This is a genomic window from Kitasatospora sp. NPDC001603 (assembly GCF_040298365.1).
Lineage (GTDB): Bacteria > Actinomycetota > Actinomycetes > Streptomycetales > Streptomycetaceae > Kitasatospora.
The window spans coordinates 111,844-157,056 of sequence record NZ_JBEPAA010000011.1; the positions used below are offsets into that span (position 1 = coordinate 111,844).

At 74.1% G+C, this 45,213-nt stretch carries 39 protein-coding genes and 3 tRNA genes (1 of these 42 only partly in view); 20 read left to right on the forward strand and 22 right to left on the reverse strand.

The window, feature by feature from the left end:
* Window positions 1-236, reverse strand: the 5' end (the start) of a protein-coding gene (locus ABT263_RS10555) for an NADP-dependent oxidoreductase (RefSeq protein WP_352289751.1). It extends 790 nt beyond the left edge of the window; 236 of the gene's 1,026 nt are visible here — the first part of the coding sequence; the start codon lies at window positions 234-236; its stop codon lies off the left edge, out of view.
* A gap of 127 nt (window positions 237-363) precedes the next feature.
* On the opposite strand from ABT263_RS10555, the gene ABT263_RS10560 reads away from it, so the two are divergent.
* Both ABT263_RS10560 and ABT263_RS10565 read left to right on the forward strand, forming a co-directional pair.
* On the forward strand, window positions 364-828 hold the full coding sequence (locus ABT263_RS10560) for a MarR family winged helix-turn-helix transcriptional regulator (protein ID WP_329487507.1): 465 nt from the start codon (window positions 364-366) through the stop codon (window positions 826-828).
* A 171-nt stretch (window positions 829-999) separates the two neighbouring features.
* Entirely contained in the window at window positions 1,000-2,553 is a 1,554-nt protein-coding gene (locus ABT263_RS10565) for an LCP family protein (protein WP_352289754.1), read from the forward strand.
* A gap of 114 nt (window positions 2,554-2,667) precedes the next feature.
* Here the strand turns inward: ABT263_RS10565 and ABT263_RS10570 are convergent, their stop codons facing one another.
* Window positions 2,668-3,603, reverse strand: a complete 936-nt coding sequence (locus ABT263_RS10570) for a 1-aminocyclopropane-1-carboxylate deaminase/D-cysteine desulfhydrase (protein ID WP_352289757.1) — start codon at window positions 3,601-3,603, stop codon at window positions 2,668-2,670.
* Between the two features lie 241 nt (window positions 3,604-3,844).
* On the opposite strand from ABT263_RS10570, the gene ABT263_RS10575 reads away from it, so the two are divergent.
* The gene (locus ABT263_RS10575; RefSeq protein ID WP_352289760.1) at window positions 3,845-5,896 is read left to right on the forward strand and encodes a hypothetical protein; all 2,052 of its coding nucleotides are present in this window, start codon (window positions 3,845-3,847) and stop codon (window positions 5,894-5,896) included.
* 193 nt (window positions 5,897-6,089) lie between these two features.
* Here ABT263_RS10575 and ABT263_RS10580 read toward each other — a convergent pair.
* Window positions 6,090-6,163 (reverse strand) — tRNA-Ile (locus tag ABT263_RS10580).
* Window positions 6,164-6,355: 192 nt separating this feature from the next.
* Between ABT263_RS10580 and ABT263_RS10585 the strand changes: the two genes are divergently transcribed.
* Window positions 6,356-7,201, forward strand: coding sequence for a trypsin-like serine peptidase (locus ABT263_RS10585; protein ID WP_352289763.1), 846 nt, complete (start codon window positions 6,356-6,358; stop codon window positions 7,199-7,201).
* 103 nt (window positions 7,202-7,304) lie between these two features.
* Window positions 7,305-8,048 carry a trypsin-like serine peptidase gene (locus tag ABT263_RS10590; RefSeq protein WP_352289766.1) on the forward strand — a complete coding sequence of 248 codons (744 nt, stop codon included), beginning with the start codon at window positions 7,305-7,307 and terminating at the stop codon, window positions 8,046-8,048.
* Between the two features lie 143 nt (window positions 8,049-8,191).
* Here ABT263_RS10590 and ABT263_RS10595 read toward each other — a convergent pair.
* Window positions 8,192-8,264 (reverse strand) — tRNA-Asn (locus ABT263_RS10595).
* Between the two features lie 61 nt (window positions 8,265-8,325).
* Window positions 8,326-8,398 (reverse strand) — tRNA-Asn (locus tag ABT263_RS10600).
* A gap of 218 nt (window positions 8,399-8,616) precedes the next feature.
* On the opposite strand from ABT263_RS10600, the gene ABT263_RS10605 reads away from it, so the two are divergent.
* The 4 genes from ABT263_RS10605 to ABT263_RS10620 all read left to right on the forward strand — a co-directional run bounded on the left by ABT263_RS10605 (window position 8,617) and on the right by ABT263_RS10620 (window position 13,478).
* Window positions 8,617-8,940 carry a hypothetical protein gene (locus ABT263_RS10605; protein ID WP_352289769.1) on the forward strand — a complete coding sequence of 108 codons (324 nt, stop codon included), beginning with the start codon at window positions 8,617-8,619 and terminating at the stop codon, window positions 8,938-8,940.
* A gap of 107 nt (window positions 8,941-9,047) precedes the next feature.
* On the forward strand, window positions 9,048-10,481 hold the full coding sequence (locus ABT263_RS10610) for an FGGY family carbohydrate kinase (RefSeq protein ID WP_352289771.1): 1,434 nt from the start codon (window positions 9,048-9,050) through the stop codon (window positions 10,479-10,481).
* A 112-nt stretch (window positions 10,482-10,593) separates the two neighbouring features.
* On the forward strand, window positions 10,594-11,997 hold the full coding sequence (gene gad, locus ABT263_RS10615) for a glutamate decarboxylase (RefSeq protein WP_352289774.1): 1,404 nt from the start codon (window positions 10,594-10,596) through the stop codon (window positions 11,995-11,997).
* Between the two features lie 413 nt (window positions 11,998-12,410).
* The gene (locus tag ABT263_RS10620; protein WP_352289777.1) at window positions 12,411-13,478 is read left to right on the forward strand and encodes a helix-turn-helix domain-containing protein; all 1,068 of its coding nucleotides are present in this window, start codon (window positions 12,411-12,413) and stop codon (window positions 13,476-13,478) included.
* On the opposite strand, the gene ABT263_RS10625 is transcribed toward ABT263_RS10620, so the two are convergent.
* The 5 genes from ABT263_RS10625 to ABT263_RS10645 form a co-directional block, all read right to left on the reverse strand.
* A complete protein-coding gene (locus tag ABT263_RS10625; RefSeq protein WP_352289780.1) occupies window positions 13,475-14,647 on the reverse strand; it encodes an RNA polymerase sigma factor in 1,173 nt (390 codons plus the stop codon). The two genes, ABT263_RS10620 and ABT263_RS10625, sit on opposite strands and share 4 nt — an antisense overlap.
* Before the next feature lie 174 nt (window positions 14,648-14,821).
* Window positions 14,822-16,729 carry a DNA primase gene (gene dnaG / locus ABT263_RS10630; protein ID WP_352289783.1) on the reverse strand — a complete coding sequence of 636 codons (1,908 nt, stop codon included), beginning with the start codon at window positions 16,727-16,729 and terminating at the stop codon, window positions 14,822-14,824.
* Window positions 16,730-16,782: 53 nt separating this feature from the next.
* On the reverse strand, window positions 16,783-18,093 hold the full coding sequence (locus tag ABT263_RS10635) for a deoxyguanosinetriphosphate triphosphohydrolase (protein ID WP_329487526.1): 1,311 nt from the start codon (window positions 18,091-18,093) through the stop codon (window positions 16,783-16,785).
* 137 nt (window positions 18,094-18,230) lie between these two features.
* Window positions 18,231-19,211, reverse strand: a complete 981-nt coding sequence (locus ABT263_RS10640; RefSeq protein ID WP_352289786.1) for an SGNH/GDSL hydrolase family protein — start codon at window positions 19,209-19,211, stop codon at window positions 18,231-18,233.
* A 144-nt stretch (window positions 19,212-19,355) separates the two neighbouring features.
* On the reverse strand, window positions 19,356-20,300 hold the full coding sequence (locus ABT263_RS10645) for a PAC2 family protein (protein WP_352289789.1): 945 nt from the start codon (window positions 20,298-20,300) through the stop codon (window positions 19,356-19,358).
* A 691-nt stretch (window positions 20,301-20,991) separates the two neighbouring features.
* On the opposite strand from ABT263_RS10645, the gene ABT263_RS10650 reads away from it, so the two are divergent.
* Both ABT263_RS10650 and ABT263_RS10655 read left to right on the forward strand, forming a co-directional pair.
* The gene (locus ABT263_RS10650) at window positions 20,992-21,720 is read left to right on the forward strand and encodes a GNAT family N-acetyltransferase (protein WP_329487531.1); all 729 of its coding nucleotides are present in this window, start codon (window positions 20,992-20,994) and stop codon (window positions 21,718-21,720) included.
* A gap of 181 nt (window positions 21,721-21,901) precedes the next feature.
* Window positions 21,902-22,897: a putative endonuclease domain-containing protein gene (locus ABT263_RS10655; protein ID WP_352289792.1), complete on the forward strand. Its 996-nt coding sequence runs from the start codon at window positions 21,902-21,904 to the stop codon at window positions 22,895-22,897.
* Between the two features lie 109 nt (window positions 22,898-23,006).
* On the opposite strand, the gene ABT263_RS10660 is transcribed toward ABT263_RS10655, so the two are convergent.
* The 8 genes from ABT263_RS10660 to ABT263_RS10695 form a co-directional block, all read right to left on the reverse strand.
* On the reverse strand, window positions 23,007-23,324 hold the full coding sequence (locus ABT263_RS10660; protein WP_329487535.1) for a winged helix-turn-helix domain-containing protein: 318 nt from the start codon (window positions 23,322-23,324) through the stop codon (window positions 23,007-23,009).
* Window positions 23,324-23,824, reverse strand: coding sequence for a hypothetical protein (locus tag ABT263_RS10665; RefSeq protein WP_352289795.1), 501 nt, complete (start codon window positions 23,822-23,824; stop codon window positions 23,324-23,326). The genes ABT263_RS10660 and ABT263_RS10665 overlap by 1 nt, the downstream gene beginning before the upstream one ends.
* Before the next feature lie 106 nt (window positions 23,825-23,930).
* On the reverse strand, window positions 23,931-24,440 hold the full coding sequence (locus ABT263_RS10670; protein WP_352289797.1) for a ribonuclease: 510 nt from the start codon (window positions 24,438-24,440) through the stop codon (window positions 23,931-23,933).
* A 429-nt stretch (window positions 24,441-24,869) separates the two neighbouring features.
* On the reverse strand, window positions 24,870-27,578 hold the full coding sequence (gene ppdK, locus ABT263_RS10675; protein ID WP_352289800.1) for a pyruvate, phosphate dikinase: 2,709 nt from the start codon (window positions 27,576-27,578) through the stop codon (window positions 24,870-24,872).
* Window positions 27,579-28,141: 563 nt separating this feature from the next.
* On the reverse strand, window positions 28,142-29,248 hold the full coding sequence (dusB, locus tag ABT263_RS10680) for a tRNA dihydrouridine synthase DusB (RefSeq protein WP_352289848.1): 1,107 nt from the start codon (window positions 29,246-29,248) through the stop codon (window positions 28,142-28,144).
* Between the two features lie 311 nt (window positions 29,249-29,559).
* Window positions 29,560-30,342 carry a DUF4097 family beta strand repeat-containing protein gene (locus tag ABT263_RS10685; protein WP_352289803.1) on the reverse strand — a complete coding sequence of 261 codons (783 nt, stop codon included), beginning with the start codon at window positions 30,340-30,342 and terminating at the stop codon, window positions 29,560-29,562.
* 2 nt (window positions 30,343-30,344) lie between these two features.
* Window positions 30,345-30,989 (reverse strand): response regulator, encoded by a 645-nt coding sequence (locus ABT263_RS10690; protein ID WP_352289806.1) that lies wholly within the window; start codon window positions 30,987-30,989, stop codon window positions 30,345-30,347.
* Entirely contained in the window at window positions 30,977-32,203 is a 1,227-nt protein-coding gene (locus ABT263_RS10695; RefSeq protein WP_352289809.1) for a sensor histidine kinase, read from the reverse strand. The genes ABT263_RS10690 and ABT263_RS10695 overlap by 13 nt, the downstream gene beginning before the upstream one ends.
* 134 nt (window positions 32,204-32,337) lie before the next feature.
* Here ABT263_RS10695 and ABT263_RS10700 point away from each other — a divergent pair, with 134 nt between their 5' ends.
* A complete protein-coding gene (locus ABT263_RS10700) occupies window positions 32,338-32,874 on the forward strand; it encodes a hypothetical protein (protein ID WP_352289812.1) in 537 nt (178 codons plus the stop codon).
* A gap of 527 nt (window positions 32,875-33,401) precedes the next feature.
* On the opposite strand, the gene ABT263_RS10705 is transcribed toward ABT263_RS10700, so the two are convergent.
* On the reverse strand, window positions 33,402-34,319 hold the full coding sequence (locus tag ABT263_RS10705) for a helix-turn-helix transcriptional regulator (RefSeq protein WP_352289815.1): 918 nt from the start codon (window positions 34,317-34,319) through the stop codon (window positions 33,402-33,404).
* 320 nt (window positions 34,320-34,639) lie between these two features.
* On the opposite strand from ABT263_RS10705, the gene ABT263_RS10710 reads away from it, so the two are divergent.
* Window positions 34,640-35,965, forward strand: a complete 1,326-nt coding sequence (locus ABT263_RS10710; RefSeq protein WP_502885783.1) for an MFS transporter — start codon at window positions 34,640-34,642, stop codon at window positions 35,963-35,965.
* Between the two features lie 92 nt (window positions 35,966-36,057).
* On the opposite strand, the gene ABT263_RS10715 is transcribed toward ABT263_RS10710, so the two are convergent.
* Together ABT263_RS10715 and ABT263_RS10720 are read right to left on the reverse strand one after the other, a co-directional pair.
* Window positions 36,058-36,327: a hypothetical protein gene (locus tag ABT263_RS10715; protein ID WP_352289818.1), complete on the reverse strand. Its 270-nt coding sequence runs from the start codon at window positions 36,325-36,327 to the stop codon at window positions 36,058-36,060.
* Window positions 36,320-36,883 (reverse strand): RNA polymerase sigma factor, encoded by a 564-nt coding sequence (locus ABT263_RS10720; protein WP_352289821.1) that lies wholly within the window; start codon window positions 36,881-36,883, stop codon window positions 36,320-36,322. Before ABT263_RS10720 ends, ABT263_RS10715 begins: the two co-directional genes overlap by 8 nt.
* A gap of 243 nt (window positions 36,884-37,126) precedes the next feature.
* On the opposite strand from ABT263_RS10720, the gene ybiA reads away from it, so the two are divergent.
* The 3 genes from ybiA to ABT263_RS10735 all read left to right on the forward strand — a co-directional run bounded on the left by ybiA (window position 37,127) and on the right by ABT263_RS10735 (window position 40,327).
* Window positions 37,127-37,705, forward strand: a complete 579-nt coding sequence (gene ybiA / locus ABT263_RS10725) for a riboflavin biosynthesis intermediates N-glycosidase (protein WP_502885781.1) — start codon at window positions 37,127-37,129, stop codon at window positions 37,703-37,705.
* A 148-nt stretch (window positions 37,706-37,853) separates the two neighbouring features.
* The gene (locus tag ABT263_RS10730; RefSeq protein WP_352289824.1) at window positions 37,854-38,978 is read left to right on the forward strand and encodes a hypothetical protein; all 1,125 of its coding nucleotides are present in this window, start codon (window positions 37,854-37,856) and stop codon (window positions 38,976-38,978) included.
* A 68-nt stretch (window positions 38,979-39,046) separates the two neighbouring features.
* Window positions 39,047-40,327 (forward strand): hypothetical protein, encoded by a 1,281-nt coding sequence (locus ABT263_RS10735; protein WP_352289827.1) that lies wholly within the window; start codon window positions 39,047-39,049, stop codon window positions 40,325-40,327.
* 98 nt (window positions 40,328-40,425) lie between these two features.
* Here ABT263_RS10735 and ABT263_RS10740 read toward each other — a convergent pair whose 3' ends face one another.
* Window positions 40,426-41,808 (reverse strand): glycine--tRNA ligase, encoded by a 1,383-nt coding sequence (locus ABT263_RS10740; RefSeq protein ID WP_329487560.1) that lies wholly within the window; start codon window positions 41,806-41,808, stop codon window positions 40,426-40,428.
* A gap of 190 nt (window positions 41,809-41,998) precedes the next feature.
* On the opposite strand from ABT263_RS10740, the gene ABT263_RS10745 reads away from it, so the two are divergent.
* The 4 genes from ABT263_RS10745 to ABT263_RS10760 are packed head-to-tail and all read left to right on the forward strand — an operon-like array spanning window position 41,999 to window position 45,118.
* Window positions 41,999-42,970: a metal ABC transporter substrate-binding protein gene (locus ABT263_RS10745; RefSeq protein ID WP_352289830.1), complete on the forward strand. Its 972-nt coding sequence runs from the start codon at window positions 41,999-42,001 to the stop codon at window positions 42,968-42,970.
* Between the two features lie 17 nt (window positions 42,971-42,987).
* Window positions 42,988-43,752, forward strand: a complete 765-nt coding sequence (locus ABT263_RS10750) for a metal ABC transporter ATP-binding protein (protein ID WP_329487562.1) — start codon at window positions 42,988-42,990, stop codon at window positions 43,750-43,752.
* Window positions 43,749-44,672 carry a metal ABC transporter permease gene (locus ABT263_RS10755; protein WP_352289833.1) on the forward strand — a complete coding sequence of 308 codons (924 nt, stop codon included), beginning with the start codon at window positions 43,749-43,751 and terminating at the stop codon, window positions 44,670-44,672. The genes ABT263_RS10750 and ABT263_RS10755 overlap by 4 nt, the downstream gene beginning before the upstream one ends.
* A gap of 35 nt (window positions 44,673-44,707) precedes the next feature.
* Window positions 44,708-45,118 (forward strand): Fur family transcriptional regulator, encoded by a 411-nt coding sequence (locus ABT263_RS10760; protein WP_329487566.1) that lies wholly within the window; start codon window positions 44,708-44,710, stop codon window positions 45,116-45,118.
* Window positions 45,119-45,213 lie beyond the last annotated feature (95 nt).

Below are 45,213 nucleotides of genomic sequence, written 5' to 3' on the forward strand. Positions count from 1 at the left end.
CCGCCGTCCATCGGCGCGCCGAGCCGGAACGGCGGGGCGTAGGACTTCACGTCGTTCATCCGGCCGCGCATGTAGGGGTCGACCGAGAGGTAGGCGTTGCGCACCAGGATCTCGCCGGGGCCCGGGGTCCGGACCGGTGCCTCGACCAGGGCGAAGTCCGTCGGGACCGGCCAGCCCTGCGGGCGGGCGGCGAGGTGCCATTCGCGGGCGGTGGCGGGCGCTTCCTGCGTTGCCATCGGTGGTGCTCCTTGAGGTGTCTGGGTGGTCCCCCGGTGATGCCGCGCGACCTGAAAGGTTGAGCGACTGAAGTAACGATGGACATGAAAGGTTCAGGTTGTCAACTGTTCAGGTAGACTGTCACCCATGGACACCCAGCCGACCGGGGCCGCCACGCCGCAGCCCGACGAGATCACCCGTGAGGTCGTCGACCTGATGGCCAATCTGGTCGCGCTCTTCCACCGCGAGTACGAGGAGGCCGCCGCCGCCCGCTCGCTCACCGGCGCCCAGGCCAAGGTCCTCGCCCTGCTGCGGCGCGGACCGATGCCGATGCGCCACATCGCCCAGACGCTCAGCTGCGAGCCCTCCAACATCACCGGCATCGTCGACCGCCTGGAGTCGCGCGGCTTCGTGACCAGGGAGGCCGACCGGCAGGACCGCCGGGTCAAGCTCGTCGCCGCCACCGAGACCGGCTCCGCCGCGTCCGAGGAGCTGCGCGAGTCACTGAACTTCGCCCGCGAACCGCTGGCCGCGCTCGGCCCGGACGAGCGGACGGCGCTGCGCGACCTGCTCCGCCGGATGCTGGCGGGAGCCTCCGGCCCCGGCGCGTGAGAAGCGGCCGGGTGAGAAGCATCACAGGCCCCGGGGCCGATCCGGCCGAATTGGCCGCCCGTCGGCTGTAACCGAACCCTCCCCCGAAACGTCTAACGTTCGAGATTCGCACGGGCCTGCCCATGGGCCGGTGCGTGCGGGGACGACATCAGGAGACGGGGGGCCCGGGGGATGAGCAGCAGCTCGCGCCGGCGGCGCATCGTGAAGACCGCCGTGGGCCTCGCCGCCGTTCTCGTGCTGTCGGTGGCGGGGGCCGGGGCGTGGTTCTACCACCGGCTGGACAGCAACATCACCACCTTCGACGCGGGCGGGGTCGCGACCGAGCGACCGCCGGCCCCCGTCCCGGTCACCCCGGGCGCGTCCGTCCCGGTCAACGTCCTGGTGCTCGGCTCGGACACCCGCACCGACGGCAACGCCGACCTCGGCGGCGGCGAGGAGGGCGTCGGCCACTCGGACACCGCGATCCTGCTGCACGTCTACGCGGACCACAAGCACGCCGTCGGCGTCTCGATCCCCCGCGACGCGCTGGTGACCATCCCGGCCTGCAAGCTGCCCAGCGGCCGGTGGACCGAGCCCCGGACGAACCAGATGTTCAACTCGGCGTTCACCATAGGCGAGTTCCCCCAGGGGAACCCCGCCTGCACGCAGAACACCGTCGAGGCGCTCACCGGCCTGCGGGTGGACCACACCATCGTGGTCGACTTCAAGGGCGTCGCCGCGATGACCGAGGCGATCAACGGCGTGGACGTCTGCGTCCCGAACGACGTGAACTCGCACAACATCAAGCTCAGGAAGGGCCTGCAGAAGCTCTCCGGGCAGCCCGCGGTCGACTACCTGCGGGCGCGGTACGGCTTCGGCGACAACTCCGACATCGGGCGGATGAAGCGCCAGCAGGCCTTCCTCTCCGCGATGATCAGCAAGATCCAGGGGCTCGGCTTCTCGCTGCCGACCCTGCTCCCGCTGGCCGACGCCGCCACCCGCTCGCTCACCGTGGACGAGGGCCTGGGCACCGCGATGAAGCTGGTGGACTTCGCCCAGTCGCTGCAGGGCATCAAGCTCTCCGACATCACCTTCGTCACCACCCCCTGGCGCTTCTCCGGCGAACGGGTCGCGCTGGTCCACCCCGACGTGGACACCCTCTGGAAGCTGCTGCGCGAGGACCGCACCCTGGACGGGCAGAGCACCGGCCAGGCGGCCGACCCGGCCGCCGCCCCGCCCTCCCCCTCCGCCGCCCCGGACGCCTCGCCCACCGCGCTCTCGCCCGAGCAGTCGGCCGTACCGATCACCGTGGTCAACGGGGTCGGCACCCCGGGGCTGGCCGGGAAGGGCGCCGAGGCGGTCCGCGCCAAGGGCTTCCAGAACATCACCCTGGACGCCGCCGGCGGCAGCCGGCTGCGCACCGAGATCGCGTACGACCCGGCCTTCAAGACCGCCGCCGACCAGCTGGCGCTGGTCTTCCCGCAGGCCCGGTCCGTCGAGGAGCCGGGCGCCGGGGGCATCGTCATCACGCTCGGCCGCGACTACCACCCCACCGCGGCCACCGGGCCCGTCCCGGGCACCCCCGGTGTCGCGGGTGCCCCCGGCGCCCCGGCCGGGCCGGCGGCCGACCGGACGGCCGCACCGGGCGCCGCCGCCACCGGCACCCCGACCGGCGTCCCCACCGGCATCGCCGAGAACGCCCGCGGGGCCGACACCGACCCCTGCGCCAACCTGACCTTCGGCTAGGGAGCGGCGGCGTCGGGGTCCGTGCGGCGCGGGCGGAGGACATCCGTGCGATGGCGACACCTCCCGCCGGAAGGCCGGGGACGCGTGGTCGCACCAGCGGGCGTCCCGGGCCCGTCAGGTCGGCGAGGGCCGGCCCTGCTGCGGGTCGGGCAGGCCGGTGACCACCGCGGTCAGCCGGGTGCCGGCCGGGAAGGCACCGGCGGCGGCCAGCTCCGTCAGGGCGGCGAGCAGCTTGGCGACGTAGCGGTGCTCCAGCGCGATCCCGTGGCGCCGCTCGAAGTCCTCGGCGAAGGCGGCGAGCGCGGCCGGCACCTTGCCGTAGCCGCCGCCGTGGTGGCCGTGGTCGATCCGCCAGTTGTCGAACTCGCGGCCGTACGCGGCCCGGTGCAGCCGGGCGACCTCGCCCTCCAGGTAGCCGGCGCCGCCGCGCAGCACCGCCACGCCGAGCGCCCGCGCGCCGGGCGGCAGTCCGGCCGCGATACCGGCCAGGGTGCCGCCGGTGCCGACCGGGCAGCAGACCACGTCCCGTGCGCCGAGGTCGGGCAGCTCCGCCGGGACGGCCGCCGCGCCGATCGCCGCCAAGGCGTTGGAGCCGCCCTCCGGCAGGACCAGGCACGGGCCCCAGCGCCGCCGCAGAGCGGCCTCGACCCCGGTGTCGGCCGCCCATCGGCCTGCCGTCTCCCGGTAGGCCGACCGCGGCAGGAACTCCAGCCGCATGCCCGCCGCCTCGGCCGCCCGCAGCGACCAGTTGCGCGGGGCGCCGGCCAGTTCCTCGCCCCGCACCAGCCCGACGCTCTCCAGCCCGAGCGCGCCGGCCGCCACCGCGACCGCCCGCAGATGGGTCGAGTAGGCGCCGCCGAAGGTCAGCAGCCGGGTGTGCCCCTGCTCCACGGCGGCCGCCAGGTTGGGTGCGAGCTTGCGCCACTTGTTGCCCGGCACCGTGGGGTGCAGCAGGTCGTCGCGCTTGAGCCGGAGCTCCACCCCGGCCCGCGCCAGTGCCTCGTCGGTGCAGTCCGTCAGCGGCGTCGGCAGCAGTGCGGGTTCGAGCATCGGGCCAGGATACGGAGCCGACGGCGACGCCCCTGCGGCCGCGGGCCGGACGGGACAGCGGTCCCGCCGGGGCGCGGGGGTCGCCCGCCCGGGCCTCCCCGGTGCGCTGAGCACACGCACCATGGCTCACACTAGTGCTGGCACGGATATTCATACTTACTGCTCAATATTCTCAACTTTTCATCATGTCCATGGGGGATAGATGTCGATCGCGACGCCCGTCAGATCTGTGGAGGATCCGGTGACGACGGGACAGGGTTCCGCCGGGGGTGGACGGTTCCGCGTTCCGCGGGACCGCCGCCGCCCGGACTCCCGGCAGCTCTGGTTCGCCGCCGCCCTCCTCGGGCTCCCGCCGGTCCTCCACCTGGCCTCGGCCGACCTGGTGACCTTCGCACTCGTCTGGTTCGCCGCCGCGTCGCTGATCCGCTCCCGGGCCACCGCCTTCGACCGGCTGATGATCTCCGGTGGCCTGCTGATCGGCTGGGCCTGCGCGCTCGGCCTGCTGACCGGCTACTGGCCCTGGGGCCTCCACCCGGTCGCGCTGGCGGAGGCCACCGCCCTCCCGCTGGCCGCGCTCCGGCTGGTCCGCCCTCCGGAAGCGCCCACCGGCCCGCAGCCGCTGCGCGCCCGGCTGCGCCGCGTCGTCCCGGTCCGCGACCGCCCGGTGCTCCTCGGCGCCACGGCGGCCGCCGTGTTCCTCTTCTACCCACTGCTGCGGCGGGACGCCGTCGGCCGCCTCGGTACCGTCCTGGAGGCCGAGGACCTCGGCCGCCACGCGGCCCTCTACGACACCATCCTGCGCCTGGGCGGTCTCGCCTCCCTGCAGCGGGACGCGGCGTTCGACACCGTGACGCTGGGCCTCGGCACCTACCCGCAGGGCAGCCACCTGACGCTGGCGGTGGTGACCAGCTTCCTGCACGGGGGCACCGACCGGGGGGCGCCGCTCGCCCAGGCGTCGCTGTTCGTCACACTCTTCACCCTGGTCACGGCCGCGCTGGCGGCAGCCGTCCTGTGGGCGGTGCGCCGCGCCGCCGGGCCCGCGCTGCGCGGCTGGCGGGGGCTGGCGCTCGCCGTCCCGGCCACCGCCTACCTGATCGTCGCCGAACTGCCCCGTCTGCACAGCCGCGGCTTCCTGAGCGAGCTCTTCGCCCTCGGTCTGCTCGCGCTCCTGGTCGGCCTGGCGATCCGCCCGCTCGACCGCACCCGCGAGCAGGCCGCCGTGCTGGCCGCGCTGACGGTCGGCGTCTCCTTCGGCCACTACCTGCTGCTCCCGGCGGCCGCCGCCACGGTGCTCGCCTGGGCCGTGGTGAACCGGCGCGGCTGGCTCCGGCACTGGGCGACCGTGCTGCCGGTCGCCCTGCTCGGCGGCGCGCTCGCGCTGTTCCCGCCGTACGTCAACCACCAGTCGGCCGGCTCCGCGGACGTCCTGACGCTGCCCGGCGGCATCGGCCCGGTCAGCCGGCACCTCCTGCTGCCGCTCGTGGTGGCCGCGTTCGCCGCCCTGCTGACGCGCGGCGCGCGCGCCAACCGGCCGCGCCGGGTGGCCCTGCTCTCGCTCACCGCGGTCTCGCTGCTCTGCTTCGGCGTGATGGAGTACCAGCTGGCCACCGTCGGCGTGACGTCCTACTTCTACGAGAAGATGCTCCACCAGCTGCTGGTGGTCGGGCTGATCTGCTTCGCCGCCGCGCTGCTGCCGATGCTCGGCCGCCGGGCGCTGGCCGGGCAGCACCCCGGTACGACGGGCGGAACGGGCGCCGCCCGGCTCCGCTCGGGCGCGGCCGTGGTGGCCGTGGCGGGCTGCCTGACCTTCACCGTCGTCAGCAACGCCCAGCCGGACGGCGGGCGGACCGGCTGGGCGGGCAGCGCCGGCCGGGACCTGCTGCGCGGCGAGGCGGCCCGCCCCGGCGTCGCCGAGCGGGTCGCCGTGATCGAGGCGAGCGGCGCCGGGGACGGCCGGGTGGCGGTCTCCCTCGCCGGGAGCCGCGCCTGGGGCGAGACGGTGGAGGACTGGGGATCGGCCGAGGACAACCTCTGGCTCGGCGTGCTCAACCGTGACCAGGGCCGCTCCTGGCGTGCCTGGGAGTGGGCGCTGCACCGCCGCAGCGCCCAGGACGTGCTGGACTTCGCGGCCACCTCCCCGGAGCCGCTGAGGTTCTTCGTCGACGACTCCTCCCAGCTGCTCGCCGACCTCCGGGTCCTGACCGCCGGGGGCAAGCACCCGGAGCTGGCCGTCTCCGTGCTCCGCAAGGACGGCGACGGCGACCTGGTCGTGGAGCCGGCCCGGCTCGGCTGACGGCGGAGCGGGCCGCCACGCCCGACAGCGGAACGCCCCCGGTGGCCCGTGGGCCGCCGGGGGCGTCAACGTGGCTTCGAAGCGGCCCTATTCGGGTGATTCCCGGCCTGTCGGTACAGTCGCCGCCGTCGCCGGTCACTAGAGTTCGTGCAGATGACCACACCTGGTCAAGCCCGGTCGTCCGGGCGAAAGGTGGGGCGGGTGGGACTCGAACCCACGACCAAGGGATTATGAGTCCCCTGCTCTAACCGGCTGAGCTACCGCCCCGGTTCGCCGCGCGCGCCGGTGACCCGGTCACGGCAGCAGCAGACGGCCCCGGAAGGCCGTCCCGGGCAGCATAGCCGGTCGATCACCCGTGGTGCGCGCCGGGGGCGCACATGGGTGCGCCCGGACACTCACGCCTCCCCGGCCGGAGCAGCCCCGCTGGCGGGCCCGTGGCGGCCCCGGGAGCCTGGGCGGATGACGGTACGTGAGCTGGCGGCGGCCGGCGCCGCGCTGGCGGTCCTGGCGGCGGCGGGCTGCACCACGGCGGCGGGCCCCGGCGGCGCCACCCCGACGGTGAGCTCCCACCCGGCCACGGCCCCCGCGGACAGCCACGGCTGGAGCAGCGAGCGGCTGCGCGGCGCGCTCGCCCGGCACACCGGCGTCACCCGCACCGCCAAGCCCACCGTGCTCAACGGCCTGGTCGGCGCCGTCTTCACGCGCAACGCGGACGGCGACCACTTCTGCACCGCCAGCGTGGTCGACAGCGCCGGGCTGAACCTGATCGTCACCGCCGCGCACTGCGTCTGGGACCCGAAGCTCGGTCAGCGCGGCGACCTGGTCTTCGTCCCCGGCTACCGGGACGGCGAGACCCCGAGCGGCGTCTGGCCCCTGCTGGCCGTCACCGTCGACCAGGCCTGGAAGGACGGCGCCGACCCGGACGTGGACGTCGCCTTCGCCGTGGTCCAGCCGCAGGGCGGCCGGCAGGTGCAGCAGGTGCTCGGCGCCAACCGGCTGGGCGTCGACCGCGGCCACCGGCTGCCGGTGAAGGTGACCGGCTACCCCGGCACCAGCGACGTCCCGATCACCTGTAGCAACACCACCTCCGAACAGAGCCCCTCCCAGCTGCGGATCGACTGCCCGGACTGGACCGGCGGCACCAGCGGCAGCCCCTGGGTGACGGATTTCGACCCGGACACCCGGACCGGGACCGTGGTCGGCGTGATCGGCGGCTACCAGGAGGGCGGCAACAGCCCCGACACCTCGTACAGCTGCTACTTCGGCGACCGCGTGCGGGCCCTCTACGACCGGGCCACGGGCTGACCGGGCCGGGCTGGCGTCGCCGCGCCCGGCCTGGTAGATCTTCCTCACGAACGGCGGACCGCAGGACCGGCAGGGCCCGCCCCGAGGACGAGACGGAGCCCCGATGGACTCCCGCCCGGTACGGCCCGCGCGCACGGCCCAGGCGGCCGCCCTGGCGGCCCTGCTGCTGGCCGGCGCCGCCTGCGGCGGGAGCGACCGGGCGCCGACCGCCGAGGTGGCGCCGCGGAGCCCGGTGGGCGACCGGATCGGCACCCTCTCGGTGCGGACCCCGCAGGGCCCGCGGGCCTGTACGGCGAGCGTGGTGCAGAGCCCCGGGCGCAATCTGCTGGTGACCGCCGCGCACTGCGTGCAGAGCCGCCGGATCGGCCTGCTGGACGGCCTGGTGTTCACCCCCGGCTATCGCAACGGGTACTCGCCGTACGGGAGTTGGCCGGTCGAGTCGATCACCGTGGATCCGCGTTGGGCCTCCGACGACGACCCCGAGTACGACGTGGCCTTCGTCACCCTGCGGGCGGCGGGCGGGCGGGACGTCGAGGACGCGGTCGGCGGCAACCCGCTCGGCACCGGCCAGGGCTTCGGCCTCGCCGTCTCGGTGACCGGGTATCCCAATGGAAGCGATGAACCGATCACCTGTTCGGCACATACCCGCTCACAGAGTCCGACCCAGGAGCGCTTCGACTGCGGCGGCTACACCGACGGCACCAGCGGGAGCCCCTGGGTCACCACGACCGGTGCGGTGGTCGGCGTGATCGGCGGCTACCAGGAGGGCGGCGAGACGCCCGGCACCTCGTACAGCGTCACCTTCGACGAGCGGGTCGCCGAGCTGTACCGGCAGGCCACCGCCTGACCCCGACTGCCCCGGGCCGGTCGGGCCGGCCCGGTCGGGTCAGGTCGAGTCGGGTCGGGTCAGGTCGAGTCGGGGAAACACGAAGGCCCCCCGGTGACCGGGGGGCCTTCGCTCTGAGCACTCACCGGGCGGGCCCGGTGAAGCTCCCGCATTTGGACTCGAACCAAAAACCTGCCGGTTAACAGCCGGCTGCTCTGCCAATTGAGCTATGCGGGATCGCGGTGGACCACAGTCGCACCACGGCCAGGACGGCCGACCCGAAGGCCCGCCACCTGAGCTCCCCCAATTGGACTCGAACCAATAACCTGCCGATTAACAGTCGGCTGCTCTGCCAATTGAGCTATGGGGGATCGAGCTTCCGCTTCGGCCCCCGGTTCCCCGGGCTCCTCGGCGCTCGCTGCGGGACATACATTAGCGCACTCGGGGGGGTGGTCCGCCAATCGCTTTCCCCGGCCGCCCCGGCGGACCCCCTGCCCGGCGTGCCCCGCGCGCGCCCGGCGCGGCACCCGGGGATGCTGGGGAGCGCGGACGGTTCGCCGCCCCGCTGAACGGGTAGAGCATTGCGGCAATGGCCGCCAGGAGAGGGTGGAATCCGATCATGTGGAAGCTGTCGTTGACCGTGGGACTCGCGGCGGGCTACATCCTGGGCTCGCGGGCCGGGCGCCAGCGGTACGAACAGATCGCCAAGGCCACCCGGCAGGTGGCCCGGAACCCCAAGGTGCAGAGCGCGGCCGACAAGGCCAAGCAGCAGGCCGGCGCGGTGGCCGGGAAGGCGGCGGGCGCCGTCGCCGACAAGGTCGGCGACAAGCTGCCGAACGCCGTCACCGACCGGGTGTCGTACTTCAACCGCACCCGGGTCGAGGACGACAGCTGGGGTACCTTCCGCCCGTGACCGGGCGGTGACGGCGGGGAGGCCGGCGCGGCTCCGGAGCGGTACCGAACGAGCAACACTTACCGGGCCTGGCAGCGTCCGGACGTGCGCTGAGGCATGATCTCGACATGGCCATCGTCGCGGGGATAGACAGCTCGACCGGTCGCACCCGGATCGTCGCGTGCGACAGCGAGACCGGCGCGGTGCTGCGGTCCGGCAAGGCGCCGCACCCCGTGCCGCAGGCGGCCGACCTGCGGGCCGGTGAGGCCGACCCGCAGGTCTGGCTGCACTCGCTGGGGGACGCCGCCGCCGGTGGTCTGCTGGAGGGCGTCCGGGCGATCGGCGTCAGCGCGCAGCAGCACGGCATGATCGGCCTGGACGCCGGCGGCGTCCTGGTCCGCCCCGCGATCCTCTGGAACGACCCGCGCTCCAGCGGCGCCGCCGCCGCGCTGCTGGACGCGCTCGGCGGCCCGGCGGCCTGGACGGCGGCGATCGGGGCCGTCCCCGGCCCGATGTACACCATCGCCAAGCTGCGCTGGCTGGCCGAGTTCGAACCGGCCAACGCCCGCCGGGTGGCCGAGGTGCTGCTGCCGCACGACTGGCTGGTCTGGCAACTGCTCGGCCACCCCAAGCGGCGCACCACCGACCGGGGCGACGCCTCCGGCACCGGCTACTGGTCGCCGATCACCGGTGAGTACCGGCAGGACCTGGTGGAGCTCGCGCTCGGCCACGAGCTGAGGCTGCCCGACGTGCTCGGCCCCGCCGAACCCGCCGGGCACACCCCCGAGGGCCTGCTGATCTCGGCCGGCACCGGCGACAACATGGCCGCCGCGCTCGGGCTGGGCCTGCGGCCCGGCGACGCGGTGGTCTCGCTGGGCAGCTCCGGGACGATCTTCGCGGTGAACGAGCAGGCCGTGGTGGACGCCACCGGGCTGGTCTCCTCCTTCGCCGACGCCACCGGCCGCCACCTGCCGATGGTCGCCACCCTGAACGCCGCCCAGGTGCTCCGCTCCACGGCGGCGATGCTCGGCTGCGACCTGGACGGCCTCAGCGACCTGGCCCTGCGCTCCTCCCCCGGCGCGTACGGCCTGGTGCTGCTGCCCTACCTGGACGGCGAGCGGACGCCCGCGCTGCCCCACGCGGCCGGCACCCTGACCGGGCTCCGGGCCGAGTCGATGACCCCCGAGCACCTGGCCCGGGCCGCCGTCGAGGGCATGCTCTGCAACCTCGCGGACGCGCTGGACGTGCTGCGCGCCCAGGGCGTCGGGGTGAAGCGGGTCTTCCTACTGGGCGCCACCGGGCGGCTGCCGGCCGTGCGGCAGATCGCCCCGCAGCTGTTCGGCATCCCGGTCGTGGTGCCGCCGCCGGGTGCCCACGCGGCGCGCGGCGCGGCCCGGCAGGCCGCCTGGGCGCTGGCCGGCACCCCCGAACCGCCGCGCTGGGAGCTGCCGGAGGCCGTCACCGTCACGCCGGACGCCGAGCAGGACCTGCCGGTCGGCTCGGCGGTCCGTCAGCAGTACCGGGCCGCCCGCGAGCAGATCCACCCGGAGACGGCCGCCTGATCCGCCCGGCGGCCCGGGAGCGGGCGTGCCGCGTCGTGGAGATGCGCCTTCCGGTGGGCGGTGGCAGCGTGAGGAGCGACGCGGTCACCGGAGCGAAGGGCGACAGGAGCACATGGCGCTGCACAAGGGGACCGGCGACGACCGCCGGCTGTCCGTCAATCCGTTCGTCGGCTCCGCCGACCCGCTGAGCGCGATGGAGCTGGCCCCGCCGCTGCACCGCCTCTCCGACGGCCCGGTGGCAGCCGACACGGCGTACCAACTGATCCACGACGAGCTGATGCTGGACGGGAACGCCAAGCTGAACCTGGCGACCTTCGTCACCACGTCGATGGAGGTCCAGGCCACCCGGCTGATGACCGAGTGCCTCGACAAGAACATGATCGACAAGGACGAGTACCCGCAGACCGCCGAGCTGGAGCGGCGCTGCGTGGCGATCCTCGCCGACCTCTGGCACGCGCCCGACCCGAGCACCGCGGTCGGCTGCTCCACCACCGGCTCCAGCGAGGCCTGCATGCTGGCCGGCCTCGCCCTCAAGCGGCGCTGGATGAAGCGCAACGCCGACCGGTACGCGGCCGGCGCCCGCCCGAACCTGGTGATGGGCGTCAACGTCCAGGTCTGCTGGGAGAAGTTCTGCACCTTCTGGGAGGTCGAGGCACGCCTCGTGCCGATGGCCGGCGAGCGCTTCCACCTCGGCACGGAGGAGGCGCTGGCGCTCTGCGACGAGGACACCATCGGGGTGGTGGCCGTGCTCGGCTCGACCTTCGACGGCTCCTACGAGCCGGTGGCGGAGCTCAGCGCCGCCCTCGACGCGCTGCAGCAGCGCACCGGGCTGGACATCCCGGTCCACGTGGACGGCGCCTCCGGCGCCATGGTCGCGCCCTTCCTGGACCCCGAGCTGGTCTGGGACTTCCGGCTGCCGCGGGTCGCCTCGATCAACACCTCCGGCCACAAGTACGGCCTGGTCTACCCCGGGGTCGGCTGGGCGCTCTGGCGGGACCACGACTCGCTGCCCGAGGAGCTGGTGTTCCGGGTCAACTACCTCGGCGGGGAGATGCCGACCTTCGCGCTGAACTTCTCCCGCCCCGGCGCGGAGGTGATCGCGCAGTACTACACCTTCCTGCGGCTGGGCCGCAGCGGCTTCACGGCCGTCCAGGGAGCCTGCCGGGAGGTCGCGGTCTACCTGGCCGGGCAGATCGAGGCGCTCGGCGACTTCCGGCTGCTGACCCGGGGCGACGAACTGCCGGTCTTCGCCTTCACCACCTCCGAGGAGGTGACCTTCGACGTGTTCGACGTCTCGCGGAGACTGCGCGAGCGCGGCTGGCAGGTACCGGCGTACACCTTCCCCGCCGACCGGGAGGACCTCTCGGTGCTCCGGGTGGTCTGCCGCAACGGCTTCTCCCGGGACCTGGCCGACCTGCTGCTCGCCGACCTCGACCGGCTGCTGCCGGAGCTGCGGAGCCAGCCCCGCCCGCTCAAGGAGTACGGGGTGCCGCCCAGGACGGCCTTCCACCACTGAGACCGGCTCGGCCGAGGCGGGCGCGGGCGGGCCCGTGACCACGGCGGGGGAGGGCGCACAGAAGCGCCCTCCCCCGCCGTACGTCCCTCGGACGGGGCAGCCTCCCCCCGCGAGGCTGCCACGTCCGGTGGGGGATCGGGACGTCGGGGACCGGCCTGGAAAGCGGTGTCCGGACGAAACATCCGGACCGCGAAACGCACCGGTGAGAGAACTCTGCATGACGACCAGGCACCTGTTCGAGCGTCAGCCGGGGTTGTGAGACACTTCCGTCCGTCTCAGGGCCAGGACCTGGTGTTTGGGACAACATGCCGATGAGGTTGGAGACACGGGAGCGGCCCCCACGGCCCGGGCCGGAGCCCCTTCAGGCCCTTCCGGCGCCTCCGCCGCCCGCCTCCGATGTTGGGACTGACCGAATGGGCTCCGCCTGGAAGCAACTGCCGGACGACCTCTCCGTGCCCGCGCGGCGCCTGACGGAGGAGCTCCGTGCGGTCAAGGACGCCACCGGGTTCTCGCTCTCCGAGCTCGCCTCCCGGACCCACTACAGCCGGGCCTCCTGGGAGCGCTGGCTGAACGGCAAGCGGGTCGTCACCGAGCAGGCGCTCGACGCCCTGATCGGGGCGGTCGAGTGCGACGGCCCCGCGCTGCGGGCGCTCTGGGAGCAGACCGCGGCGGGTGCGCGGGACGCGGCCGGTACCGACGGCGTTCCGGCGGACACGGAGGCGCAGGCGTCCCCGGACCCGGACGGCCCGGCGGTCCAGGTGCCGGCGGTGGAAGGGGCCGGGGCGGACCCGGCCCCGGAACCGGAGGCGGAACCCGCGGAGCCCGACGGCGCCGAACCGGTGGTCGAGGACCGGCCGGAGCCGGCGCCGTCCGTCCGCTGGTGGCGGCGGCCGGTCGCCCTGGTCGGCTGCGCGGCCGCGGTGGCCGCCCTGATGGTGCTGGCCGGGGTCCACTACACCCGCGGCGACGGCGCCGAACCGGCCACCGTCGCCCAGGTCACCGGGTCCGGCCGGTCCTCGACCACCACGGCCACCCCGACCGCGCGGACCGCCCCGACCGAGTCGTCCTGCCAGGCGATGGGCTGCTCGCACAAGGACCCCAAGGCGACCGGCTGCGGCGCCGACGCCCGCACCCTGCTGACCGGCAACATCGGCAAGGTGGTGATCTACCTCCGCTACAGCCAGCGCTGCCAGGCCGCCTGGGCCGCCATCACCGAGGGCGCGCCGGACGACTGGGCGACCATCACCAGCAGCGGCGGCGAGACCGAGACGGCGCTGATCCACTGGGGCTACGACAACTACTCGGCGATGGTGAACGCGGCGGACCCGAACGCCACCTTCCGGGTCTGCGGCCACCAGCCGGCCGGGGACGCCTGCACGGCGGGCGTCTCCGGGCTGGCCGAGATGATCGCCTCGACCCCGATCCCGATCGGCCCGGCCTCGCCGCCGGCCACCCCCGCCGCCCCGGTGCCCAGCTCCTAGTCGAGGTAGCCGCGGAGCTGCTCGGCGAAGGCGTGCTCCCGGAGCTTGACCAGGGTCTTGGACTCGATCTGGCGGATCCGCTCCCTGGTCACGCCGAACAGCACGCCGATCTCCTCCAGGGTCCGCGGGCGGCCGTCGTCCAGGCCGTAGCGGAGCTGGACGACCTGGCGCTCACGGTCCCCCAGCGTGGCCAGCACCGCCTCCAGGTGCTGGCGCAGCAGCAGGAAGGTGGCGGACTCGGCCGGTGAGGCCGCGTCCGCGTCCTCGATCAGGTCGCCGAGCGCGACGTCGTCCTCCTCGCCGACCGGGGTGTGCAGCGAGATCGGCTCCTGGGCCAGCCGGAGCAGCTCGCGCACCCGGGCCTCGGTCAGCTCCAGGGCGACGGCGATCTCGGCCGGGCCCGGCTCGGTCCCGCTCTCCTGGAGCAGCGCGCGCTGCACCCGGATGACCCGGTTGATCAGCTCGACCACGTGCACCGGCACCCGGATCGTCCGCGCCTGGTCGGCCAGCGCCCGGCTCATCGCCTGGCGGATCCACCAGGTCGCGTAGGTCGAGAACTTGTAGCCGCGGGCGTAGTCGAACTTCTCCACCGCCCGGATCAGGCCGAGGTTGCCCTCCTGGACCAGGTCCAGCATGGTGAGGCCGCGGCCGATGTAGCGCTTGGCGACCGAGACCACCAGACGCAGGTTGGCCTCGATCAGCCGCCGTTTGGCGATCCGCCCGGTCACCACCAGGGTGTCCAGCTCCCCGGCCAGCGGGTCGGGGGGCGGCGGCTCGCGGTGGAGCCGCTCCTCCGCGAACAGGCCGGCCTCGATCCGGCGGGCCAGCTCCACCTCCTCGGCGGCGTTCAGCAGCCGGATCCGGCCGATCTCGCGCAGGTACTGGCGGAAGAGGTCCGCCGCCGGGCCGGTGGCGCCCGCCGGGCCGGGGTCGGGCTCGGCGTCGAGGTCCGGCTCGGCCTCGGACCCCGGCTCCGCCGCCCGACCGGCGGCGGGCACGGGATCGGGATCGGGGTCGGCGGCCCCGGGGTGGCCATCCGGGAGGCCCTGCGCGGGCACCCGGGCACCGTCGGCGGGCGGCGGGCCGGCCCGGCCGTGGTCGTCGTCGTGGGGGGCGAGCGGATCGGTGGTCGGGCGGGCGGTCGCGGCTAGGCCTTGGTCCACGGGCATCCCTCGGGGCGGGCGCGACTCTGGCGGACCCGCGCGCTGGACGGAGGTGGGACGCCCTCCAGTGTGCGGTACGCCACGCTTCGTGGCCGAGACTCGTGCGCGGACTTTCTCCGGCGGGCCGCGAGGGCCGCTCCTCCGGGAGGCACCCGCGCCGGCGCCGGACCGGACCCGGCGTCAGAGCGCGGCGGCGCCCCGGCTGCGCAGGCTCTGCCCGTACTGCTGGAGCTGCCACAGCTCGGTCTGCACCGCGTGCAGTTCCTCGGCGGAGGCCCGGGTGCCGAGCCGCTGGAGGTGCCCGCGGACCTCCTCGACGCGGCGGTCGACCGCCAGCAGCCGCAGCTTGACCAGGAACTCCCCGGCGTAGATCGCGTCCACCTTGCGGCGCGAGCGCACCGGTTCGACGATCAGCTCGGTGACCAGCGAACGGACCCGGTCGTCCGGGGCCGCCTCGCGGACCGTGCTGGTGAAGTCGGCCAGGGTGGCCCCGTACGCGGCGCCGCCGGCCTGGCCGATGGCGCGGCGCACGGCGGTGTACGGCGGCGTGGGGAACTCGTCCTCGCCGTAGTGGTCGAAGGCCGGGCTGACCAGGTCCGGGTGCTGCAGGGCCAGCTTGAGCAGCTCGCGCTCGACGAACTGGGCCGGGTCCCGCGGGTTGAGCCGGAAGGCCGGCGGGGCGGAGCGGACCGGCTGGGCCTGCTCGGGGCGGCGCTGCTGGCCGTTGGCGCGCGGGTTCTGCTGGCGCTCGCGCTCCCAGCGGGCCAGCTGGGAGATCCGGCGGACCACGAACTGCTCGTCCAGGATGCCGAGCATGCCGGCCAGCCGGACGGCGTACTCGTGCTGGATCGAGCGGTCCTTGATCTTGGCGACGATCGGCGCGGCCTCCTCCAGGGCCGCCGAGCGGCCCTCCGGGTTCTCCACCCGGTGCCGGGCGACGGCCGAGCGCAGCGCGAACTCGAAGAGCGGGACGGGGTTGTCGATCAGCTCCCGGACCGCCTCGTCGCCCTTGGCCAGGCGCAGGTCGCACGGGTCCATGCCGCCGGGGCTGACCGCGATGGAGGTCTTGGCGGCGAACTTCTGGTCGTCCTCGAAGGCCCGCAGGGCGGCCTTCTGGCCGGCCGCGTCGCCGTCGAAGGTGAAGACCGTCTCGCCGCGGTACTGGGAGGTGTCCATCAGCAGCCGGCGGATGATCTTGATGTGGTCCTCGGCGAAGGCGGTGCCGCAGGTGGCCACCGCCGTGGTGACCCCGGCCAGGTGGCAGGCCATCACGTCGGTGTAGCCCTCGACCACCACCGCCCGGCCCGACTTGGCGATCTCCTTCTTCGCCAGGTCGATGCCGTACAGCACGTGGGACTTCTTGTAGATCGGCGTCTCGGGCGTGTTGAGGTACTTCGGGCCGTTGTCGTCCTCGCGCAGCCGGCGGGCGCCGAAGCCGACCGTCTCACCGGCGATGTCGCGGATCGGCCAGACCAGCCGGCCCCGGAAGCGGTCGATCAGGCCGCCGCGCTGGCCCTGCGAGGCCAGGCCGCCGAGCAGGATCTCCTTGTCGCTGAAGCCCTTGCCGCGCAGGTAGCGGACCAGGTTCTCCCAGCCGGCCGGGGCGTAGCCCACGCCGAAGGTCGCCGCCGCCGCCTCGTCGAAACCGCGCTCGGCGAGGAAGCGCCGCCCGATCTCGGCCTCCGGCGAGCCGAGCTGCTCCCGGAACCAGGCGGCGGCCACCTTGTGCGCCTCGACCAGCCGGGTGCGCTCGCCCTGCTGGTGGCGGGGGCTGTAGCCGCCCTCCTCGTAGCGGAGCGTGATGTTGGCCTGGGCGGCCATCCGCTCGACGGCCTCGGCGAAGGTGAAGTGCTCGATCTTCATCAGGAAGGCGATCGTGTCGCCGTTCTCCTGGCAGCCGAAGCAGTGGAAGACGCCCTTGGCGGGGTTCACGTAGAAGGAGGCGGACTTCTCGTCGTGGAACGGGCAGACGCCCTTGTACTCGCCACCGCCACCGTTGGTGAGCTGTACGTAGTCGCCGACCACCACGTCGATCGGCAGTGCGCTCCGCACCGCCTGTACGTCTTCGTCCCTGATCCGCCCGGCCACCCCGGAAGTCTACTGGGGCGGCGCGGGTTACCGACCGCGCCGGGGCGGCCCCCTCACGACCGGGGCGGCCCCACCAGTCTGGCGTGCAGCGCCAGGGCGGAGGCGTCGGTGAGGGTGGCGATCTGGTCGATCACCGCACGGAGGGCGCCGCGGTCGTCCTCCGCCTCGCGGTAGAGGGTGGCGAAGACCGGGTCCAGGCCCTCGGGCGCCCGCTCGGCGAGGACGTGGGCCAGCTCGGCGATCACGATCCGCTGGCGGGCCCGGAGCTGGGCCTGCTCGTCGCGCTGCATCACGAAGCGCACCGCGACGGCCTTGAGCACCGCGCACTCCAGCCGGACGTCCCGCGGCACCACCAGCTCGGCCGCGTACCGGCTGAGCCGGCCGGGGCCGTAGCGGGCCCGGGTCGCCTGCTCGGCGGCCAGGCAGAAGCGGCCGATCAGCTGGCTGGTGAGGTCCTTCAGCCCGGCCCGGGCGCGGGCCGAGCCGTCGTAGGCGCTGGGCCACCACTCCTGGCCGAGCAGCCGGTCCAGCGCGGCGGCCAGCTCCTCGGGCTCGGCGTCCGGCGCGTAGCGCTCGGCCACCTTGAACAGCTCGGCGCGCTCGCTCGGGGCGCGCAGCACGGCCGGCTCGATGTGGCCGGCCTGGAGGCCGTCCTCCACGTCGTGGGTGGAGTAGGCGACGTCGTCGGACCAGTCCATCACGGTGGCCTCGAAGCACTTGCGCCCGGGCGGGGTGCCGGCCCGCAGCCAGCGGAACACCGGCAGGTCGTCGGCGTAGACGCCGTACTTGGACGAGGCCGGGTCGACCGGGTGCGCGCCGTACGTCCAGGGGTACTTGGTGGCGGCGTCCAGTGCGGCCCGGGTCAGGTTGAGGCCGACGCTGCGGCCGGGCCAGGGGGCGAGCCGGGCGGGCTGCTCGTCCTGCGGGGCGAAGCGCTTGGGCTCCAGGCGGGTCAGGATGCGCAGCGACTGCGCGTTGCCCTCGAAGCCGCCGCAGGCCTCGGCGGCCTGGTCGAGGGCCTCCTCGCCGGTGTGGCCGAACGGCGGGTGGCCGATGTCGTGGGCCAGGCAGGCGGTCTCGACGAGGTCCGGGTCACAACCGAGGGCGGCGCCCAACTCCCGCCCGACCTGGGCGCATTCGAGCGAGTGAGTGAGCCTGGTCCGGGGGAAGTCACTGCGCATCGGGGCAACGACCTGGGTGGTGCCGGCGAGTCGGCGCAGGGCCGCGGAGTGCAGCACGCGGGCGCGGTCGCGCTGGAAGGCCGTCCGGCCCGGGCGCTTGTCCGGCTCGGGCACCCAGCGGGCCTCGGCGGCGTGGTCGTACGGGAACGGGGCGTCGGGGAGGCGGTGTGCAGTGTCGTCCATATGCCAATCACCGTACGCCGCCGCTCCGACAGCCGGGATGTGCCGCGCGCGAAGGGGTGCGGGCCGGGACGTGAACCCTGGCCGTCCAGCCGGGGCCGGTCCGGCCGAGTGCCGGACCGGCCCCGGCCGGCGGGGGCTCAGCCCCGGACGGCCTTCAACACGGCTGCTGCCACGCCCTCCTGGCCCCTCGCGTTGGGGTGGATCGCCGCCAGCCCGGGGGCCGGGAACGGCGGCTCCACCCAGCGGGCCGCCTCGCCGGCGCACATGTCGTGACCGGCCGAGGACGCGGCCGCGTCCACGAAGACGGCGCCCGCCGTCTCCGCGCGCCGCTTGAGCATCGCGTTCAACTGCTGCTCCTTCTCAGCGATGAAGCCGAGGTCGGCCGCGGCCAGGGCCCGGCCGAGCACCGGTACGCAGCTCGCCGGGTCGGCCGGCAGCAGCACCGGGTAGCCGACCACGTAGACGCGGGCCTGCGGGGAGCGGCGCTTGACCTCCTGCAGCACCTGGCCCAGCCGTTCGCCGGCGGTGTCCACCTTGCGCTGCACCTGGTCGGCGGCGCCGCCGGCGGAGGCGTAGTGGTCCTTGCACGGCGCCGGCGCCCGCCCCGAGCCGATCAGGCTCTTCACCACGTCCGCCAGGTTCTCCTTGGCGCACTCGCCGACGACCTCCATGAACCCGGCGTCGTTGCCGCCGATCCCGACCGTGACCAGGCGGGTGGCCGGGGAGAGCGCGTCCAGCTGCGGCGGGTTGACCCCGCCGCCGTCGGTCTCCTGGGAGCCGGTGAGGTCCCCGGTGCGGGCACCGCTGCAGCTGACGTCCTTGAACCGGTCGTCCGCCAGGCCGAGGGCCTTCGCCACCAGGGACGGGTAGTTGACGGCCGAGCGGGCGCAGCCCCTCGGTTCGCCCACCTGCGGGGCGATCTTCAGCCCGGAGGTGTAGGAGTCCCCGAGGGCGACGTAGGGGCCGGTGGGGAGCGGGGTCGGGGTGGGGGTGGCCCGCACCGGCTCGGGGCCGCCCGGTGACCGGGCAGCGGTACCCGCGGCACCGCCGCCGCTGCAGGCGGCCAGCAGCAGCGCGGCCAGCCCGGCGGCCAGAACCGCGGTCGGGCGTGTGGACACGGACATGGAATCCCCCCGGGGGCCGGAGCCGGCGACGCAATCTCTTCACGGCGGCCCGTCCCCCGGGCACCTCACCGCCAACGAACGACGGCGCCCGAACTCTCCCGCCCGGGGCGGAGAGTCCGGCGGACGCCGGCGCGCGGACTACTCCGGGCCGCGCTCGTGCTCGGCCAGGAACTGCTCGAAGCGCCGGCCCAGCTCGTCCGCCGACGGCAGGTCGACCGGCTCGGCCAGCAGGCTCTCCCGGCCCTCCGCCCCCGCGACGGCGTCGTACTGGCCCTCCATGCCGCGGATCGCGGAGCGCAACTCGCCGTCCCCGTGGGCCAGCTGCTCCTCGATGTCGGCGTACACCTCGCCCACCCGCTCGCGCAGCCGGGTGCCCGGCAGCACCAGGCCGGTGGCGGACTGCACGGCCTCCAGGATCAGCACCGCGGCCGCCGGGTAGGCCGAGCGCGCCACGTAGTGCGGCACGTGCACGGCGAAGCCCAGCACGTCGTGCCCGGCCTCGGCCAGCCGGTACTCCAGCAGCGCCTGCGCGCTGCCCGGCACCTGGGCCTGCTCGAACCACTGCGGGTAGCCGGCGGCGAGGTCCAGCCGGGTGCCGTGCGGGGTCAGGCCGACCGGGCGGGTGTGCGGCACGCCCATCGGGATGCCGTGGAAGTCCAGCGTCAGCCGGACCTCGAAGCGCTCGACGAGTCGGCGCACGGCGGCGCCGAAGCGCTCCCACTCGACGTCCGGCTCGGGCCCGGTGAGCAGCAGGAACGGCGAGCCGGCCGCGTCGTGGACCAGCTGGAGGAGGATCTCCGGCGGCTCGTAGGAGGCCCAGTGCTCGCGGTCGAACAGCATCGCGGGGCGGCGGGCCCGGTAGTCCACCAGGCGGTCGTGGTCGAAGCGGGCCACCACCTGCGGCTCGCCCTCCTCCAGCAGGTGGGCGACCACCTGGCCGCCGGCCTCGCCGGCGTCCATGAAGCCCTCGAAGTGGTGGAGCAGCACCAGGCCCGCGCCGGTGTCGGCCAGCGCGGCCTTCGCCGCGGCCACGGCGGCCACGCCCTGCTGATCCAGCTCGTACAGCTCCTGGGGATCACGCACCGCGCACCCACACCCCGTTCTCTACTCGTCGACCGGTACCGGCTTGTCGTCGTCTCCAGCGTGCCGGACGCCGCCGGAATTCCCGCCGGCCGCGGCCGTCGCGCGGCCGCTTCCCCGGGGAACGCCCGGCGACCCGCCGGGGTGCCCCGGCGGCGCGCCGCGATGCCCTCCGGACCATGATCGCACCCGGCGGCAAACCCGCTGGTCACGGGCGCCCGAAGCCCCTCCCGGGCGTGCGTCCGGAAGGCCCGCGCGCCCATTCGTGTGCCGCGAGGTGACGCACCGCCTTCTGGCGGGTATCGTCCTCTCGCTGCCTCGCATCGCCGCGTCGTCGTCACGTCGTCCGTAACGCCGTCGATCACGTCCCGGCCCGGTGCTCGGCCAGTCACCCACGACGCATCTTGCCTTCATCTGGCCGCCTGCTCCCCTTCGCGCTCACGTTTCCTCTTCGGCCATCTCGCGGACGCACACTGTCCCCTCGCTCATCCCGCCGGACCGGTCCGTCGACCCGTGTCCGTTCCGGCACCGCGCTGCCCGCCTCCGGGGCCGCCGCCCCCACCCCGTCCGACCGGTCCTCCGGCGTGCGCGGTCCCGGGCGGGCGGATTCCGGGGCCGGGGCGAACGTCCACGCAGCCCGAGCCGCACCCCGGCGCGGGACGCGCCCTCCGACCGATGAAGGACCGATGGTTCCGTGCCCGTACCTGTCATCCTCACCGGCCGCACCGTGCGGCTGGAGCCCCTTGCCGCGCACCATGCCGAGGCCATCGCCGAGGCCGGCGCCGAGGACCGTACGACCTACGCCTTCACCCCCGTCCCGCACGGCCTGGAAGCGGCCCGCGACTACATCGCGCGCGCCCTCGCCGACCGGGCCGCGGGCCGGGCGCTGCCGTTCGCGACGGTGAACCTCGCGGACGGCCGGGTGGTCGGCTCCACCCGGTTCCTCGAACTCGACTACTGGCAGGGCCCGGTCGTCTGGCCGCCGGTGCCCGGCGTGCCGTTCGGCGATCCGGCCACGGCCGTCCCGGACGCCGCCGAGATCGGCAACACCTGGCTCTCCCCGCGTGCCCAGGGCACCGGCGTCAACGCCGAGGCCAAGCTGCTGATGCTGCGGTACGCCTTCGAGGAGTGGCGGGTGCAGCGGATCTCGATGCGCGCGGACGCCCGCAACCTGCGCTCCCGGGCCGCGATCGAGCGCCTCGGCGCGACGTCCGAGGGCGTCCGCCGGGCACACTCGCGCGGGCTGGACGGGGTGGTGCGCTCCACCGCGTTCTACTCGATCCTCGACTCCGAGTGGCCCGCCGTACGGGACATCATCGAGCTGCGGATCGCCGCCGCCACCTCGCCGAGCGCCCCGGAACGCGCGATCAACCAGGAGTGCCTTAGACACGGCGGCGGTGCTGGGCAGCTGATCACGGCCTGACCGGCGGCCCGCCGGTCGCGGCGTGCTCCAGCAGCCGGGCGAGCAGCCCGGGACCGGTGTGGAGGGAAGTCATCGCGGCCAGCCCATCCGCTGGAGCGGCGCGCGTCAACCCGATTGGCGGCCCGCTCCCCCGACGGGCGATGTTCCGCATACCCCCGACCCGGGCGGGAAGCACCCCGGCATGACCCGCACGGACCTCCTCGACCCCCTGCTGCTGCTCGGCGCCGACCAGCAGCACATCGTCACCCGGGCACAGCTGCGCCGGCTCGGGGTGCCGTCCGGCACCATCGCGCACCGGCTGCGGCCCGGCGGCCCCTGGCAGCAGGTGCTGCCCCGGGTGATCTGCCTGCAGAGCGGGCGGCTGACCCCGCATCAGCGGCTGCGCGCGGCGCTCGCGTACGCGGCGCCGAAGGGGCGGTCGGCGCGGCCCGGCGAGGTGCTGCTGACCGGGGAGGCGGTCCTGGCCTCGGCCGGGCTGCCGTCCGCTGGGCACCCGGCGGACCTCGGGGACGTCGACGTGCTGATCGCGGGCCCGCACCGGGTCGCGGACCGGGGTTTCGTCCGGATCCACCGGGCCGCCGGGCCGCTGCCGGGCGGGTTCGAGCGGGACGACGGGCTCTGGAGCACGACGGTCGCCCGGGCCGTGGCCGACCTCGTACCGCGGGAGGGCGGCCGGCGCCGGTTCCGGGCGCTCTGCGCGGAGGCGGTCCAGCGGCGGCACTGCGGCCTCGGCGAGCTGCTGGACCAGTTGCTCGCCCGGCCGGGGGCGCTCGCACTGCCGCAGGTCGCCCAGGTGGTGGAGGACCTCACCGCCGGAGTGCGCTCGGTCGTCGAGGGCGAGGCCCGTGAGCTGGTCCGCGGGGCCGGCCTGCCGGAACCGCTCTGGAACCCGGTGCTGTTCCTGGACGGGCGCTTCCTCGCCGTCCCCGACGCCTACTGGCCGCAGGCCTGCGTGGCACTGGAGATCGACTCCCGGGCCTGGCACCTGCGCCCGGCCGACCACGAGCGCGGGCTGGCGCGGGCCAACCGCCTCACCGCCGCCGGACTCCCGGTCGTCCGCGCCACGCCGGTGCAGCTGCGGCGGGAGCCGGAGCCCGTGCTGCGGGAGCTGCGGACCCTGCTCGCCACCGGCCCGCACGGGCCGCACGCGCGGATCGGCTGGCGGCGGGCCCGGTAGGGCGAGGGCGGCGGGCCCGCGGGGGCGCCGGTGTGCGGGCGTAGCGACCTGCGGGCGTGCGACTTGCGGGCGTACCGGTGGGCGGACGCGGTCCGGTCGGCGCGTGGGCTCAGGCCGGGTCCTGGGCGGCGCCGGCGGACTCGGCCGCGGCCACCAGCCGCTGGAGTTCGGCGAGGTGGGCGGCCAGCGCCTTGCGGCCGGCCTTGGTGGCGCCGAGCCAGGTCCGCGGACGCTTGCCGACGTACCCCTTCTTCACCACCACGTATCCGGCCTCCTCCAAGGCGGCCGCCGCCTTGCTGAGCGTCGAGTCGGAGACCTCGCAGTGGTCCCGGACGGTGGCGAACTCGGCCTCGGTGCAGGCGCTCAGGAAGGCCAGCACGATCAGCCGGGTCGGGTGCTGGAGCAGCGGGTCGAGCGCGGCCGGCATCAGCGGGCCGCCGGCATCCGGCGGATCGACGCGGTGAGCCGGTCCGTGGCCACCCAGAAGGCCGCGCCCGCCGCCAAGCCCGCCACCGCGCCCATCCAGCGCGCACCGCCGCCCGCCAGCCAGGCGAGCAGCAGGGCGGCCAGGCCCACCAGGATCACCGCGAGGACGGCCAGGACCACCGGCCGACCGATGCCGGGCGCCATGCGGTGCACGATGCCGCCCTGGTTCACGGCGACCCGGGCCAGCGCACCCGTCAGGGCGGCGAAGAGCGCCCCGAACAGCCCGCCCAGCCAGCCCATCCCGGCTCCGATCGCCTGTCCGACGCCGGTGCCGTAGACGGTGAACGCCACCGCGAAGGCCGGTCCGTACCAGCCGGGAAGGCGGCCCGGTGCCTGGGCGGCGGCCCTGGCCCGGTCGGCCAGGCGCAGCGCCTCGGCGGCGGGCAGGTCGACGGCGGACCGGTCGGCGGCGGACGGGTCGGCGGGTTCGGCGGCGTTCATGGATCCCCCTGGAGTGCCCGGGGCCCCGTGGGCGCCCCGGCGTTGCTGGTACTTCCACTATGGCATCTACTTTCCGATGTGGAAAGTACTTTCCAGGGCCGATGACTCAGCAGCGGGCGTCGATCTCCTGGAAGGAGCCGTAGTGGTCGGCCGTCCAGTACTGCTCACCGGTGCCGCCGGTGACGACGCGTCGGGCGCCGCGGTCGCCGGAGCCCGGGGTCACGACGGTGTACTCGTGGTAGTAGCCGGAGGCTTTGCGCGGGAGGCGGTTCTCCCGGTTCTCGAAGACGATGCCGTCCGAGCGGTACGGGTAGGGGCCGCCCTTGGCGATCAGGCCGAGGGTGTCGACGGCCTGGGCGGGCAGCTTGGTGCGGCAGACGTCGGCCAGCGCGGGGTCGGTGGGCACCCAGCCGCCGGGCGGGGCCGGAGTGGTGCCGGCGGGCGGGGAGGGCTTCGGAGCGGAGGGCTTCGGGCCGGTGGCGCTCGCTCCGGTGGAGGCGGCGACGGTGGCTTTCGGGCTGTCCGCCCCGTCGTTCGAGAGCTGGCACCCGGCGAGCGCGGCGAGTGCGCAGAGGAGGACGGCCACCAGGGCGAACAGGCGGTGCTTGCTGGTCATGCGCTCCAGCTTGGCAGCCGGCCGGGCCGTGGCCGGCCAGCCACACGCGTGGCCGCGGCCACACCCGCGGCCGCTCGTCGGGTGCGACGGGCGGGCGGCGCGGGTGGGCAGAGGGACGGTATGGCGGGCCGGGCGGGCAGACCCGGGCGGCCGGGCGGGCACGCTCTTCGGCCCGGCGGCGGCCGGGCGCGCAGACCTTCGGGCAGAGTCCCCGCGGTTCCCCGCCGTTGCCCGCCGTTCCCCGCGGGCCCTCCGCACAGACAGACGAGCGGGGCGGGAACGGACGCCATTGTCCGTTCCCGCCCCGCTCGCGTTACGTACGCCGGTTCTCCTGCGCCGAGCTCCGGTGTACGCCCTCCCCGGGGGGAGGGGGTGCGGTCAGGGACCGCGTCGGCGGCGCCCCGGCCGATGCCTGGCCGGGGCACCGCGTCAGCGCGAGTCGCTGCCCGCCGTCTCGATGGCGGCGCGGCCTGCCTCCAGGCGCGCCACCGGGATCCGGAAGGGGGAGCAGGAGACGTAGTCCAGCCCCACCTTGTGGAAGAAGTGCACCGACTCCGGGTCGCCGCCGTGCTCGCCGCAGACGCCCAGCTTGAGGTCGGGGCGGGTGGCCCGGCCGGCCTGGACGGCGTGCTTGACCAGCGCGCCGACACCGTCGCGGTCGATGGTCTCGAACGGGGAGACCCCGAAGATGCCCTTCTCCAGGTAGGCCGTGAAGAACGAGGCCTCCACGTCGTCCCGGGAGAAGCCCCAGACCGTCTGGGTGAGGTCGTTGGTGCCGAAGGAGAAGAACTCGGCGGCCTCGGCGATCTGGCCGGCCGTCAGGGCGGCCCGGGGCAGCTCGATCATGGTGCCGAGCTTGATGTCCAGCTGGACGCCGGTGGACTGGGCGACCTCGGCCAGCACGCGATCGCACTCGTCGCGCACCAGCTCCAGCTCCTGGACGGTGCCGACCAGCGGGATCATCACCTCGGGGCGGGGGTCCCCACCGGCCAGCTTGCGCTCGGCGGCGGCCTCGGCGATCGCGCGCACCTGCATGCCGAACAGGCCGGGGATGACCAGGCCGAGGCGGACACCGCGCAGGCCGAGCATCGGGTTCTGCTCGTGCAGCTTGTGCACCGCCTGGAGCAGCCGCAGGTCGTTCTCGTTCGGGTCCTTGCGGGCCTCGGCGAGGGCGACGCGCACCGAGAGCTCGGTGATGTCCGGCAGGAACTCGTGCAGCGGCGGGTCGAGCAGGCGAACGGTGACGGGCAGCCCGTCCATCGCCTGGAAGAGCTCCAGGAAGTCGCCCTTCTGCAGCGGCAGCAGGGTGGAGAGCGCGGTCTCGCGGTCCTTGTCGTTGTCCGCCAGGATCAGGTGCTCGACCTCCTTGCGGCGCTCCTCGCCGAGGAACATGTGCTCGGTGCGGCAGAGGCCGATGCCCTGGGCGCCGTAGCGACGGGCGCGGCCGCCGTCCTCGGAGTTGTCGGCGTTGGCCCGCACGGCCAGCCGGCGGCGGCCGTCGGCGTGCGACATCAGCCGGTGCACGGCCTGGACGAGACCGCCCTGGACGTCGGCGCCGGCGTGCAGGGTGCCCTCGAAGTACTCGACCACCGGGGACGGCAGGACGGGTACCTCGCCCAGGTAGACCTTGCCGCTCGCACCGTCGATGGAGACGATGTCGCCCTCTTCCAGCACCAGGCCGTCGGAGGTGGTCATCCGGCGGCGCTTGGTGTCGACCTCCAGCTCCTCGGCACCGCAGACACAGGTCTTGCCCATGCCGCGGGCGACGACGGCGGCGTGCGAGGTCTTGCCGCCGCGCGAGGTGAGGATGCCCTCGGCGGCGATCATGCCGTCCAGGTCGTCCGGGTTGGTCTCGCGACGGACCAGGATGACCTTCTCGCCGGAACGGGACCACTTGACGGCGGTGTAGGAGTCGAAGACCACCTTGCCGATCGCGGCGCCGGGCGAGGCGGCCAGGCCCCAGGCGATCTGCTTGGACTCGGCGTTCGGCGCGAAGCGCGGGAACATCAGCTGGGAGAGCTGACCGCCGGTGACCCGCATCAGGGCCTCGTCCAGGTCGATGAGGCCCTGGTCGACCAGCTGGACGGCGATCCGGAAGGCGGCGGCGGCGGTGCGCTTGCCGACCCGGGTCTGGAGCATCCAGAGCTTGCCGCGCTCGATGGTGAACTCGATGTCGCAGAGGTCGCGGTAGTGGTTCTCGAGCTTCTGCATGATCGTCATCAGCTCGTCGTACGACTTCTTGTCGAGCTGTTCGAGATCGGCGAGCGGCAGGGTGTTGCGGATGCCGGCGACGACGTCCTCACCCTGGGCGTTGGAGAGGTAGTCACCGTAGACGCCGACGGCGCCCGTGGAGGGGTCGCGGGTGAAGGCGACACCGGTGCCGGAGTCCTCGCCGAGGTTGCCGAACACCATGGAACAGACGTTGACGGCGGTGCCCAGGTCGTTCGGGATGCGCTCCTGGCGGCGGTACAGCCGCGCGCGGTCGCCGTTCCAGGAGTGGAAGACGGCGTGGATGGCGAGGTCCATCTGCTCGCGCGGGTCCTGCGGGAAGGCCCGGCCGGTCTCGCGCTGGACGATGCCCTTGAACACCTCGACCAGTTCCCGGAGGTCGGAAGCGTCCAGGTCCAGGTCGTTGACGGTGCCCTTGGCGTGCTTGGCCTCGTCCAGGGCCTCCTCGAACAGCTCGCCGTCGACGCCCAGCACGGTCTTGCCGAACATCTGGACCAGGCGGCGGTAGGAGTCCCAGGCGAAACGCTCGTTGCCGGACTGCGCGACCAGACCGACCACCGAGGTGTCGGAGAGGCCGATGTTCAGGACGGTGTCCATCATGCCGGGCATGGAGAACTTGGCCCCGGACCGGACCGAGACCAGCAGCGGGTCGTCGGCCTGGCCGAGCTGCTTGCCCATCTCCTGCTCAAGGGCGTCCAGGTGGGCACTGATCTCCTGGTGGAGGGAGGCGGGCTCGCTGCCGGTCTCCAGGAAGACCTTGCAGGCCTCGGTGGTGATGGTGAACCCCGGAGGGACGGGGAGGCCCAGGTTGGTCATCTCGGCCAGGTTCGCGCCCTTGCCGCCGAGAAGATCCTTGAGGTCCTTGTTTCCTTCGGTGAAGGAGTAAACAAACTTCTGCTGGGACGGCACGGGTCGGTCTCCTCGCACACGGTTGCCCTGACGCCGGAGAACATACCCATTTCGAAGGCGCTTCCGCGCCGCCAATAGGCCGTATGAGGCCGGTACCCAGTGGTAACCCCACAGATCGAATGCACGTAAAGGCGTTCACCTCTGTTGGTGAAATCGTCCGGATGACGCGAGCATTCCTTCAAGTCTTGAACTCAAGGAAACAGGAAGATCACACCAGGGGGACGCAGGGTAGCGGTCGGCGGTCCAGCGTGTTGCCCAGGCTTGATTTCCTGCACCCCGAGCACCCGATCCCGCGCCACCCCCTTCGGGAAGCGATTCCCTGCCGACCTGTCCATTTCGTCACCTGAAGGGCCGTCAGTCGCCACCGTATGTGGCAAGCGTCACGGACGCATCTCGCCCGTCGGGCGTAGGCCTCCTCCGCCGATCGTCGCACTGCGTCCGGATCCGTACTCTTTCCGTAATGCTCGCGCACCAAAAAGGAGCCCTCTTGTCCAGATGGGACAAGAGGGCTGGGACGCGGTGGCGAGGGGTCGCCGAGCGCCATTTTCGCCGAAGCGGCCAGATCAACCGCCGGAGGTGTCCGATTCGGCGTCTGCGCTGGGGAGAGCGCAGTCATACGGATCGTCCAACCAGCCTTCCGGCAGGACCACCCGGTTGTTGCCGCTCGTACGCCCGCGCGGCCCGTCCGCGCCGGCCGGCCAGAGCTGCGACTGCTCCACCATGGACAGGGTTTCGGCCAATTCGGACAAGGAGGAGGAGTTCGCCAGCTTCACCCGCAGCTCGGAGCCGACCGAGAAGCCCTTGGTGTACCAGGCGACGTGCTTGCGGAAGTCGATCACGCCGCGGGTCTCGTCCCCCAGCCACTCCCCGAGCAGCTGCGCGTGGCGCACCATCGCCCGCGCCACGTCGGCGAAGCTCGGGCGGGCGTAGTCGACCTCGCCCTCGAAGATCGAGACCAGGTCCTTGAACAGCCACGGCCGGCCGAGGCAGCCGCGCCCGACCACCACACCGTCGCAGCCGGTCTCGCGCATCATCCGCACCGCGTCGTCCGCCGACCAGATGTCGCCGTTGCCGAGCACCGGGATGTGCGCCGGGACGGACTCGCGCAGCCGGGCGATCGCCGACCAGTCCGCCGTGCCCCCGTAGTGCTGGGCGGCGGTGCGCCCGTGCAGGGCGATGGCGGCCACGCCCTCCTCGGCACCGATCCGGCCCGCGTCCAGGTAGGTGAGGTGGTCGTCGTCGATGCCCTTGCGCATCTTCATGGTGACCGGGAGGTCCCCCGCGTTCGCCACGGCCTCGCGCAACAGCTCGCGCAGCAGGTTGCGCTTGTACGGCAGCGCCGAGCCGCCGCCCTTGCGGGTCACCTTGGGGACGGGGCAGCCGAAGTTGAGGTCGATGTGGTCGGCCAGGCCCTCGTCGGCGATCATCCGGGCAGCCTTGCCGACGGTCACCGGGTCCACTCCGTACAGCTGGATCGAGCGCGGCTTCTCGCTCGCGTCGAACTTGATCAGCTGCATGGTCTTGGCGTTGCGCTCGACCAGGGCCCGGGTGGTGATCATCTCGCTCACGTACAGGCCCTTGCCGCCGCTCTGCTCGCGGCAGAGGGTGCGGAAGGGCGCGTTGGTGATGCCGGCCATGGGTGCCAGGACGACCGGCGGCCACACCCTCATCGGGCCGATCGTCAGCGGCGCGAACTCGGAGCTGGTCGCGGGCGCGGCGGCGGCCGCGGGCTCGCCGGCGGCCGCGTTCGCGGCGGCGGGTGCCGTGGCGGGCGCGGGCGCGGATGCCGTGGCGGACGCGGTGGTGTCGAGCGTGGCTGTCATGCGCGGCTGACCTCGTGGACGGGGGCTCGGGACTCTTCATTGTCCCCCACCGCGCGCCGGGGCCGGTCGGCGCTGCTCACCGGGCCTTCCGGGGGCCGGTCGGTGGGCCTTTGTCCGGGGCCCAAGTCCGTGGGCCCAAGTCCGTGGGCCCGCGTCCGTCAGCCCGCCGCGGTGACGATGCGCACCGAACCCGAGGTGGTCACCACCCGGACGGTGTCGGAGCTGGTGGAGTCGGCCAGCTCGGGATCGATGTGGCGGTCGCCCGGACCGGCGGCGCCGCTGAAGTCGAAGGCGTACCGGGAGCCCTTCGGGAGTCCGATCGCCACCGACCCGGAGGTGGCACCGGCGTCCACCAGCTGCGGCGGCCGCACGAAGCCCAGGTCGATCTCCCCGGAGAAGGCCCTCACCTCCACCCGCGGCGAACCGAGGCCGGCGGCCTTCAGCTCACCGGAGGTGGTGCGCGCGTACACCTGTCCGGAGAGCCCGGTCAGCCGGATCGCGCCCGAGGTCGCGGAGAGCCGGACGTCCCCGGTGAGGTCCCGGACCTCCAGCGCACCGGACGTCCCCCCGCCGGACACCGAGGCCGCGGCCGGTACCTCCAGGTCGATCGAGGCGCCGCAGCCGACGTCCACCGCCGGCAGCAACTGGTTGCAGCGCATCCGGACGGTGAGGACGTCCCCCTGGAAGATCGCCGAGACCGTGGGCTTGCGGACCGTCCAGTCCAGGTACTGCCTCATCGTCACCCGTCCGGGGACGCCCGGCTTGATCCGGACCGCCGCCGTCCCGGTGTCCAGCTCCACCCTGGTCACCGCGACCTGGTAGGAGTGCTCGGACACCGCCTTCTGCTGCACCACCACCGCCCAGGTCTGCACGGCGCCGAACAGCATGGCGAAGGCCAGCGTGAGCGTCCCGGTGATCTGCCAGGCCCGACGTGCGCCCACGGCTACCCGACCTCCAGGAACCGCAGCACCGCGAGCACCCGGCGGTGGCTGTTGTCGGCCGGCGGCAGTTCGAGCTTGGTGAAGATCGAGTTGATGTGCTTCGCCACGGCGCTGTCGCTGACCACCAGGGCGGCGGCGATCGCCGCGTTGGAGCGGCCCTCCGCCATCAGGCCGAGCACGTCCCGCTCGCGCGGGGTCAGCTTCTCCAGCGGATCGCGGTGGCGGCGGACCAGCAGCTGGGCGACCACCTCCGGGTCCAGCGCGGTGCCGCCCTCGGCCACCCGCTGGAGGGCGTCCACGAAGTCGTCCACATTGGCCACCCGCTGCTTGAGCAGGTAGCCCACCCCACTGGTGTTCGTGGCCAGCAGATCGGCCGCGTACCGCTCCTCGACGTACTGCGAGAGCAGCAGCACCGCGACCTCCGGCCACTGCCGGCGGATCATCAGTGCGGCCCGGACGCCCTCGTCGGTGTAGTCGGGCGGCATCCGGACGTCCGCCACCACCACTGCCGGACGGTGCTCCTCGACGGCGGCGAGCAGCGCCTCGGCGTCCCCGACCGCGGCCGCCACCTCGAAGCCCACGGCCTCCAGGACCTTGACCAGACCGACCCTCAGCAGGACCGAGTCCTCGGCGATCACAGCACGCACGGCAGCTCCACGGTGATGGTGGTGGGACCCCCGAGGGGGCTCAGAACGGACAGCGTGCCGTCGACCGAGGCGGCGCGCTTGCGCAGCCCGGTCAGGCCGGTGCCGCGCGCGGCGTCCGCGCCGCCGACACCGTCGTCGCTCACGACCAGGCGCAGCCGGCCGCCCGCCGTCCGCACCGAGAGGTCGACCCGCGAGGCACGGGCGTGCTTCGCGACGTTGGTCAGCGCCTCGGAGACGGTGAAGTAGGCGACCGCCTCGACGGTCGGGGCGACCGGCTCGGTCAGGGCGACGTCGACGCGCACCGGCAGCGGCGAGCGGGCGGCGATGCCGGACAGCGCCGCGTCCAGGCCGCGGTCCTCCAGAACGGCGGGGTGCAGGCCGCGCACGAGGTCCCGCAGTTCGTCGATGGCGGCCTGGGCCTCCTCGTGCGCGTCCACTATCACCTGCATGACCTCGGGCGGGGCGTGTTTGAGAGTGCGCCGGGCCAGGCCCAGGTTCATCGCCAGCGAGGTGAGCCGCTGCTGGGCGCCGTCGTGCAGGTCGCGCTCGATCCGGCGGCGCTCGGCGTCGACGGCGTCGACCAGGCCGGCCCGGCTCTCGGCGATCTCCTCGACCCGGCGCTCCAAGGCCTCCGCCCGGCCGGGGCCGAGCAGCCGCAGGGCCGTCCACTCCTCCAGCCGGGCCAGCAGGACCGTCGCCCACGGCAGCACGAGGAGCAGCAGCACACCGCCCACGGTGATCGCGACGTCCAGCGTGACCAGCGCCCCGCGGACCGGGCTCGACGACGGCATCAACCACGTCCAGCCGTAGACGGTGGCCATCACCAGGCCCGCACCCCAGGCGTAGAGCAGCCCGACGGCGCCGAGCGCGAGCAGCGGGCCCGCGAGCAGGTGGTAGCCGACCTGGCGCCAGCTCACCCCCGTGCGCAGCCCGGTCAGCAGACCGGCCGAGGTCCGGACCGGACGGAGCAGCGGCGGCACCTCGACCCCCCGCAGGGCGCGCAACCGGCCGCGCTGGGCCGTCGTCAGCAGGCGCATGCCGGCCAGGCTCAGGCCGAGGATCAGCAGGAACACCTTGAAGTAGAGGACGGCCAGCCAGATCGGCGCGGCCAGCGGGACGCCGGCGGCTATGAACCGGGTGTCGCGCCAGACGGCCGCCCACAGCGGCCGCCCGACGCTCCTGGCGAGCGCGCGGCGCAGCGGGGTGGAGGGCATGACGGACAGCGTAGGGCGCGAAGATCGACGGCCGCCATGAAGGGGAGTGGAGACCTGGGGTGTAGCTGGGTACACCCCTGATTCGGTGTGGTGCACTACCGACAGCGAGCGCCGTCCACGGAAGTCTTGACGGCATGACGAGCACTCCTTCGCACCCCACCACCGCGCCGCACCCGCGGCCCGCCGCCGGTCTCGGCGACGCCGGCGCCGCGTGGGCGCGGCCGGTCGGCCTGCTCGGGTCGGCGGGCCGGCTCGGGCTGCTCGGGCCCTGGTCGGTGCGGGGCGTCCCGGCGTCCCGGGGGCGGGCCGCGCTGGAGGTGTACGAGCACGGCGAGTTGGTCGACGTCGTGGTCGCGGCCCGGCTCGCCCCGGAACTGCTGCGCGGCGCCCGACGGTGCCCGGCCCTCGGCGCGCGGGAGTCGTACGGGCTGGTCTGGGGCCGGCTGCCGCAGGGCGGCCCGGCGCCCGCCGTGGGCTTCACCGCCGGGCGGCTGCGCCGGGCGGGGCGGCGGGCCAGGGTGGTCGAGGCACCCGAGGTGGTCACGGTGGCCGGGGAGTTCTGGCTCGCCTGGGCGCGGGGCCCGTTCGACGGCGTCCTGGTGGAGCACCCGGCCGGCCGGGTGCGGCGGTCGCTGGAGCGGGTCCGCCCGCGTGGCCGGAGCGCACGATGAGCGCCGTCCTGCCGGGAGCCCGGCCGACGTCGTTCGCCTGGCCTGCTCCGCGCGTCCGACCGACCCGGCCGACCGCCCCGGCGCTGCCCGGCTGGGCTCCGCAGGTGCCCGCCCTGGCGGCGCTGGCACTGCTGCCCTGGCTGGCCGTGCTGGTGCTCTGCCACGAGACCGTCTGGGTCGTCCTCGACCTGGGCGAGCTGAGCGCCCTGCTCTGGCTGGACGCGCTGCTGCGCCGCCGCAGTCCGGCCGCGCTCGGGCCCGCCTGCGTGGTGGCGCTGCTGCTCGCGGGCGACGCCCTGGCCGACGTCGGCACCGCCGGACGCGGGCTGCCGCTGCTCGCCGCCCTGGTGATGGCCTGCGGTGTCGAGCTGCCGCTGGCCGTCCTCTGCCTGGCGCTCGGTCGGGGCGCGGCGGCTGCCGAGCCGGTGTCGGGGCCGGTGCCGGGCACGACGGGCCGGCTCGGCGGCGGCCGGGCCCGACGGGCGGCCCGACGCCCGGTACGACGGGCGGTCCGACGGCCGTCCGGGTCAGAGGCCGTCCGCCATGAGGGCCATCCGTGCCCGGGTCTCCTCGTCCCGGGGGGTGTAGGCGATCAGGCGGGTGCTGGGGCGGGGCCCGAGCCAGAAGCTCGTGTAGTCGCAGTGCAGCAGCCCGACCCCCGGGATGAGGAACTGCTTGAGTCCGTTGCCGGGCCGCTGGACGTCGTGCCGCTGCCAGGCCGCCTCGAAGTCCGGCGAGGCCTTGCGCAGCCGGGCGAGCAGTGCCTTCCAGGCCGGTTCGGCGCTGTGGTCCGCCATGCCCGACCGGAACCGGGCCACCATTCCCTCGCGCTCCTGCTCGTGGTTCACCAGCACGTCCCGGAAGCGCGACGGTGTGAACGCCATCCAGACCAGGTTCCGCTCCTCGAACGGCAACTCGTCGACGTTCCCGACCAGGTGGGTGTAGGAGGGGTTGTGCGCCAGGATGTCGTACCGGGCGTTGATCACCGCCGCCGGCATCGGCGCCATCTGCTCCAGCACCAGCCGCACCGCCGGGGTCACCGTCGGGCACTCCAGCACCGGAGCGGGGTCCTCGGCGGCCGCCAGGGCGAACAGGTGCGACCGCTCGGCCGGATCGAGCCGCAGGGCACGGGCGACGGCGTCCAGTACCTGGGTGGAGACCTGGATGTCCCGGGCCTGCTCCAGCCACGTGTACCAGGTGACCCCCACGGCGGCGAGCTGCGCGACCTCCTCGCGGCGCAGCCCGGGCGTCCGGCGGCGGCCGGTGGTCGGCAGGCCCACCTGCTCCGGTGCGATCCGCTCGCGGCGGCTGCGCAGGAACGCCGCCAGCTCGTGCCGTCGGGCCTCGGCGGCGAGCGGGGTCGGCGGAGCGGCTGCGGGGCTCGCGGTCGCGGTCGACCCGGCGGGCGCGGCGGTGCTTCGGACGGGCGCGGTGGTCAGGCTCATGGACTCAGCATGCGCCATGCGGGAGCCGGGTGCCAGGTACTTCTGATACCTGGATAAGCACACTCTGGTACCAGGTTATCGGACGGAAGATCGTATGACCCGTGACCCAACAACTCGCCGTCGCCACGACCACCACCGCTACCGCGTCAGCCCGCCCCAGCGGCTCCACCACGGCCGGCTCCACCACCGCCGGCACCACCACCGGTAGCACCACCGCCTCTGCCGCCTCCGGCGCCACCTCGCCGAGCAGCGCTTCGATCGGCACCGCTTCGATCGGCACCGCCGGGCTGGTCACCGTACTGCTCGGGGCGTTCCTGCCGATGCTCGACTTCTTCATCGTCAACGTCGCCCTGCCCACCATCGACCGCGACCTCGCCGCCGGCCCCGCCGTGCTGGAGCTGGTCGCCGCCGGGTACGGCATCGCGTTCGCCGTCCTGCTCGTCCTCGGCGGACGGCTCGGCGACATCTTCGGCCGCCGACGGCTCTTCGTGGTCGGCGCCGCCGCGTTCGCCCTCACCTCGCTCGCCTGCGGGCTCGCCCCCGGGGCCTGGTCGCTGGTCGCCGCCCGCGCCGCCCAGGGCGCCTCGGCCGCCCTGATCGTCCCCCAGGTCCTCGGCACCATCACCGCCGCCACCCACGGCGCCCGCCGCGGCCACGCGCTCAGCGTCTACGGCGCGGTCGCCGGGATCTCGGTGGTGGTCGGCCAGGTGCTCGGCGGGATGCTGGTCGCCGCCGACGTCCTCGGCACCGGCTGGCGCTCCGTCTTCCTGCTGAACGTCCCGTTCGCCCTGCTCGCCCTCGTCCTCGCCCTCCGGTACGTGCCGGAGAGCCGCTCCCCGCAGGCCGCCCGGGTGGACGTCCTGGGCACCCTGCTGCTCACCGCGACCATGCTCGCCCTGCTCGTCCCGCTGATGGAGGGCCGCGCCGCCGGCTGGCCGCTCTGGTCCTGGGTGCTGCTCGCGCTCTCCCCGGTGTTCGCGGTCGCCTTCGCCCTGGTCGAGACCCGCGCCGAACGCCGTGGCGCCACCCCGCTGGTGCCGCCCAGCCTGCTGCGGATCCCCGAGATGCGGCGCGGGCTCGGCATCGCCCTCCCCTACTTCGGCGGCTTCGGCGGCTTCATGTTCGTGATCGCGATCGCCCTCCAGCAGGGCCTGCGGCTCGGCCCGGTGGCGGCCGGCTGGGCGCTCGTCCCGATGGCCGTCGGCTACTTCGGGGCCTCGCTCGCCGGCCCCCGGCTGATCGGCCGCTTCGGCAGCCGGGTACTGACCGCCGGCGCCGTCGTCCAGGCGCTCGGCCTGGCCGCCCTGATCCTGACGGTGCTCGCCGACTGGTCGCACTTCTCCCCGCTGCGGATGGCCCCCGGGGTCGCGCTCGCGGGCATCGGGCAGGGCCTGATCGGCACCCCGCTGTTCCGGGTGGTCCTCGCCAAGGTGCCCGCCGACCGCGCGGGCGTCGGCAGCGGCGTCCTCGCCACCAGCCAGCAGTCCAGCCTGGCCCTCGGCGTGGCCACCCTCGGCAGCCTCTACCTGGCCCTCGCCCCGACCGTGGGCATGGACCGCGCGCTGGCCCTCTGCCTCGCCGTCCAACTGCTGGGCTCCTTCAGCATCCTGTACCTGACCACCCGGCTCCCCCGCTCCATCGGGTGACCCCGGACGGCCGGGTCACGACCGGCTCCCGCACAGCCCGCGCGCCCGCCCGCGACGTCGCGGTCGGGCGCGCTCGGGTGCGCGGGGCGTCGTCAGCCGGACCCGGCGACGGTCAGCCGGCACCGGCCGTCCGCCGTGCAGGAGCGCTCCAGGCGGCCCCGCGAGACGGTCTGGATCAGCCCGATCGTCCAGCACATCGGGCATCCGCGCAGGGCGAGCACCCCGATCGGGAGGAGCAGCAGCGCGGCCGGCCCCACCACCGGGAGCAGCGCGAAGGCGCCGATCAGGCCGCCGAACCCCACCGCGCCGCGCACCAGGTGGCGGGGCAGGGACGCACTCGCGAAGTCGGGTCGATCACTCACCGATGCCTCCAAGGACGGTCTCGGGCGCGGCCCGCAGCTCGCAGCGGACGGCCGATCGCGCCCGGTGCAGTCGTGACTTCATCGCCGCGCCGCTCAGCCCCAGCGCGTCGGCGACCGTCCGCCCGTCGAGGCCTTGGATGTCCCGCATGACCAGCACCCGCCGCTGGTCGGCCGGGAGCGCGGCGATCGCCGCCGCCACCCGCCCGGCCTCCAGGCGGCGCAGCACCTCCTCCTCGGCCGACAGCACGGTGTCGTCCCCCGACGGCACGGGGTCGCGCCGCAGTACCCGCGCCCGGCGCAGGCACTCGTTGCGCACGATGCGGAACATCCACGACGCCAGCGCACCGGAGGCCCGCAGCATCCCGATCTTGCGGTACAGGATGATCAGCGCCTCCTGCGCCGCATCCTCGGCATCCTCCGGCGAGGCGCACAACGTCCGGGCGAACCGCCGCACATGCGGGTGCGCCCCCGACACCAGCGCGGCGATCGAGTCGACGTCCCCCCGCTGCGCCGCGTGGACCAGGCGCTCCCCCGGCCAGCCCCCCGCGTCAGCCACGGCCCCGCCCCCGCTTCCTCATCACGACCACGGTGCAGGTGCACAGCAGCAACAGGGCGACAGCCACGGCGATGCCAACGATCACGAGAACCTCCCAGTCCGGTCCGACCCTTTCGTCGGAGACACTCATAAGAGGCACACCCCCGCGCAAAGGATTCAGCCCCGTTCCCGGAGCCGGTCACGGGCGGACCGCCCCGATCAAATCACTGGCACCACGGGCCCCCTTTACGTCAGGATGACGATATGAGCAGCATGGAGAAGGGGAACCCCCTCGACACCCGCAACCGGGCCGAGCTGGTGGCGGCCGTCGCCTCCGGCGCCGAGCCGAAGTGGCTGATGTTCTGGGGGCATCAGCCACAGCAGGACGGTTCGGTCGGGCAGGGGGCGCTGAGCCAGTGGTGGCCGTCCCCCTTCACCGTGGACGGCGTGACGTACGCGAGCGCCGAGCACTGGATGATGGCCGGGAAGGCCCGGCTGTTCGGCGACGAGGCGATCGTGCCGCGGATCCTCGCCGCCCGGACCCCGGCCGAGGCGAAGAAGCTGGGGCGCCAGGTGCGGGGGTTCGACGAACCCACCTGGGCCGCCGGGCGGTTCGAGCTGGTGGTGACGGGCAATGTCGCCAAGTTCGGGCAGGACGAGGCCCTCCGCGACTACCTCCTCGGCACCCGGCAGCGCGTGCTGGTCGAGGCCAGCCCGGTGGACCGGCTCTGGGGCATCGGTCTCGCCGCCGACGACGAACGGGCCGCACGACCGGCCGACTGGCGCGGGGAGAACCTGCTCGGCTTCGCCCTGATGGAGGCCCGCACCCGGCTGGCCCGGTGAGCATCGCGAGCGCCACGAGCACGACGGGCACGACGGGGGCCACGAGCGCCACAAGCGCCACAAGCGCCACGAGCGCCACGAGCGCCACGAGAACGACGAACACAACGAGCCGGACGAGCCGGAGAAGCGCGACCCGCCGGAGGAGCCGATGAGCACGATCGCCCCGGTCCTGGACGCCACGGCGGTGCTGTCGGTGGGCGCCGCGCTCGCCCTCACCCCGAGGGTGCTGCGGCGGGAGGTCCGGCCCGGGCGCGGGGGAGCGCCAGGGCCGGAGGCGTTGCTCGCCGCCGTCGTGGCGCTGATCCTCCTCAACCAACTGGCCTTCGCCGTCTACGTCCAGCGCGTGCACGACGGCAGCACCGCGTTCGTCGCGCGCTACCTGCCCCCCGGGTGGTTCGCCGTGCCCCGCGACAACCCGTTCGTCGACTGGGTCGCCGCCCACACCCCCGCACCCGAGCTGCTCGCGCCGTCCGTGCTGCGCGTCCAGGCCTTCCTCGAACTCCCGCTCGTCCTGCTGGCCTTCCTCGCCGTGCTGCGCCGGCTCGACCGGCAGCTGTACGTCCGGGTGGCCCGCTCACCGCTGCTCCCGCTCGCCGCCGCCTCGTACACCGTCGCGTTCTGCGCGGTGGAGTGGGAGCTGCGCAACCCGTACACGGTGGACGACCTGGTCATCCGGGTCGTGTCGGCGCTGGTCACCGCGCCGCTGCTCGCCCGGATCGCGGGGCGGGAGGCGGACACCGCGCCCCGCTCCCCCGGGCCGCTCGTCCTCGCGGTCGAGCTGTGGGCCCTCGGCTCCCTAATGCTGGCCCTCTACGACACCGTGCTGCTCTACAACCTCTCCCGGCTCGGCGACCGGCTCACGGGCATGATCACCGCGGTCGCCGTGCTCGGCGCGACCCGCTTCCTGGCGGCGAAACGGCCCGGCGCCCCGGCCGGCCCCCGCGTGGCCGCGCTCACGGACTCCCTCGGCCGGGGCCTCGCACTGTTCCTCGTCCCCGCCCTCGCCCTCCGGTACGCCGGGAGCTTCGGCACGCCCCGGCTGGCCGCCGCGGCGGGCGCCGCGGTGCTGATCGCCGCCGTCGGCCGGCGCGCGGGCCGGCTCGTCCTGCCCGCCACCGTCGGCGCGGGGGCGGGATACCTGGCCGTCCGGTGGTCCACCGACCCGTACTTCGAGGCGGCTCTGCTCCGGGCGGCCGTCGTCGGCTTGCTCACCGCCGGTGCCGTCTGCGCGGTCCTGGACGGCAGTCGCAAACATTTCGACGCACTCCCGTAACTCTGTCGCCGTATACCGACGCCAGGATGACCCGCAGTCAGGGTCGAGATGGACAGGGTGCGGCGATCATGCGGATACGGCACACGGAACAACCCCCGGCTCAGCACAGCGGCGAGAGCGAACAGGACGCGCTCGACCTCCGTGCCGAGCTGGACGAATTACTGCGAGCCCGGCAGTACGCCAACCAGCGCGAACGGCGGCTCGCCGAGGCCGTGCGGGCCGTCCCGGAGCGGCAGCGGCCGGACGCGGAACTGCTGCGGCAGCTGGCCCAGGCGCGGACGCTGCGCGAGGGGCTCGGCACCCGATGCCTGGAGCTCAGCGAGCAGTTGACCGCGCTGGAGGACCGGCTGCGCCAGCCGCCGGTCCGCAATCCGGTGCCCCGGCAGCCCACCGGCGCCCGCTTCGGGGGCGTGCGGGGGGAGGAGGAAGGAGCGCACGCCCCGTCGGCGCGCCGAGCGGCTCCGCCGCCACCCGCCACCGGGGCCCGGTTCGGCGCCCCGCGGTCCCGCCCCGAGGAGGCCGGCGAACCGACCCCGCCCCGGACGGTCCCGGCGCCCCAGCCACCGCCCGCGCCCGAAGAGCCACCGGAGCCGCCCCGGCGCCGCTCCCCCGCCGAACTCACCGCCCTCGCCGAGCGGATCACCGCTCTGCACCGCCAGGGCGCCACCCAGGAGATCACCTCCCTGCTGGGCCAGGCCGCCGCCCTGCTCCTCCCGCTCGACACCGCCCGGCTGGCCGGTCTGCTCGCCCGCGGCGGCCCGCCCGACGCCTCCGTCCAGCTGGCCCGCGGCGCCGCGGCCGGCACTCCGACGCAGGCCGCCAGCACCCTCGCCGAACTGCGCTCCGCCGGCCTGGCCCAGGAGGCGACCGAACTGTTCCACGCCCTCTGGGCCTACCCGGCCGACGCGCTGCCGGCCCTGCTGGTGGCCCTGGAACGGGCCGGCCAGCACGCGGACAGCGCCACCCTGCTCTGGGAGTGGGGCTCCGCGCCCACCGCCGAGCTGGCCGCCCTCGCGGCCGGGCTGGAGCGGGCCGGCCGCTCCGAGGACGCCCGGACGCTGCTGCGCCAGGCCGCCGGCCGGCCCGCCGCCGAGCTCGCCGACCTGGCCGGCACCCTGCCGGAGCCGCTGTCCGGCGTCCTGCTGCGCGACCTCGCGGCGCTGCGCCCGCCGGCCGAACTCGTCCGGCTCGCCACCGCGCTCGCCCCGCACCGGCGGCTCTACGACGGCCTGCTGGCCGCCCTCCTGGAGGACGAGGGCCGCCACCGCAGCACCCTCGCCTCGCTGCGCGGCGCCGGCCTGCCGACCGCCCCGGCCGGCCCGCCGCGCTCCCGCTGGGGCCGCCGGTAGGCCGGGGCCGGCGGGTTCGACGGGCCGGACGCGGGGAGCCCCCGCCCGCCGGAAGGCGGACGGGGGCTCCTTCGGCGCGACGGCCGGGTGTGCTGCGGTCAGCAGCCGATCAGCCGCGCGGCCAGGTACGACTTGACCTGGTCGAGCGAGACGCGCTCCTGCGACATGGTGTCGCGCTCGCGCACGGTCACCGCGTTGTCCTCAAGGGTGTCGAAGTCGACGGTGACGCAGAACGGCGTGCCGATCTCGTCCTGGCGGCGGTAGCGCTTGCCGATCGCGCCCGCGTCGTCGAACTCGACGTTCCACGCGGTGCGCAGGTCGGCGGCCAGGCCGCGGGCCTTCGGCGAGAGGTCGGCGTTGCGCGACAGCGGCAGCACCGCGACCTTGACCGGGGCCAGCCGCGGGTCCAGCCGCATGCCGACGCGCTTCTCCAGGACGCCCTTGGCGTTGGGCGCCTCGTCCTCGAAGTAGGCGTCGATCAGGAAGGCCAGCATGGCGCGGTTGAGGCCCGCCGCCGGCTCGATGACGTACGGGAAGTACCGCTCGCCGGACTCCTGGTCGAAGTACTTGAGGTCCTGGCCGGAGGCCTCGCTGTGCACCGTGAGGTCGTAGTCGGTGCGGTTGGCGACGCCCTCCAGCTCGGAGAATTCCTGGCCGCCGAAGTTGAAGCGGTACTCGATGTCCACCGTGCGCTTGGCGTAGTGGGACAGCTTCTCCTTCGGGTGCTCGAAGAAGCGCATGTTCTCGGTCCGCAGGCCGAGGTCGACGTACCAGTCCCAGCGCTGCTGGAGCCAGTAGTCGTGCCACTGCTCGTCCTCGCCCGGCTTGACGAAGAACTCCATCTCCATCTGCTCGAACTCGCGGGTGCGGAAGATGAAGTTGCCGGGGGTGATCTCGTTGCGGAAGCTCTTGCCGGTCTGGGCGATGCCGAACGGCGGCTTCTTGCGCGAGGTCGTCTGGACGGCCTTGAAGTTGGTGAAGATGCCCTGCGCCGTCTCCGGGCGCAGGTAGGCCAGGCCGCCCGCCTCCTCGGTGACGCCGAGGTGCGTCTTCAGCATGCCCGAGAACTCCCGGGGCTCGGTGAAGGAGCCCTTGGTGCCGCAGTCGGGGCAGTTGATGTCCTTGAGGCCGTTCGCCGGCGGGTAGCCGTGCTTGGCCTCGTACTTCTCCTCCAGGTGGTCGGCCCGGTGGCGCTTGTGGCAGGAGAGGCACTCGGTCAGCGGGTCGTTGAAGGTGGCGACGTGACCGGAGGCCTCCCAGACCTCACGGGCCAGGATCACCGACGAATCGAGCCCGACGACGTCCTCACGGGCCTGGACCATCGCGCGCCACCACTGGCGCTTGATGTTCTCCTTCAGCTCGACGCCCAGCGGCCCGTAGTCCCAGGCGGCACGCGTGCCGCCGTAGATCTCGCTGCAGGGGTAGACGAAGCCACGGCGCTTGCTCAGGCTGACGATCGTGTCGATCTTGTCGGCGGCCACAGTGCTCTCTTCAGTACGACGGCACGGTCAGGGCACGGCTGGTTGCGCGTACCCGAATACCTCAGGTTACCGGCCATACGGGTACGGGGTTCAAATCGGTATCGCCCGGCCCCGCCCAACCATCACCATCCACCGTTCACCCGTCCGAGTGATTTGACAATCATTTCCATCTAACCTGAGAATGGTTGTCATGATGATCCGACGACCTACCCGCACCGTCCTCGCCCTGACCGCGACCACCCTCGCCGGCGCCCTCCTGCTCACCGCCTGCGGCGGGGACGGCGGCGCCAAGGGCACGGACGGCAAGCTGGGCGTCGTCGCCTCGTTCTATCCGATGGAGTTCCTCGCCTCGCAGATCGGCGGCGAGCACGTCAAGGTCACCACCCTGACCCCGGCCGGCACCGAGCCGCACGACCTCGACCTCACCGCCAAGCAGGTCGCGAGCGTCAAGAAGGCCGACGCCCTGCTCTACCTCAAGGGCCTCCAGCCGACCGTGGACAAGGCGGTCGCCGACTCCGGCGCGAAGCACGTCGTCGACGCCACCGCCGCCAGCCCGCTGGTCGACCACCACCTCGGCGAGGGCGAGGAGGGCCACGCCGAGGGCGACGGCCACCAGCACGACGGCGCCCCCGGCGACCCGCACATCTGGCTCGACCCGACCCGCTACGCGGCGGTCGCCCAGAGCGTCGGCGCCGAGTTCGCCAAGGCCGACCCGGCGCACGAGGCCGACTACCGGAAGAACACCGACGAACTGGTCGGCAAGCTCACCACCCTGGACCAGCGGTTCCGGGACGGCCTCAAGGACGCGAACACCAGGACCTTCGTCACCAGCCACGCCGCCTTCGGCTACCTCGCCGAGCACTACGGCCTCACCCAGGTCGCCATCAACGGCGTCGACCCGGAGTCCGAGCCCACCCCGGCCCGGCTGGCCGACGTCCAGAAGGCCGCCAAGGACAACGGCGTCACCACGATCTTCTTCGAGACCCTGGTCAGCCCCAAGCTCGCGGAGACCGTCGCCAAGGACCTCGGCCTCCGGACCGCGGTGCTGGACCCGCTGGAGGGCGTCAAGGACCCGGCCAAGGACACCTACCTGACGGTGATGGAGCAGAACCTCGCCAACCTGCGGGCCGCGCTCGGCACGGCCGGCGCCACCACCAGCTGAGGGGACGACAACACGCCATGACCCACCCGATACCCCCGGCCGTCCGCCTGCACGACGCCGTCGCCTCGCGCGGCGGCCGGCCGGTGCTGCGCGGCGTCGACCTCACGGTGCAACCCGGCGAGGTGGTCGCCCTGCTCGGCGCCAACGGCTCCGGCAAGTCCACCACCGTCAAGGCCGTCACCGGCGCCGTCCCGCTGGAGCACGGCAGCCTGGACCTGTTCGGCATCCCGTTCGCCAAGTTCCGTGCCTGGCACCGGGTCGGCTACGTGCCGCAGCGCACCACCGCCGCCTCCGGCGTGCCGGCCACCGTGCGCGAGGTGGTCTCCACCGGGCGGCTCCCGCAGCACCGGCTGCTGCCCTTCCGCCGCCGGGACCGGGACGCGGTGGACCGCGCGCTGACCGCCGTCGGCATGCTGGACCGGGCCGGGGACGGCGTCGCCGACCTCTCCGGCGGCCAGCAGCAGCGGGTGCTGATCGCCCGCGCCCTGGTCGGCACCCCCGACCTGCTGATCATGGACGAGCCGATGGCCGGAGTGGACGCCACCAGCCAGCAGGTGCTCGCCGACACCCTGCGCGCCGAGGTCGGACGCGGCGCGGCCGTGCTGCTGGTACTGCACGAACTCGGGCCGCTGGAGCCGCTGATCGACCGCGCCGTGGTGCTGCGCGACGGCTGCGTCGCGCACGACGGCCCGCCCGTCCCCAACACCGGCCTGCACGCCCTGCCCGGCCACGACCACGTCCACCCGCACGCCGACCACACCCCGCCGAGGCTGCTCGCATGACCGAGATGCTCTCCTACGACTTCATGCAGCGCGCCCTGCTCGCCGCCGTCCTGGTCGGCATCACCGCGCCGGCCGTCGGCATCTACCTGGTGCAGCGGCGCCAGGCACTGCTGGGCGACGGCATGGGCCACGTCGCGATGACCGGGGTCGGCCTCGGCTTCATCTTCGACACCAGCCCGGTCTGGATGGCCGTCCTAGTCTGCGTCCTCGGCGCCGTCACCATGGAGCTGGTCCGCTCGCGCGGCAACCAGCGCGGCGACATCGCCCTCGCCATGCTGTTCTACGGCGGCATGGCCTGCGGCAAGCTGCTGGTCTCGAAGTCCGCCCAGGCCGGCGCCGGCAGCCTGGAGAGCTACCTCTGGGGCTCCATCCTGACCGTCGCCCCCGCCGACCTCGTCACCATCGGCGTCCTCGGCGCCGTGGTCATCGGCGTCACCGTGGGCCTGCGCCGCCAGCTCTTCGCGATCTGCCAGGACGAGGACTTCGCCCGGGTCACCGGCCTGCCGGTGCGCCTCCTCAACCTGCTGCTCGCGGTGATGGCCGCGATCACCGTCACGGTCGCCATGCGGGTGGTCGGGCTGCTGCTGGTCAGCGCGCTGATGGTGGTCCCGGTGGTGGCCGCCCAGCAGCTCACCCGCTCCTTCGCCGCCACCCAGGCCGCCTCGATCGGCCTCGGCGTCCTGGTCTCGCTGGCCGGCGTCACCGGCTCCTACCAGCTCGACGTCCCCTCCGGACCGGCCATCGTGCTGCTCGCCATCGCGGTGTTCGCGGTGTTCAGCGCGATCGCCGCACCGCTGGCCCGCCACCGGCACCGGACGGCGAAGACCGACCCCGGCCCCGCGGTCTGCGACGTCCAACTGCCCGGGCAGAGCGCGTCCGACGCGACCACTCCGGACCGGAGGGCGGGGCTGGCACAATGAGGTGCGAGATGCCCACACCCCCAGGAGGACCCACGGTGACCACCGCAGGCCCGTCGCCGCGCGCCCGCTCGACCCGGCAGCGAGCCGCCGTCTCGGCGGCCCTGGACGAGATCGAGGACTTCCGCAGCGCGCAGGAGCTCCACGACATGCTCAAGCACCGAGGCGACTCGGTGGGTCTGACCACGGTCTACCGCACCCTGCAGTCGCTCGCCGACGCCGGCGAGGTCGACGTGCTGCGCACCGCCGACGGCGAGGCCGTCTACCGCCGCTGCAGCAGCGGGCACCACCACCACCTGGTCTGCCGGCACTGCGGCGCGACCGTCGAGGTGGAGGGGCCGGCCGTCGAACGCTGGGCCAACTCGGTAGCCGCCGAGCACGGGTTCAGCGACATCGCCCACACCCTGGAGATCTTCGGGACCTGTGCGGAGTGCGCCAAGAAGGCCTGATCCGGCCGCGCCGAAGGGCCGGTCGATCTTCACCTCGTACCGCAGCCGCTCCAGCTTGCGCAGGTGGCCGATGTAGAGGGTCAGCAGGGTCGCCG

Bases quoted from the DNA above. Each gene is read 5' to 3' on its own strand.
- ABT263_RS10560 (WP_329487507.1), top strand. From the start codon at position 364: ATGGACACCCAGCCGACCGGGGCCGCCACGCCGCAGCCCGACGAGATC.
- ybiA (WP_502885781.1), top strand. From the start codon at position 37,127: ATGAGCAGCATGGAGAAGGGGAACCCCCTCGACACCCGCAACCGGGCC.
- ABT263_RS10665 (WP_352289795.1), bottom strand. From the start codon at position 23,824: ATGAACGCCGCCGAACCCGCCGACCCGTCCGCCGCCGACCGGTCCGCC.
- ABT263_RS10730 (WP_352289824.1), top strand. From the start codon at position 37,854: ATGAGCACGATCGCCCCGGTCCTGGACGCCACGGCGGTGCTGTCGGTG.
- ABT263_RS10745 (WP_352289830.1), top strand. From the start codon at position 41,999: ATGATGATCCGACGACCTACCCGCACCGTCCTCGCCCTGACCGCGACC.
- ABT263_RS10620 (WP_352289777.1), top strand. From the start codon at position 12,411: ATGGGCTCCGCCTGGAAGCAACTGCCGGACGACCTCTCCGTGCCCGCG.
- ABT263_RS10710 (WP_502885783.1), top strand. From the start codon at position 34,640: ATGCTCGACTTCTTCATCGTCAACGTCGCCCTGCCCACCATCGACCGC.
- dusB (WP_352289848.1), bottom strand. From the start codon at position 29,248: ATGAGGGTGTGGCCGCCGGTCGTCCTGGCACCCATGGCCGGCATCACC.
- ABT263_RS10590 (WP_352289766.1), top strand. From the start codon at position 7,305: ATGGACTCCCGCCCGGTACGGCCCGCGCGCACGGCCCAGGCGGCCGCC.
- ABT263_RS10570 (WP_352289757.1), bottom strand. From the start codon at position 3,603: ATGCTCGAACCCGCACTGCTGCCGACGCCGCTGACGGACTGCACCGAC.
- ABT263_RS10750 (WP_329487562.1), top strand. From the start codon at position 42,988: ATGACCCACCCGATACCCCCGGCCGTCCGCCTGCACGACGCCGTCGCC.
- ABT263_RS10735 (WP_352289827.1), top strand. From the start codon at position 39,047: ATGCGGATACGGCACACGGAACAACCCCCGGCTCAGCACAGCGGCGAG.
- ABT263_RS10655 (WP_352289792.1), top strand. From the start codon at position 21,902: ATGACCCGCACGGACCTCCTCGACCCCCTGCTGCTGCTCGGCGCCGAC.
- ABT263_RS10625 (WP_352289780.1), bottom strand. From the start codon at position 14,647: ATGCCCGTGGACCAAGGCCTAGCCGCGACCGCCCGCCCGACCACCGAT.
- ABT263_RS10610 (WP_352289771.1), top strand. From the start codon at position 9,048: ATGGCCATCGTCGCGGGGATAGACAGCTCGACCGGTCGCACCCGGATC.
- ABT263_RS10635 (WP_329487526.1), bottom strand. From the start codon at position 18,093: ATGGACGACACTGCACACCGCCTCCCCGACGCCCCGTTCCCGTACGAC.
- ABT263_RS10605 (WP_352289769.1), top strand. From the start codon at position 8,617: ATGGCCGCCAGGAGAGGGTGGAATCCGATCATGTGGAAGCTGTCGTTG.
- ABT263_RS10705 (WP_352289815.1), bottom strand. From the start codon at position 34,319: ATGAGCCTGACCACCGCGCCCGTCCGAAGCACCGCCGCGCCCGCCGGG.
- ABT263_RS10660 (WP_329487535.1), bottom strand. From the start codon at position 23,324: ATGCCGGCCGCGCTCGACCCGCTGCTCCAGCACCCGACCCGGCTGATC.
- ABT263_RS10700 (WP_352289812.1), top strand. From the start codon at position 32,338: ATGACGAGCACTCCTTCGCACCCCACCACCGCGCCGCACCCGCGGCCC.
- ABT263_RS10695 (WP_352289809.1), bottom strand. From the start codon at position 32,203: ATGCCCTCCACCCCGCTGCGCCGCGCGCTCGCCAGGAGCGTCGGGCGG.
- gad (WP_352289774.1), top strand. From the start codon at position 10,594: ATGGCGCTGCACAAGGGGACCGGCGACGACCGCCGGCTGTCCGTCAAT.
- ABT263_RS10755 (WP_352289833.1), top strand. From the start codon at position 43,749: ATGACCGAGATGCTCTCCTACGACTTCATGCAGCGCGCCCTGCTCGCC.
- ABT263_RS10585 (WP_352289763.1), top strand. From the start codon at position 6,356: ATGACGGTACGTGAGCTGGCGGCGGCCGGCGCCGCGCTGGCGGTCCTG.
- ABT263_RS10670 (WP_352289797.1), bottom strand. From the start codon at position 24,440: ATGACCAGCAAGCACCGCCTGTTCGCCCTGGTGGCCGTCCTCCTCTGC.
- ABT263_RS10565 (WP_352289754.1), top strand. From the start codon at position 1,000: ATGAGCAGCAGCTCGCGCCGGCGGCGCATCGTGAAGACCGCCGTGGGC.